At 65.1% G+C, this 56,742-nt stretch carries 49 protein-coding genes, 4 tRNA genes and 1 pseudogene (1 of these 54 only partly in view); 20 read left to right on the top strand and 34 right to left on the bottom strand.

Going from position 1 to position 56,742, the window contains the following annotated elements; genetic code table 11:
- The 9 genes from U5760_RS30185 to rph all read right to left on the bottom strand — a co-directional run.
- Positions 1-205: the 5' portion of a tyrosine-type recombinase/integrase gene (locus U5760_RS30185; protein WP_322015970.1), read on the bottom strand. It extends 116 nt beyond the left edge of the window; only the first 205 of its 321 coding nucleotides appear in the window; it begins with the start codon at positions 203-205; its stop codon lies beyond the left edge, outside the window.
- Between the two features lie 205 nt (positions 206-410).
- Entirely contained in the window at positions 411-554 is a 144-nt protein-coding gene (locus U5760_RS30180) for a phage integrase central domain-containing protein (RefSeq protein ID WP_322015969.1), read from the bottom strand.
- A gap of 860 nt (positions 555-1,414) precedes the next feature.
- Positions 1,415-2,146, bottom strand: coding sequence for a hypothetical protein (locus U5760_RS30175; protein WP_322015968.1), 732 nt, complete (start codon positions 2,144-2,146; stop codon positions 1,415-1,417).
- A 9-nt stretch (positions 2,147-2,155) separates the two neighbouring features.
- Positions 2,156-2,866 (bottom strand): hypothetical protein, encoded by a 711-nt coding sequence (locus tag U5760_RS30170; protein WP_322015967.1) that lies wholly within the window; start codon positions 2,864-2,866, stop codon positions 2,156-2,158.
- Between the two features lie 85 nt (positions 2,867-2,951).
- Positions 2,952-3,233: a hypothetical protein gene (locus U5760_RS30165; protein ID WP_322015966.1), complete on the bottom strand. Its 282-nt coding sequence runs from the start codon at positions 3,231-3,233 to the stop codon at positions 2,952-2,954.
- 233 nt (positions 3,234-3,466) lie between these two features.
- A tRNA-Ser gene (locus U5760_RS30160) sits at positions 3,467-3,556 on the bottom strand.
- A gap of 57 nt (positions 3,557-3,613) precedes the next feature.
- The gene (gene hemW / locus U5760_RS30155; RefSeq protein ID WP_322015965.1) at positions 3,614-4,831 is read right to left on the bottom strand and encodes a radical SAM family heme chaperone HemW; all 1,218 of its coding nucleotides are present in this window, start codon (positions 4,829-4,831) and stop codon (positions 3,614-3,616) included.
- Positions 4,828-5,472: an RdgB/HAM1 family non-canonical purine NTP pyrophosphatase gene (gene rdgB / locus U5760_RS30150; protein WP_322015964.1), complete on the bottom strand. Its 645-nt coding sequence runs from the start codon at positions 5,470-5,472 to the stop codon at positions 4,828-4,830. The genes hemW and rdgB overlap by 4 nt, the downstream gene beginning before the upstream one ends.
- Positions 5,465-6,205, bottom strand: a complete 741-nt coding sequence (gene rph, locus U5760_RS30145; protein ID WP_322015963.1) for a ribonuclease PH — start codon at positions 6,203-6,205, stop codon at positions 5,465-5,467. Before rph ends, rdgB begins: the two co-directional genes overlap by 8 nt.
- 256 nt (positions 6,206-6,461) lie before the next feature.
- Between rph and U5760_RS30140 the strand changes: the two genes are divergently transcribed.
- The 5 genes from U5760_RS30140 (at position 6,462) to U5760_RS30120 (ending at position 11,456) form a co-directional block, all read left to right on the top strand.
- The gene (locus tag U5760_RS30140) at positions 6,462-7,397 is read left to right on the top strand and encodes a YicC/YloC family endoribonuclease (RefSeq protein WP_322015962.1); all 936 of its coding nucleotides are present in this window, start codon (positions 6,462-6,464) and stop codon (positions 7,395-7,397) included.
- A gap of 14 nt (positions 7,398-7,411) precedes the next feature.
- Positions 7,412-8,104 (top strand): guanylate kinase, encoded by a 693-nt coding sequence (gene gmk, locus U5760_RS30135; RefSeq protein WP_322015961.1) that lies wholly within the window; start codon positions 7,412-7,414, stop codon positions 8,102-8,104.
- 40 nt (positions 8,105-8,144) lie between these two features.
- Complete coding sequence (rpoZ, locus tag U5760_RS30130; protein WP_006400783.1) at positions 8,145-8,348, top strand: DNA-directed RNA polymerase subunit omega; 204 nt, start codon at positions 8,145-8,147, stop codon at positions 8,346-8,348.
- A gap of 88 nt (positions 8,349-8,436) precedes the next feature.
- Positions 8,437-10,806 carry a bifunctional (p)ppGpp synthetase/guanosine-3',5'-bis(diphosphate) 3'-pyrophosphohydrolase gene (locus tag U5760_RS30125; protein ID WP_322015960.1) on the top strand — a complete coding sequence of 790 codons (2,370 nt, stop codon included), beginning with the start codon at positions 8,437-8,439 and terminating at the stop codon, positions 10,804-10,806.
- Positions 10,807-10,967: 161 nt separating this feature from the next.
- Complete coding sequence (locus U5760_RS30120; protein ID WP_322015959.1) at positions 10,968-11,456, top strand: phage protein NinX family protein; 489 nt, start codon at positions 10,968-10,970, stop codon at positions 11,454-11,456.
- An 85-nt stretch (positions 11,457-11,541) separates the two neighbouring features.
- Here the strand turns inward: U5760_RS30120 and U5760_RS30115 are convergent.
- Positions 11,542-11,618: transfer RNA gene (locus U5760_RS30115), tRNA-Arg, on the bottom strand.
- Positions 11,619-11,754: 136 nt separating this feature from the next.
- Positions 11,755-11,831, bottom strand: a tRNA-Arg gene (locus U5760_RS30110).
- A gap of 119 nt (positions 11,832-11,950) precedes the next feature.
- Between U5760_RS30110 and greB the strand changes: the two genes are divergently transcribed.
- Positions 11,951-12,517 carry a transcription elongation factor GreB gene (gene greB, locus U5760_RS30105; RefSeq protein ID WP_322015958.1) on the top strand — a complete coding sequence of 189 codons (567 nt, stop codon included), beginning with the start codon at positions 11,951-11,953 and terminating at the stop codon, positions 12,515-12,517.
- 119 nt (positions 12,518-12,636) lie between these two features.
- Here the strand turns inward: greB and U5760_RS30100 are convergent, their stop codons facing one another.
- Both U5760_RS30100 and U5760_RS30095 read right to left on the bottom strand, forming a co-directional pair.
- Entirely contained in the window at positions 12,637-13,788 is a 1,152-nt protein-coding gene (locus tag U5760_RS30100; protein ID WP_322015957.1) for a porin, read from the bottom strand.
- A gap of 518 nt (positions 13,789-14,306) precedes the next feature.
- Positions 14,307-14,510, bottom strand: coding sequence for a hypothetical protein (locus tag U5760_RS30095; protein WP_322015974.1), 204 nt, complete (start codon positions 14,508-14,510; stop codon positions 14,307-14,309).
- Positions 14,511-14,921: 411 nt separating this feature from the next.
- On the opposite strand from U5760_RS30095, the gene U5760_RS30090 reads away from it, so the two are divergent.
- Together U5760_RS30090 and U5760_RS30085 are read left to right on the top strand one after the other, a co-directional pair.
- Positions 14,922-15,125, top strand: a complete 204-nt coding sequence (locus tag U5760_RS30090) for a cold-shock protein (RefSeq protein ID WP_028205165.1) — start codon at positions 14,922-14,924, stop codon at positions 15,123-15,125.
- A 268-nt stretch (positions 15,126-15,393) separates the two neighbouring features.
- The gene (locus tag U5760_RS30085) at positions 15,394-16,551 is read left to right on the top strand and encodes an exonuclease domain-containing protein (RefSeq protein ID WP_322015956.1); all 1,158 of its coding nucleotides are present in this window, start codon (positions 15,394-15,396) and stop codon (positions 16,549-16,551) included.
- Between the two features lie 66 nt (positions 16,552-16,617).
- On the opposite strand, the gene U5760_RS30080 is transcribed toward U5760_RS30085, so the two are convergent.
- A complete protein-coding gene (locus tag U5760_RS30080; RefSeq protein ID WP_322015955.1) occupies positions 16,618-17,208 on the bottom strand; it encodes a chorismate mutase in 591 nt (196 codons plus the stop codon).
- A gap of 267 nt (positions 17,209-17,475) precedes the next feature.
- Positions 17,476-17,625, bottom strand: coding sequence for a hypothetical protein (locus U5760_RS30075; RefSeq protein WP_028226747.1), 150 nt, complete (start codon positions 17,623-17,625; stop codon positions 17,476-17,478).
- A gap of 657 nt (positions 17,626-18,282) precedes the next feature.
- On the opposite strand from U5760_RS30075, the gene U5760_RS30070 reads away from it, so the two are divergent.
- Positions 18,283-18,441: a hypothetical protein gene (locus U5760_RS30070; protein WP_322015954.1), complete on the top strand. Its 159-nt coding sequence runs from the start codon at positions 18,283-18,285 to the stop codon at positions 18,439-18,441.
- 108 nt (positions 18,442-18,549) lie between these two features.
- Here U5760_RS30070 and U5760_RS30065 read toward each other — a convergent pair.
- From U5760_RS30065 to pepN, 3 genes are all read right to left on the bottom strand, one after another.
- A tRNA-Thr gene (locus U5760_RS30065) sits at positions 18,550-18,625 on the bottom strand.
- Between the two features lie 62 nt (positions 18,626-18,687).
- On the bottom strand, positions 18,688-19,704 hold the full coding sequence (locus tag U5760_RS30060; RefSeq protein ID WP_322015953.1) for a class 1 fructose-bisphosphatase: 1,017 nt from the start codon (positions 19,702-19,704) through the stop codon (positions 18,688-18,690).
- 155 nt (positions 19,705-19,859) lie between these two features.
- Positions 19,860-22,574, bottom strand: coding sequence for an aminopeptidase N (pepN, locus tag U5760_RS30055; protein WP_322015952.1), 2,715 nt, complete (start codon positions 22,572-22,574; stop codon positions 19,860-19,862).
- A 407-nt stretch (positions 22,575-22,981) separates the two neighbouring features.
- Between pepN and U5760_RS30050 the strand changes: the two genes are divergently transcribed.
- Positions 22,982-23,707 (top strand): DUF4136 domain-containing protein, encoded by a 726-nt coding sequence (locus tag U5760_RS30050; RefSeq protein ID WP_322015951.1) that lies wholly within the window; start codon positions 22,982-22,984, stop codon positions 23,705-23,707.
- 30 nt (positions 23,708-23,737) lie between these two features.
- On the opposite strand, the gene guaD is transcribed toward U5760_RS30050, so the two are convergent.
- From guaD to U5760_RS30015, 7 genes are all read right to left on the bottom strand, one after another.
- Positions 23,738-25,057, bottom strand: coding sequence for a guanine deaminase (gene guaD / locus U5760_RS30045; RefSeq protein ID WP_322015950.1), 1,320 nt, complete (start codon positions 25,055-25,057; stop codon positions 23,738-23,740).
- Positions 25,058-25,238: 181 nt separating this feature from the next.
- A complete protein-coding gene (locus U5760_RS30040; RefSeq protein WP_322015949.1) occupies positions 25,239-26,282 on the bottom strand; it encodes an adenosine deaminase in 1,044 nt (347 codons plus the stop codon).
- A 28-nt stretch (positions 26,283-26,310) separates the two neighbouring features.
- Positions 26,311-27,393: a xanthine dehydrogenase accessory protein XdhC gene (gene xdhC, locus U5760_RS30035; protein WP_322015948.1), complete on the bottom strand. Its 1,083-nt coding sequence runs from the start codon at positions 27,391-27,393 to the stop codon at positions 26,311-26,313.
- A 94-nt stretch (positions 27,394-27,487) separates the two neighbouring features.
- On the bottom strand, positions 27,488-29,941 hold the full coding sequence (xdhB, locus tag U5760_RS30030; protein WP_322015947.1) for a xanthine dehydrogenase molybdopterin binding subunit: 2,454 nt from the start codon (positions 29,939-29,941) through the stop codon (positions 27,488-27,490).
- Positions 29,938-31,497: a xanthine dehydrogenase small subunit gene (xdhA, locus tag U5760_RS30025; RefSeq protein ID WP_322015946.1), complete on the bottom strand. Its 1,560-nt coding sequence runs from the start codon at positions 31,495-31,497 to the stop codon at positions 29,938-29,940. Before xdhA ends, xdhB begins: the two co-directional genes overlap by 4 nt.
- Positions 31,498-31,794: 297 nt before the next feature.
- Positions 31,795-32,325: a disulfide bond formation protein B gene (locus tag U5760_RS30020; RefSeq protein ID WP_322015945.1), complete on the bottom strand. Its 531-nt coding sequence runs from the start codon at positions 32,323-32,325 to the stop codon at positions 31,795-31,797.
- Between the two features lie 207 nt (positions 32,326-32,532).
- Positions 32,533-33,912, bottom strand: a complete 1,380-nt coding sequence (locus tag U5760_RS30015) for an amidase (protein ID WP_322015973.1) — start codon at positions 33,910-33,912, stop codon at positions 32,533-32,535.
- 182 nt (positions 33,913-34,094) lie between these two features.
- On the opposite strand from U5760_RS30015, the gene U5760_RS30010 reads away from it, so the two are divergent.
- The 3 genes from U5760_RS30010 to U5760_RS30000 all read left to right on the top strand — a co-directional run bounded on the left by U5760_RS30010 (position 34,095) and on the right by U5760_RS30000 (position 38,159).
- Positions 34,095-35,852 carry a cation:proton antiporter gene (locus tag U5760_RS30010; protein ID WP_322015944.1) on the top strand — a complete coding sequence of 586 codons (1,758 nt, stop codon included), beginning with the start codon at positions 34,095-34,097 and terminating at the stop codon, positions 35,850-35,852.
- 169 nt (positions 35,853-36,021) lie between these two features.
- Positions 36,022-37,308: a type 1 glutamine amidotransferase gene (locus tag U5760_RS30005; protein WP_322015943.1), complete on the top strand. Its 1,287-nt coding sequence runs from the start codon at positions 36,022-36,024 to the stop codon at positions 37,306-37,308.
- Positions 37,309-37,427: 119 nt separating this feature from the next.
- Positions 37,428-38,159 (top strand): DUF2968 domain-containing protein, encoded by a 732-nt coding sequence (locus U5760_RS30000; RefSeq protein WP_322015942.1) that lies wholly within the window; start codon positions 37,428-37,430, stop codon positions 38,157-38,159.
- 105 nt (positions 38,160-38,264) lie between these two features.
- Here U5760_RS30000 and U5760_RS29995 read toward each other — a convergent pair whose 3' ends face one another.
- Entirely contained in the window at positions 38,265-39,374 is a 1,110-nt protein-coding gene (locus U5760_RS29995) for a hypothetical protein (RefSeq protein ID WP_322015941.1), read from the bottom strand.
- 201 nt (positions 39,375-39,575) lie between these two features.
- Positions 39,576-40,106, bottom strand: a complete 531-nt coding sequence (locus tag U5760_RS29990) for a GNAT family N-acetyltransferase (RefSeq protein ID WP_322015940.1) — start codon at positions 40,104-40,106, stop codon at positions 39,576-39,578.
- Positions 40,107-40,453: 347 nt separating this feature from the next.
- On the opposite strand from U5760_RS29990, the gene U5760_RS29985 reads away from it, so the two are divergent.
- Positions 40,454-41,749 (top strand): MFS transporter, encoded by a 1,296-nt coding sequence (locus U5760_RS29985; protein WP_322015939.1) that lies wholly within the window; start codon positions 40,454-40,456, stop codon positions 41,747-41,749.
- Positions 41,750-41,875: 126 nt separating this feature from the next.
- Here the strand turns inward: U5760_RS29985 and U5760_RS29980 are convergent, their stop codons facing one another.
- Complete coding sequence (locus U5760_RS29980; RefSeq protein WP_322015972.1) at positions 41,876-43,783, bottom strand: tetratricopeptide repeat protein; 1,908 nt, start codon at positions 43,781-43,783, stop codon at positions 41,876-41,878.
- Between the two features lie 132 nt (positions 43,784-43,915).
- Between U5760_RS29980 and U5760_RS29975 the strand changes: the two genes are divergently transcribed.
- From U5760_RS29975 to U5760_RS29965, 3 genes are all read left to right on the top strand, one after another.
- A complete protein-coding gene (locus U5760_RS29975; protein WP_322015938.1) occupies positions 43,916-44,236 on the top strand; it encodes a metalloregulator ArsR/SmtB family transcription factor in 321 nt (106 codons plus the stop codon).
- Entirely contained in the window at positions 44,236-45,312 is a 1,077-nt protein-coding gene (locus tag U5760_RS29970; RefSeq protein ID WP_322015937.1) for a cation diffusion facilitator family transporter, read from the top strand. Before U5760_RS29975 ends, U5760_RS29970 begins: the two co-directional genes overlap by 1 nt.
- A 103-nt stretch (positions 45,313-45,415) precedes the next feature.
- Positions 45,416-47,092, top strand: a complete 1,677-nt coding sequence (locus U5760_RS29965; protein ID WP_322015936.1) for an FAD-dependent monooxygenase — start codon at positions 45,416-45,418, stop codon at positions 47,090-47,092.
- 34 nt (positions 47,093-47,126) lie between these two features.
- Here the strand turns inward: U5760_RS29965 and U5760_RS29960 are convergent, their stop codons facing one another.
- Genes U5760_RS29960 through U5760_RS29945 form a run of 4 tightly spaced genes read right to left on the bottom strand, consistent with a single transcriptional unit; the run spans position 47,127 to position 52,422 of the window.
- On the bottom strand, positions 47,127-47,369 hold the full coding sequence (locus tag U5760_RS29960) for a formate dehydrogenase subunit delta (RefSeq protein ID WP_322015935.1): 243 nt from the start codon (positions 47,367-47,369) through the stop codon (positions 47,127-47,129).
- A gap of 4 nt (positions 47,370-47,373) precedes the next feature.
- Positions 47,374-50,316: a formate dehydrogenase subunit alpha gene (gene fdhF / locus U5760_RS29955; RefSeq protein WP_322015934.1), complete on the bottom strand. Its 2,943-nt coding sequence runs from the start codon at positions 50,314-50,316 to the stop codon at positions 47,374-47,376.
- Positions 50,317-50,329: 13 nt separating this feature from the next.
- Positions 50,330-51,895 (bottom strand): formate dehydrogenase beta subunit, encoded by a 1,566-nt coding sequence (locus U5760_RS29950; RefSeq protein WP_322015933.1) that lies wholly within the window; start codon positions 51,893-51,895, stop codon positions 50,330-50,332.
- Positions 51,892-52,422, bottom strand: coding sequence for an NAD(P)H-dependent oxidoreductase subunit E (locus U5760_RS29945; RefSeq protein ID WP_322015932.1), 531 nt, complete (start codon positions 52,420-52,422; stop codon positions 51,892-51,894). Before U5760_RS29945 ends, U5760_RS29950 begins: the two co-directional genes overlap by 4 nt.
- A 131-nt stretch (positions 52,423-52,553) precedes the next feature.
- Between U5760_RS29945 and U5760_RS29940 the strand changes: the two genes are divergently transcribed.
- From U5760_RS29940 to U5760_RS29930, 3 genes are all read left to right on the top strand, one after another.
- A complete protein-coding gene (locus U5760_RS29940; protein WP_322015931.1) occupies positions 52,554-53,639 on the top strand; it encodes a substrate-binding domain-containing protein in 1,086 nt (361 codons plus the stop codon).
- Positions 53,640-53,744: 105 nt separating this feature from the next.
- Positions 53,745-54,011: a hypothetical protein gene (locus U5760_RS29935; RefSeq protein ID WP_322015930.1), complete on the top strand. Its 267-nt coding sequence runs from the start codon at positions 53,745-53,747 to the stop codon at positions 54,009-54,011.
- A 274-nt stretch (positions 54,012-54,285) separates the two neighbouring features.
- The gene (locus U5760_RS29930; RefSeq protein ID WP_322015929.1) at positions 54,286-55,479 is read left to right on the top strand and encodes a tyrosine-type recombinase/integrase; all 1,194 of its coding nucleotides are present in this window, start codon (positions 54,286-54,288) and stop codon (positions 55,477-55,479) included.
- A 43-nt stretch (positions 55,480-55,522) separates the two neighbouring features.
- Here U5760_RS29930 and U5760_RS29925 read toward each other — a convergent pair whose 3' ends face one another.
- Together U5760_RS29925 and U5760_RS29920 are read right to left on the bottom strand one after the other, a co-directional pair.
- Positions 55,523-55,927, bottom strand: a complete 405-nt coding sequence (locus U5760_RS29925; RefSeq protein ID WP_322015928.1) for a lysozyme inhibitor LprI family protein — start codon at positions 55,925-55,927, stop codon at positions 55,523-55,525.
- A 97-nt stretch (positions 55,928-56,024) separates the two neighbouring features.
- A pseudogene (locus U5760_RS29920) lies at positions 56,025-56,742 on the bottom strand (muramidase); the annotation flags it as partial.

Below are 56,742 nucleotides of genomic sequence, written 5' to 3'. Positions count from 1 at the left end.
CAGGCGCCATATCAGATAGCACTTTGCCGCGCGGCGACGGAAACACCAAGGTCTCGTGCTGGTTCAATTCCTTCAGCCGCTTGACGAGCGCAAGCGCCACCGACGAGAGCGGGACGCGGTGCGGCTCTTTCGCCTTCATCCGCGTGCCGGGGATCGTCCACACGGCCGCGTCAAGGTCGAACTCGCTCCAGGTCGCGCCGCGCACTTCACCGCTACGCGCACCCGTGAGGACCGCGGAAAAGCATCGAGGCGCGCGTATTGTCGCCGGGTTCGATATCGCGAAGTTGCGCTTTCACGAAGGCGGGAATGTCGCGCCACGGCATCGCGGGCTGATGCTCCTTTTTCGCGTTTTGCTTCGGTAGAAGGTGATCGACAACGCCAACCGGGTTCGCCGTGATATGGCCGTGCGCCTAGGCCCATTGCATCACGGCGTGCATACGCTGGCGGGTACGGCTGGCGGTCTCGGCCTTGTCCAGCCAGATCGGCCTCAAGACTTCGGCGCAGTCGGCGGGCGTGATCGCGTCGAGCGGCTTTGTGCCGAGCTTCGGAAACACGTAGGTCTCTAACGTCGAAATCCACTACGCGGCGTGCTTCTCATTTTTCCAGCCGGGTTTGAGTTCTTCGTGGACCGTGCGTGCGGCCTTCTCGAACGTGAGCGCGGCGGCTGCAACGCTGGCGGCCTGCTGTTCGCGGTCGCGTTCCTCAACGGGTTGAAGTGCGTTCGCCTGTCTGTTAGCGCCATTTCAGCCCATCGTTTAGCCCATCACCGGATGGCGGATAACACCGGAATATTGTGGCCTGTTGCGGCGGTGATATGGCAGAAATGCGCTGTATCTATTGACTTTGACGGATTGACGCGGAAATTTACGGAATGAATTTTGGCGGACACCGCCTCCGCCAGATAATTAATTAAAACCCGTAAATTAAAACGTTTAAGGGTTTTTTTGACCCATCAATTAGCCCGTCACCGAGCCACGTTTCATGGCTGGCGCGTTGACTCCTCTCGAATTCGCCCCCATCGCGCGACCGCTGCGCACCGCTGCTAGAATCCCGCTATGTCCGTCGCACGGCGAGGGAACTGTGATGAGCAAGCACCATAGCAAAACGATTCCTGCTCAACGATGCGGGCGTCCTGTTCGGTGTATCCCGTCGCTGATACGCCAGGCGCGTCGCGACACTGTACGGCTTCAGAAGCAGTTTTCGCGATTTTTTCAGTGAACAAGGTTACGCCCGCGACTTCGCCGAGAGGGCGCTTGCGCATACTGCTGCAAACAAGCTTGAAGCGGCTTATCACCGCACTGATCTGCTTGCAGTGCGCCGCCCGATGATGCAAGTCTGGATAAAGTTTGTATGTAGCTTGCGAAATTAATCGGAGTCCGGTGCGAAACCGCAAAGCGACCGAACTCCGGATGTCTCAGTTAGGCTGATCGTCGCGCCATGTTTGGAACACCCGCATCAACTTTTTGACGCTCTGTCTTGTCCGATCGGAAGCATGTCCCGAAAAATAGGTTTTGTCGGTAGCGCTTACGGTCGCCGCATTGGTATCCAACCGAATGCCGCCAACTGATGTAGTCAGATACGTGACGTCGTAGCAGTAGGAGTCTGCCGCTTCCTCAGGCCGCTTGTACAGCAGCACGAACGTGCTCTTATGCAGTTTCTCCAGGTTAGCTGGAGCGCAAACCGGCACCGCGCCAAACTTGTCCGGTATCGACGCAGCAGGGTTCTGTTGCAGGAAGCTGGTTTTTACGTAACGACCATAATCCAGGCCCACCACAACGCCGCCGTTGACTACGTAACTTACGTTGTCCTCCCCATCAGTCGCAGAACCCACGCACTGCAATAAAATCGGCGTGGAATCTTTTCTCCATGCAACGGACGCGGTCCGCTCGCCACAGAGCGCTTTCGCTTCTGGTAGTGAGCGGCTGAAAATTGCCGAGCACTCTCCGTTGCTGTCGCAACTTCCAAACAGCGAAGGTGTTGCCGCGAGCGCGCCCATTGATGCAGTCAGAGTAAGCACCGCAGCGAGCCTAGATTTGACAAACATATGCATGTGCATTCTGGAGAATGAGATTGAAATTCGCGTTTGTTCGTTGGCTTGTGTACCCGTAGGCGGTGTATGAGTACGGCGATTGCTGAAGAATTCCAATTCGGCGACTCATACAATCTGCCACATATACGTGCTTTGCCGCTTTCGCCCGTTCTTCAACTGCAATACGCACAAGCACAGATTGACTTGCTGGACGGTCACCCGTAACTCTGGACTTGATTGCCTGAACAGCTGGCCAAACGGATGCGCCAGCACCGGCAGCAGGTCCACGCGCACGGTTGCCGTAGTGAATTCTTCGAGCGGCCCGACCTCTTCGCGGCAAAGATCCAAGACTTCCCATGCGGATAAATCGAAGCCGAAGCCCCCAATGACGCTCCCGTATGCCGCGTCTCCCTTCAGGGTTTCGCCTCCGTCCTCGCGCAACTCGGGGGTTTTTGGTGCGCCGCTAGCCGGTTGCCAGTTCGCGACCTTCGCCACTTCCTCGATGCCGGTCTCGTTCGGGTTGCCATCGTCGTCGGCCAGGCGGAATTCTGCCGCATGCTCGCGCAACCACTTCTTGATGGCATTTTTCACGCTTTTGCCGCTGGCCTGCGTGACCGCCAGCCAGGCATTCACGGCGGCGGCGAGCCTGGGCGCGTAGCGGGGGTGTTTCGGGTTCAGGTAGTCCGGCGTATCCGTCGCATCGGGAAAGAAAAATCCCGTCCTTATGCCGCGTGAAGCAAGCCACGCGCGAACGTCTTCCACAGCGACTGTTGTCAACTTCCAGTCCGGCGCGACGCGATAGATGACGATACGTGCGCCAATAGCCGAATGAGGCATCGGCAATGCCCCATGCCTCCGCCGCGTCGTCCGGCCTTATCCTGATTTTCTGCGCGTACGCTTCACCTTGCTCCGGCTCTTCATCCTATCCCCGATGCCATGCCATGCCATGCCATGCCGTGCGGCGGATGGTTGCTTTCAGATGCCTGGCCATGACCGCATTTTCAAGCGCGGTCTGCGCCGTCCGTACCCATGCAATCCCGCTGCTATCGGTCATGTTGCTTTCGGGGTCCCTGAAGTATTGGCGGGACTCATCGATAGAATGCGGGTCAACGCCGACGATTAGCGCGGCTGCATCCTCTACGCTGAGCGGGTCAACGAGGTTCCATAGAGGATTGATGGCCCTGTACGCATATGGATCGTTCACGCTAGCCTCCCAAAGGCTTGCCGTAGCGCTCACGCCGTTGCAGTAGCAGGCGCAATTTGCGCGCCGGACATGCGCGGATTCTAGCGGAGCGCGGCTAACACGTAACAGGCGCAAAGCGTCCGGCAAAATCAAGATTCAGCCGCGAAACGCTGCTCGATGATGGGCTAATTGATGGGCTGAAAAAACAAAGACAACGTAAGTATTTGAATTTGCGAGGTTTCAACCGTCATTGATGGCGGAGGCGGTGAGATTCGAACTCACGGAAGGGTCACCCCTTCGCCGGTTTTCAAGACCGGTGCATTCAACCACTCTGCCACACCTCCGGAGCCGCGCATTGTAACCCAAAAGGTAACCCAAAAGACCAACGCGCCGGCAGCGCTTCACCCCGCTTCCTTGAGAAACATCCCCTGCAAATCGTTGAGAAACCGTTGCCCCAGTTCGGTCGGCGCAATCGTTTCGTGAGTGCGTGTGATCATCCCGCGCCGCTCGGCTTCCTGCAGCGCAGGCTCGATCGATGTCATCGACAGGCCGGTGCGCTCGATGAAGCGATGTACCGGGAAGCCTTCCACGAGCCGCAGCGCGTTGAGCATGAACTCGAACGGCAGATCGCGCGGACCGACTTCGCGTTCCTCCTGCACCGGCGAGCCGGCGCGTGCCTGTTCGGTAAACGTCGCCGGATGTTTGTAGCGCGCCTGGCGCACGATGCGATTGGGAAACGAGAGCTTGGTATGCGCGCCCGCGCCGATGCCGAGGTAATCGCCGAAGCGCCAGTAGTTCAGGTTGTGGCGGCTCTGCCGGCCCGGTTTCGCGTAGGCCGATACCTCGTAACGCTCGTACCCCGCCTGGGCCGTGCGCGCGTGAATCCAGTCCTGCATATCCGCGGACGAATCGTCGTCGGGCAGCGCGGGCGGGAACTTCGCGAACAGCGTGTTCGGCTCCAGCGTCAGGTGGTAGAGCGACAGATGCGGCGGTGCGTACGAGAGCGCCGTTTCGATATCGGCCTCGCATTCGGCGAGCGTCTGCTGTGGCAGCGCGAACATCAGGTCGAGATTGAAGTTCTCGAAGGTCGTCGCCGCGACTTCGACGGCGTGGCGCGCCTGCGCCGCGTCGTGGATGCGGCCGAGCGCCTTCAGATGTCCCTCGTTGAAGCTCTGGATACCCACCGAAAGCCGGTTCACGCCGCTTGCGCGGAATTGCGCGAACTTCGCCGCTTCGAACGTGCCGGGATTGGCCTCCAGTGTGATCTCCGCGTCGGCGTCGAGCGGCAGCAGCGCGCGCACGTCAGAGAGCAGGCGGTCGAGCCCCGCCGCCGAGAGCAGGCTGGGCGTTCCGCCGCCGATGAACACCGTATGCACCTGGCGGCCCCAGACGAGCGGCAGCGACTGTTCGAGATCGGCGCGCAGTGCGTCGAGGTAGTCGTCCTCGGGGAAGCGCTCGCCTTTCCATTCGTGCGAGTTGAAGTCGCAGTACGGGCACTTGCGCACGCACCAGGGGAAATGCACGTACAGCGCGAGCGGCGGCAGCGAAGCGAGCCGGATGTGGCCGGGCGTCGAGAACGCCTGGATCACGCGCTGGCCGGTTTGATGCGCGTCGCTCACGCGTCCTCCTTCAGGCGCGCGAGCAGCTGCTTGAGCGCCATCGCGCGATGGCTCGAAGCGTTCTTCACGGCAGGGTCGAGTTCGGCGGCCGTGGCGTGGTGCGCGGGCAGGAAAAAGTACGGGTCGTAGCCGAAGCCGTTTGCGCCGCGCGGCGCGTCGAGCACGACGCCGTGCCAGCGGCCTTCCGCGATGAGCGGCTCGGGGTCGTCGGCGTGACGCACGAGGGCGAGCACGCAGTAGTAGTACGCGCGCCGGTCCGCCTGATCCTTCAGGCGCTCGACGAGCAGCGCGTTGTTCGCCGCATCGCTCTTTTTGCCGCCCGCGAGCTGCGCAAAGCGTGCCGAGTACACGCCCGGCGCGCCGCGCAGCGCGCGCACGCACAGGCCGGAGTCGTCGGCGAGCGCGGGCAGGCCCGTGAGCTTCGCGGCATGGCGCGCCTTGGTGAGCGCGTTTTCGACGAAGGTCGGGTGCGGCTCTTCGGCTTCCGGCACGTTGAACTGGCCCTGCGGCAGCAGCTCAATGCCGGCGGTGGCAAAGAGCGCTGCGAATTCGCGCAGCTTGCCCGCGTTGTTCGACGCGAGCACGACGCGCGCGAGCGCGCTCCCCGCGCTCGTGCCGGAGGCGTTCGTTCCGTCAGCCATGCGCGATCTCCAGCGCGGCCTTCTGCTTCTCGACGAGCGTGCGGATGCCGTTCTCTGCGAGATCGAGCAGGGCGTTCATCTCGTCGCGCGAGAAGGGCGCGCCCTCGGCCGTGCCCTGGACTTCCACGAGGCCGCCCGAGCCCGTCATCACGATGTTCATGTCGGTATCGCACTGCGAGTCTTCGGCGTAGTCGAGGTCGAGCACGGGCACGCCTTCGTACACGCCCACCGAAATCGCCGCGACGTAGTCGGTGATCGGCGAGCGTTCGAGGCGGCCGGTGGCGAGCAGTTTCGATACGGCGTCGTGGGCCGCGACGAAGGCGCCGGTGATGCTGGCCGTGCGCGTGCCGCCGTCGGCCTGGATCACGTCGCAGTCGAGGTTGATCGTGCGCGCGCCGAGTGCTTCGAGGTCGAACACCGAGCGCAGCGCGCGGCCGATCAGGCGCTGGATTTCCTGGGTGCGGCCCGTCTGCTTGCCGCGTGCGGCTTCGCGGTCGCTGCGCGTGTGCGTGGCGCGCGGCAGCATGCCGTACTCGGCCGTGAGCCAGCCCTGGCCCTTGTCGCGCAGGAACGGCGGCACGCTTTCGGAGACGCTCGCCGTGCACAGCACCTTCGTGTCGCCGAATTCCACGAGCACCGAACCTTCGGCGTACTTCGTATAGTGGCGGGTGATGCGGACGTCGCGCAGCTGGTTGACGGGGCGGCCGCTCGGGCGCTGGATCGATTGAGTCATCGTGAATGCGTGCGCGCGGGCACGGTAAGGAGGGGGAAACCGCGATTTTACCGCTTGCGGGCGGCGCGCGAGGCGCGGCGCTCCCGCTCCGCGCCGGGCGGCCCCGCACCGCCGTGCGCACGTGTCGTGCCCCCAAAAATGGGATAATACGGTTTCTCCGCCCCGCGTCCTTTTGAACACGCCGGGCGCCTCGATTCCCCCGCCGTGTCCCGCGTCCTGTCCGGCGCGCCGCCACGGCCCATTCGCGAGACGAACCATGATTTACAGCATGACCGGCTACGCAAGCGTCACGCGCGAGCTTGCTGCGGCTTCGGGCACGGGCGGCGCCAGTGTGTCCGTCGAACTGCGCACCGTGAACTCGCGCTTTCTCGACCTGAACTTCCGCATGCCGGAAGACGTGCGCGTGTGCGAGCCGACGCTGCGCGAAATGCTGATGACGAAGCTCTCGCGCGGCAAGGTCGACATTCGCATCAATGTGCAGCGCAGCGAGCAGGCCGCGAACGCGGGCGCGCTCAACCGCGACGCGCTCGATCAGCTCGCCGCGCTCGAGCGCGCGGTGCTCGAAGCGTTCCCGGAATCGGGCCGCCTGCGCACCGGCGAGATCCTGCGTTGGCCGGGCGTGCTCGCCGAAAGCGGCGTCGCCGCCGAGGTGCTGCGCGATGCGGTGCTGGGCTGCGGCAAGCAGGCCATCGCCGAACTGATCGACGTGCGTGCGCGCGAAGGCGCGCAGCTCGCGAACATGCTGCTCGCCAACGTTGCCGAAATGGAAGCGATCGTCGCGAAGATCACGCCGCTCGTGCCCGAGCTGATCGTGAAGCAGCAGCAGAAGATCGTCGAGCGGCTGCAGGAAGCGCTCGGGATCGCCGCGCCCGAAGCGAACGGCAGCGGCACGATCGGCACCGTTTCGCGCGAGGAGATCGCCGAGCGCATTCGCCAGGAAGTCACGATGTACGGCATTCGCATCGACATCTCCGAAGAGCTCTCGCGCCTCACCGCGCACCTGAACGAAACGCGTCACGTGATCGAGAAGGGCGGCAAGGTGGGCAAGCGCCTCGACTTCATGATGCAGGAGCTCAACCGCGAGGCCAACACGCTCGGCTCGAAGGCCGCGGCGAAGGAGCTGGCGGACGCGTCGATGACGCTCAAGCTCCTCATCGAGCAGATGCGCGAGCAGGTCCAGAATCTCGAGTAAAGGAAGCAACGAACATGACCGACCAGACCAGCGAAAAGAAGCCGCGCAATCCGTACGCGGGCGTCTATCCCGGCAACCTCTTCATGGTGGTGGCGCCGTCGGGCGCGGGTAAATCGACGCTCGTGAACGCGCTGCTCGCGCAAGACAGCGCGATTCGCCTGTCGATTTCGTACACCACGCGCGCGCCGCGCTCGAAGGAGCGCGACGGCGAGCACTACCACTTCACGACCGTCGACGATTTTCTCGCGCGCCACGCGACGGGCGAGTTCCTCGAAAGCGCGGAAGTGCACGGCAACTACTACGCCACGTCGCGCGTGTGGATCGAAGAGCAGATGAAGATCGGCAACGACGTGCTGCTCGAAATCGACTGGCAAGGCGCGCAGCAGGTGAAGAAGCAGTTCCGCAATGCGGTGGAAATTTTCATCCTGCCGCCTTCGCTCGACGCGCTGGCCGATCGCCTCAGAAAGCGTGGCGAAGACGAGCCGAACGTCATCACCCGGCGGCTGCTCGCGGCCGGTAGCGAGATGGCGCACGCGAGCGAAGCGGAGTACGTTGTGATCAACGAGAACTTCGATCGCGCGCTGCAGGAACTGCGCAATCTGGTCGCCGCCACGCGTTTGCGCTTTGTGTCGCAATACGCGCGGCACACGGAGCTCTTCGTGCAGCTCGGCATCCACCAGCCGCAGCCCGGGTCGTCGAGCACATAAGGTAGAATAAGAACCTGCTGAGAATGAGAAGGAAACCGACATGGCCCGCATCACCGTCGAAGACTGTCTGAAACAGATTCCGAACCGCTTCGAACTGGCGCTCGCTGCGACGTATCGCGCGCGCCAGCTCGCACAAGGTCACACGCCGAAGATCGAGAGCCGCGACAAGCCGACCGTCGTCGCGCTGCGCGAGATCGCGGCTGGCCAGGTAGGCCTGGAAATGCTGAAAAAGGTGCCCGTTTAACGGCGCCTCGCCGGCATTGCCTGCCATGTAAGTTCATACCGCGCGCGAGCCGCTTTACTGTCAACGCCAACCTGATACGGAGGGGAACATGAGCACGACGCCCTCGCCGGCCACCGAGGTGGACCAGGAAGCCGAGACCGCGAACCCCGCGCGCAACTATATCGACGCGGTCCTCGAGCAGTCGTTTCGCCATCTGTTCGGACCGACCGCGACGCCGGAGCAGCCCCGCAAGCACGGGGTCGTCTCCATCGCCAATCTGACTGCCGCGCTGGCTGCCTACCTCACGCCTGAGGAAATCAAGGAAGTCAAAGCGGCGTTCCACTTCAGCGACGAAGCCCACCTCGGGCAATATCGCCAGAGCGGCGAACCTTATATCACGCATCCTGTCGCTGTCGCGGAGATCTGCGCCGGCTGGAAGCTCGACGCCCAGTCGATCATGGCCGCGCTCCTGCACGACGTGATCGAGGACCAGGGCGTGACCAAGGCGGAGATCGCCGAGCGCTTCGGCGCGAAGGTCGCCGAACTGGTCGACGGGCTCTCCAAGCTCGACAAGATGGAGTTCCGCAACCGCGAGGAAGCGCAGGCGGAAAACTTCCGCAAGATGCTGCTCGCGATGGCGCGCGACGTGCGCGTGATTCTCGTGAAGCTCGCGGACCGGCTTCACAACATGCGCACGCTCGGCGCCGTGCCGCCGGCCAAGCGCCGGCGCGTGGCGCGCGAAACGCTCGACATCTACGCGCCGATCGCGCACCGCCTCGGGCTGAACAATACTTATCGCGAACTGCAGGACCTGAGCTTCGCGAACTTCAATCCGAACCGCTACGCCACGCTCGAAAAGGCCGTGAAGGCCGCGCGCGGCAATCGCCGCGAAGTGGTGGGGAAGATTCTGGAGTCGGTGCAGCGCGCCATTACCGAAGCGAAGCTCGGCGCCGAAGTCACCGGGCGCGAGAAAACCATCTTCAGCATCTACAAGAAGATGCGCGACAAGCAGCTGTCGTTCTCGCAGGTGCTCGACGTGTACGGCTTCCGGGTCGTGGTGGAATCGGCGCTCGAGTGCTACACCTGTATCGGCGCGCTCCATGCGCTCTACAAGCCCGTGCCGGGCAAGTTCAAGGACTACATCGCCATTCCCAAGGTGAACGGCTATCAGTCCCTGCATACGACGCTCGTGGGCCCGTTCGGGGCGCCGATCGAGTTCCAGGTGCGCACGCGCAAGATGCACGAGATCGCCGAAGCGGGCGTGGCGGCGCACTGGCTCTACAAGAACGGCGGCGCCGATCTGAACGACGTCCAGAAACGCGCGCACCAGTGGCTCAAGTCGCTGCTCGACATCCAGAGCGAGGCCGGCGATTCGAGCGAGTTCCTCGAACATGTCAAGATCGACCTGTTCCCGGACGCCGTCTACGTATTCACGCCGAAGTCGAAGATCATGGCGCTGCCGCGCGGCGCCACGGCGCTCGACTTCGCGTATTCGATCCACAGCGACCTCGGCAACCAGTGCGTCGCGGTGAAGATCAACAACGAACTGCTGCCGCTGCGCACCGAGCTCAAGAGCGGCGACATCGTCGAGGTGATCACGGCGCCGTATTCCAAGCCGAATCCCGCGTGGCTCGGCTTCGTGCGTACCGGCAAGGCGCGTTCGGCGATCCGTCACTATCTGAAGACGATGCGCCTTACCGAGTCGGTGCAACTGGGCGAGCGGCTTGTCGACCAGGCGCTGAAGGGTTATGGCTACCAGCTTTCGGACGTCACGCCGGAAGTGTGGGAAAAGCTCGTGCAGTGGACCGGCAACAAGGATCGCCAGGAAATTTTCGCGGACATCGGCCTTGGCCGGCGCGTGGCGGCGGTCATGGCCAAGCGCATCGAGGTGCTCATCAACGGTCTCGAAGCCGACGACGACGAGCATCACCACCATCCGCCGCGCGATCCGAACGCACCGCATGCGCCGCCCGTGGTCATTACGGGCACCGAGGGCATGTCGGTGCAGCTGTCGGCCTGCTGCCGTCCGATTCCGGGCGACGACATCATGGGTTATATCGGAATCGGGCTCGGCATGGCGATCCATACCACCGACTGCCGCGTCGCACAGCGCATCCACAAGCGCGATCCGGGCCGCTGGATCGACGTGGCCTGGGCGCCGCAGCCGGGGCGTCTTTTCGACGTCGCCGTGAAGGTGCTCGTGAAGAACACCAAGGGCGTGTTCGCGCGCGTGGCGGCGGACATCACGTCGGCCGACGCCAATATCGTGCATATCGCCATGGACGACGATCTCGCCCAGGAGTCGAACCTCCTGCGCTTCGTGATCCAGGTGAGCGACCGCGTGCATCTTGCGAACGTGATGCGTCGCGTGCGCACGAACCCCGACGTGATGCGCATTGTGCGCGAGCGTCCGAGCGACGAAGGGCATCATCGCCACGACGGCGGCATGCGGATCGACCGCGAGCGCGCCGACTACTGAGCCGTGGGCGAGGGCAGGCGTTCGCCGCCCTTTGCCGCAATAATCTCCACGGCAATCCTCTCTGGCCGGACTTTCAGCGGCCCCGTCAGCCGGCGCATGACGCGGCGCAATGCCGTCGTGCGCCGGCCGCTCCATTCCCGATTCGATGCGAGGGCGTTGCGATGAACGTAGCTGATCTGACCGGCATGACGCTCGATTACTGGGTGGCCCGCAGCCTGCACGATTTCGTCCGGGAGATCTATTTCACCGACAGCGGCACGAAGGTCGCCGTGCGCGGCAACGACTGCGGGCGGCCCTGGGACGGGCGCTTTACGCCCTCAACGTCATGGCAGGCCGCAGGCGTGGTGCTGGACCGCGCGCAGCGCTTTGAGCTGCGCGAGCGCCGCGAAGGCGAGCGGGCGTATTGCGTGGCCGAATTCCACGGTGGTCACCGAACGGTCGAGGCGCGTGGGGATTCGGTGCGCGTCGCGCTGCTGCGTGCGTTCGTGATGAGCCGCTTTGGCGACACGGTGGGCGAGATGCTGCGGCTGCCGCAGGCGCTCGACGGGACGACGGCCGAGCAGGTCGGAGAGCCGAGCGATATGGGCGATGTGGAAGATCTGCCGCGCCCGGATGCCCAGATCGGCGATATCGGCACGGCGCCGCGCTAGGTTGCTTGCGGGTGTCGTGCGAGAGGGGTGTGGCCCTGGAAAGACAAAGGGCCTTCCTGATGCATCAGGAAGGCCCTTCGAAAGATGGCGCGGCTGGCAGGATTCGAACCCACGACCCCTTGGTTCGTAGCCAAGTACTCTATCCAACTGAGCTACAGCCGCACGCTAAAACGATACTACTTGCTGCTTTCAAATGCAGCCCTGAAGCGGCGCACATGAAACAGACTTCTGAAGCGTATTTCCGAAACGCATTTCCGAAAACTAAGGGCCTTCGTGTGAGGAAGGCCCCCTGAATAAGTGGCGCGGCTGGCAGGATTCGAACCCACGACCCCTTGGTTCGTAGCCAAGTACTCTATCCAACTGAGCTACAGCCGCACGCAGAAGTGAGATTATAGCAAAGGTTCAAAAAAAGGGAAGACCCTTATCGCGATTTGTCCGCGAGCCCGCATCGTGTAACCTGTGCAAAGGTTGTACGTACACCGCACTGATCCATCATGAACAAGGCATTTGTCAAAGAATCGACCGACAACGACGACGACGATCTCGAAGGCTGTCTGCCCGAGATTCCCCCGGGCGCCAAGAACTACATCACGCCGGCCGGCTACCAGCGCATGCGCAGCGAACTGCTGCACCTGATCGACGAAGACCGTCCGGAAGTGGTGAAGCTCGTCTCGTGGGCCGCCTCGAATGGCGACCGCTCCGAGAACGGGGACTACATCTACGGCAAGCGCCGTTTGCGCGAAATCGACCGGCGAATCCGCTTTCTCACCAAACGGCTGGATCTTGCCGAGGTGGTGGACAGCAGCCGCCAGGAGAGCACCGACCAGGTGTTCTTCGGCGCGACGGTGGAGTACGGCACCGAAGACGGGGAATCGCATACGGTGACCATCGTCGGTATCGACGAGGTCGATCTGGATCTTGGCCGCGTAAGCTGGGTTTCGCCTGTTGCTCGGGCGCTGCTCAAGGCGAAGATTGGCGATCAGGTGACGCTTTACACGCCGGCAGGCCCCGAGCCGATCGATGTGCTCGACGTGCGTTATCCCGCGCCGGGCGAAGCCTGAGCGGCGCTTTTCTCGGGCGCAGGCGGGGTCGGCGTTTCGGGACGGGAAATAAAAAAGGCGCCGCAAGGGCGCCTTTTTCAACTGCAGGGCTGGCCAGAACAGCGCCAGCCGGGTGCTTCTTAGAAGCGGTGACGGATACCAACCGTCACGGCAACCTGGTCTTGCGTCTTCGAAGCCGACGACAGACCGTTCAGGTAGGCACCGATGTTGCCGTCGTTCGACGACACGTGTTGCCAGTCGCCCTGGAGGTACACGTCGGTACGCTTCGAGAGCAGGTAGTCCGACTGCAGAGCCACCGTGTTGTAGTTCGGGTTCACACCGCCGCCGAAGCTCGCGCGGGTGTACGTGTACGCGCCAGCCAGGCTCAGGGCCGGGGTCAGAGCGTAACGAACGTTGCCTTCAAAGTTCTGGAAGCGTGCGCTGTCGGCGCCGAAGCCGACACCCGCCGACGTGCCCGACTGCGATGCCGAGATGCCGATTGCCTGGCTCAGGTTCGTTTGCGTGTACACGAAGCCAGCCGTTGCCGGGCCGAACGTGTAGTTCACGCCGCCGCCGAACGTGCGTTGACGGCCTGCTGCGAACGTGTAGTCGCCAGCCTGTGCGCCCGAATCCGAGATCGAGTTGACCGACAGGTTGTTGACGTCGTTGTTGGCTTGCAGGTAGCCGGCAGCCACGTTCAGGCCAGCGTAGTTATACGATGCGCCGAAGCTGTAAGCACGGTTGTTGGCGAACTGGTCGCTGTTCGAGAACGAGTACGTTGCGCCGAACTTGAAGCCAGCGTAGTTCACGCTCGAGTACTTGATCGTGTTGTTGAAACGAACCGAGTTGTTCAGGTTGTCGTTGTCGAACGGGTGGGCAGCGATCGTGCCGCCGTATTGCGTGCCGGTGTTCGACAGCGGTGCCAGGTAGTCGACGACGGAGTCGTACTGGCGGCCGAGCGTGACGGCGCCGTACTGGTCGCTTGCCAGACCGACGAACGCCTGACGGCCGAACATGCGGCCCTTTTGACCCAACGAGCCGTTGTCGATGTTAAAGCCGTTTTCCAACGTGAAGATGGCCTTCAGACCGCCACCGAGGTCTTCCGAACCGCGCAGGCCCCAACGGCTGCCGTTGATCGTGCCGCTCGTTGCTTGCCAGGCGCTGTGACCGCCCTGGTTGTTCGTGTAGGTGATGCCGGCGTCGATCAGGCCGTACAGCGTAACGCTGCTTTGCGCGTGCGCAGCCGTTGCAAAAACGCCCGACAGGGCGGCGACCATGAGAGTCTTTTTCATCTTTGTAAACTCCGAGAACAGTATGGGTTTCGGGGAACCCAGGCTTGTGGAAACCGCCCACGCGAGAGGCAGCGAGAGGCAAAAACACACGCGTGGTACGCATTAATCCGACGAAGTCGGTTTCCGGACAGGCAGAGTGTAGAGAGGGCGCTCGGAAACGGCATATTCCGATTTACGCAATAAAGTATTGCGCCATCTGAAATGATTTTTTGAATCCCGTTAAGCCTTACTGGCTGGGGCTTTGCGCGATATTCGCGGGAGCGGGGGGAGGGGTGTCAACCGAGTAGCGTTGTGCGATCGCTACAGCAATTGATTGCAGAAATCGGAATAAATCAGGCCAAAGCGATTGTTGCGATCCAGGTAACAGATGGTTGTGTTCCGTATGCTTAATACGCTGCATCGTCAACCGCTATACTGGAATTGCTGCTTTCCGAAGCAGACTTTTTCGTTGACGAAAAAGATCTCCAAACCTTTGTCAGCGCGGCCCCAAGCCGCGCTTTTTTTTGCTCTCGCCGAACCTATCGGGATTGCTCCATCGGCGGCTCGTTCTGCAGGCTCCAGTCTTCCATTACATAGTGGCGGGCGTCCATAGGGGAACACAGCAGGTTATGCCAGTGATCCCCATGCCACGGTCCCCAGGCATCGAGTTCCTCCGATACGCGCGGCGCCGCATCTTCCATTTGCACGAGCCACTTCAGTCCCTGTCGCAGGATCGTCAGCATGATGACCTCCCAAAGCGCACCAATATATTCATATTGGTTTGAATGTTTTACCTGAACAACCGGGAAAAACACTTACGTTTGATACGTATTGTTACACTTCGGGAAAATTTGCTATGACGAAATTTCACCGGAAATGAATGGGGTAAAAATGACGCAGCGTAAAGTCATTCTCCCGTTACGCATTTTTTGCATGAATTTTGATGCACTCCGGTTTTATCGTGAGAATGGGAAAGCTGTTATAAAAAATTCGCTTGACTGGCGATTGACGTTCCCCGTATAACGGCAATGCTGATTTTCCTGTCGAGCGCAATACCCATGCAGTTCGCTGAGATTGTGATGAAGCGGGGATCGGTTGGCTTTCGGCGTCAGGGTTAATGCCCGCGTCATCAAAATTTCGAGGGAAACTGAAACATGGAAACCGGTATCGTTAAATGGTTCAACGATGCGAAGGGCTTTGGCTTCATCACGTCTGACGCCGGCGGCGACGATCTGTTCGCCCACTTCTCGGAGATCCGCGCGGACGGCTTCAAGTCGCTGAAAGAGAACCAGCGCGTCTCGTTCGACGTGAAGGTTGGCCCGAAGGGCAAGCAGGCCGCGAACATCCAGCCGCTGTAATGCGGCGTGCGCGGGCGCCATGGCGCCTGTGCCGCGATGACAAGAGCCCTGGTGATTACCAGGGCTTTTTTATTTTGGTGATTAAAATAGCGCGGCCAGTAATAAGCGGGCTGCATTATTTTTCGCAATTGGGGTTAAGCCGGATGCGATAGCGCCGGATGCGCTATTTGAAAAGATGCTTGCCTGACCGCACGGGCAAGGTGGGCAGAGGGCGCCCGAACAAGGCATACTTGGCGCGTTTTCTCTCATTCTGTCTTTCTGCTTCACCATGTCCGACATTCCCTTGAGTCCCGGCGCATCACCGGGCAATCTTCCCCTTGTTTTCGTGGATCTGGAAACGACGGGCGGCGCGGTGGGCCAGCATCGTATTACCGAGGTGGGGGTCGTCGAAGTCGTGGAGGGCCGGGTCTCGCGGTGGAGCACCCTCGTCGATCCGTGCCAGGCCATCCCGCCCTTCATTCAGCAACTCACGGGCATCACCAACGAGATGGTGCAGGGCGCTCCGACTTTCGAGGAAATCGCCCCGTCTCTCTTCAAGCGGCTGGAGGGTCGGCTCTTCGTCGCCCACAACGCGGCTTTCGATCGGGGGTTTCTGCGCGCGGAGTTCGAGCGCGCCGGTTTCTCCTTCAATCCCGATGTTCTCTGCACCGTGCGGCTTTCGCGGGCGCTGTTTCCCGCCGAAAAGCGCCATGGTCTCGATGCGCTCGTCGAGCGCCACGAACTCGTGCCGTCGGATCGCCACCGCGCGCTCGCCGATGCCGATCTGATCTGGCAGTTCTGGCAGCGCCTGCCGTCGCTGGTGGTGCGGGAAACGCTCGACACGCAGATCGAGCGCCTCACGCGGCGCCATCGGCTGGCGGGCGAGATCACCGACGATCTGATCGACAGCGCGCCGGCCGGGCATGGCGTCTACGCCTTCTACGGCGAAAACGATATGCCGCTTTATGTCGGGCGCAGCGTGCGCGTGCGCCAGCGGGTGCGCGCCCACCTCTCGGGGGAGCGGCGCTCCTCGCGCGAGCAGCGCATGGCCCAGCAGGTGCGGCGAGTCGAATGGCGTGCCACGGGTGGGGAATTCGGTGCGTTGCTCGTCGAGGCGCAGTGGATCGCCACACTGAAACCCGCTTTCAATCGCGTTCCGCGCACGACGAAACACGATCCTCAAACGGCGCCCTGGCCGTTCGAAGGCGCAGTGCTGGTGGAAGAGCGCGAAGCCGCGGGAGAGGCGGCCGTGCTGCATCTGATCGATCGCTGGTGCTATCTCGGCGCCGTGGCCAGCGCGGCCGAAGCGGCCGCGCTTATCCTCCCGGCCGGCGAGCCGCCGTTCGAACTGACTACATGGCGGATTCTGCAGAACCGGTTGGAGCGCGGGCTGAGCGTGCAGCCGCTGTCGTCAACTGCGGCAGGCAACGTGGCGACCGCTGTCTGAAAAGTCATCGCACAGCGAGGCCGCAGTGAGGTTATTGCACGGCGCGATTTTGCGGCGTTCAGGCGCTCAGGCTACGCCGCCTGGGCCGCCGCTCTCGCAGACGTGACCCAGGGCCCGGTTCAGTGCCTCCACACGCGTGGAGTCATAGCGCGTCAGTTGCTTCCAGTTGGCCACCGAGCGGGCGAGGCGGGTCGGGCAATCATCCGAAGCGCGCAGTGGCTGGACCTGCGCCAGAGCTCCGATCAACTGCCCGGTGAGGCGATCGAGTTGCGGGCGCATCACGGTGGCCAGATCCGGCGCGTCGCCGGCCGGTGCCTGGGTGGTGCGCCACGATTCGAACAGCGCCTTTTGCACCTCGGTGCTCGCATCGATCTGATCGCGGAAAAAGGCGTGGGCGAAGGCCGGATCGACGCCGGCCGCCGCCGCGCGCTTCTGGACATCGGCTAGAAGCGCGTCTTCTCGCGGCGTATCGGTAATGGGCTTGTGGTGCTCCCACTTCCAGTGGGCAACGGGTTCAGCAAGCGAAAGACGTTGCGAGACGAGAGCGATCAGATTGGTGAGCGCCGTATCGTCGCCGTCGGCGTGAGCCGGCGCAAAGGGCAGGGCGAGCAGCAGGGCGGCGGCGCAGCGCGCGCCTGCGCGGACGAGCGAATTCATATGCGTGGAAAGGGCCCAGCAGGCCGTAGTCGCGAAAACCGAAGGATAGCGGGTATTGGCACGCAAGCGGCTGATTGGCCGAATGTCGGACTGTGGGGAGCGTGAATTGCTGCCGACGGCTGAGTTGATGCGGCGCGTTTATCGCGCCTGGCTCGCTGGGAGCCCAGGCACCGCGCAGATGCTCAGGCGTCGCATTTGACAGGCACACGCCAAGCGGGCGAGTCGTTCAGGCAACCCGCCCTTCATCGCGCGTGTGCGCGTTCCCCGTTACTTCTGTTCGTGGGCTTTACGTTGTTCGTCGAGAAATGCGCGCACGTGGGCGGGCAGTTCATCCCCGAGGAACTCGACGGCCACCGGTTCCGGATCCGGGCTGAAAACTTTGTCCGGGGTCGGAATTCTTGGCGGTTTGGCGTCCATGATCTTTCTCCTGTGTAAGCCGATTATCCGACTTGGCCCTTCAAATGCGCTAGTCTCGATCACGGTAACAGTGCTTTTCGAATGCGCGTGTTGCTTTAATCGCACAACGTCACATCTCAATAACTGGGGCGGAATATAATTCTTCGGCTCCCTGTCATTCCGCGATCGAGACCACAGGCTTCCGCCCGCGCGGCGTTCGGCACTCCCAACGCCCTCCCAGAGCCCCTCGGCAAGCCCCCAGTCTCCGAACCTGTTCGCTTCCGCACACAACCGTGAACGGCTTCCATGCCGGCAACACGCGTGCGCGCTGTCCAGGAAACCGCCATATCGGCTCAACGCGTGATTATCCCTGGTGGTTGACGCTGGAATTTCTGATTTTTCTTTAAACTCTGTAAAAGACCGTTACAGTCCATTCGTTTGATTAATCCGATGGCGAACGTGATTGAGCGGCGATTTATTGTGCAATGCACATAAAAGAGACCGTGCGGCGTGCGCGATTGTTCCCGCGTTCCCGCCGCTGGTCGCGTCGCGCTCGAGTTGCGCCAGTCCGCGAGCGTTTGCGTGCGGTCCGCGTACCAGTCCGCGTACCAATGACCTGCGCATGATGGTTCGGGCGGCCGAGGAGGGCGTAGGCTACTGCACATCATCGAGGATTTCGTGCGCGCGCAACTCGACGATGGACGGTTGGTGCCAGTGCTCGAGGCGTGGTGTCCTTCGTTTCCCGGTTTTTATCTCGACACGGCGGGGCGCACGCAAGTGCCCCCCAGGCTGCGCGTGTTCATCGACTTTCTGCGCGAGAAACGCGAAAGTGTTTAGAGGGGCTATGCGATCTGATTGATGTGCCGAGGCTTGCGGGCACGGAGCCGAACGCAAGCTGCAAAGCAAAAAGCCCAGTCCTAAGACTGGGCTTTCGCTTGAAACCTGTGGTGCCGGAAAGAGGAATCGAACCCCCGACCTTCGCATTACGAATGCGCTGCTCTACCGTCTGAGCTATTCCGGCATCAGAGAAGGAAGATTATAGGAAGAATTCGCGGGGTGCGCAAGTCCTTCCTCCGCCTTTTTTCATTTTTTTGCTTCGTGATGATAGCGGGTCACGCGCTCGACTTCGTTCTTCGAGCCGAGGAACACCGCCACGCGCTCGTGCAGGCTCGTGGGCTGAATATCGAGAATGCGCTCTTCGCCGTTCGTGGCCACGCCGCCCGCCTGCTCGACGATGAACGACATCGGATTCGCTTCGTACATCAGGCGCAGCTTGCCGGGCTTGGACGGATCGCGCTTGTCGGCCGGATACATGAAGATGCCGCCGCGGTTCAGGATACGGTGCACGTCGGCGACCATCGAGGCGATCCAGCGCATGTTGAAGTTTTCGCCGCGCGGGCCGTCCTTGCCTTCGTTCAGCTCGCCGATGTACTTCTGCACCGGCTCGTACCAGTGGCGCGCGTTCGAGGCGTTGATCGCGTACTCGCGCGTGTCTTCCGGAATGCGCATGTTGCTCTGCGTGAGCACCCACGATCCGAGCTCGCGGTCGAGCGTGAAGCAGTTCACGCCGTGGCCGGTCGTGAGCACGAGCACCGTTTGCGGGCCGTACACCGCATAGCCGGCCGCGACCTGCTTCGTGCCGGGCTGCAGGAACGAGGCTTCGGTGGGCTGCTGGCCGTCCGGGCAGCGCAGCACCGAGAAAATCGTGCCGATCGAAACGTTCACGTCGATGTTCGACGAACCGTCGAGCGGATCGAACACGAGCAGGTATTCGCCCTTCGGATAGTTGGCCGGGATCGGGAAGAACGTTTCCATTTCTTCCGATGCCATGGCGGCGAGGTTGCCGCCCCATTCGTTGGCGTCGAGCAGGATTTCGTTCGAGAGGATGTCGAGATTCTTCTGCACCTCGCCCTGCACGTTCTCGCTGCCGGCGGTGCCGAGCGCATCGCCGAGCGCACCCTTGCTGACGTTGAAGCTGATCGCCTTGCAGGCGCGGGCGACGACTTCGATCAAAAGGCGCAGATCGGCCGGCAGGTTGCGGTGCTGACGCTGCTGCTCGATCAGGTACTTCGTGAGAGTGGTACGACGTTGCAAAGCCATTGCAGGACTCCGGGTAGGCTTGGGAATAGCACGATTCTACCCGCTCGACCTTGCGCGACCCGGAGCCGGCCGTGCAAAAAAGAAAATCCGGTGCCGCGCCGGTCGGGGCGCGGCACCGGATGGTTACGGTGCGTGTTTCAGCCTGCTCGCGCCGCTTAGCCCAGCGCTTTTTCGACGATTTCGCGCACGTCGCGCGACTTCACGCCAGCGGCGACCTTCTCCAGGGCGGCCCGCATCGGCTCGCGCAGCGCGGGCGTGAAGCGGCGCCACAGTTCGAGGTTGCGTGCGAGGCGGGCTGCGACCTGCGGATTGATCGCGTCGAGCGCGAGCACCTGCTCGGCCCAGAACGCGTAGCCCGAGCCGTCGGCGGCGTGGAACTGCGCCGGGTTCGCGGCGCAGAAGCTGAAGATCAGCGAGCGTGCGCGGTTCGGGTTCTTCAGGTTGAACGCGGGATGGCGCATGAGCGCGCGCACGGTGTCGATCACCGGACGCGCCGCGCTGCCTCTCTGCATGGCCTGGAGGGCGAACCACTTGTCGATGACGAGCGGCTCGCGCTCGAAGCGCGCGTAGAAGTCTTCGAGCGCCTGCTTCGCAAAGTCGCCGCCCGTGGCCGACGAGGCGTTCAGGAGTGCCGAAAGCGCCGCCGCGCGGTCGGTCATGTTGTTCGCCGCGTCATATTGCGCGCCGGCGAGACGCACGGCGTCGGCCGGATCGTCCAGTTCCGCGAGATACGAGAGCGCGAGGTTCTTCAGCGCGCGCTTGCCCGCGGCTTCGGGCGTCGGTTCGTAGGCGCCCGGCGTCACGTGGCGCTCATAGGCGGAGAGCCAGTCGGCCTTGAGCGCCGTGGCAAGACGCTTGCGCAGGAACTGGCGCGCGGCGTGCACGGCGGCTGGATCGGATTCGACCATCTGCTCGGCCAGATAGGTTTCCGACGGCAGCATCAGCGCCAGCTCGCGGAACGACGGCGAAAGCGTTGCGTCGTTGAGCACGCGGCGGAAGGCTTCGACCACGGCGTCGTCGACTTCGAGCGGCTGGCCGGCTGCCGCGCGCGCGCCGAGCGCGAGCAGTTCGCGCGTGGCGAGCCGCTGGCCCGCTTCCCAGCGGTTGAACGGGTCGCTGTCGTGAGCGAGCAGGAACGCCAGTTCGTCGTTGCTGTAGTCGTACTCGACGATCACCGGCGCCGAGAAGTTGCGCAGCAGCGAGGGCAGGGGCTTCACCGGCACGTCGACGAACGTGAAGGTCTGCTGGGTTCCGGTGAGTTCGAGCACGCGCGTCGTGCCGCTTTGTGCGCCGCCCGCGTTCGCATCGCCTTCCAGGTGCAGCGGCAGATCCTTGCCGTCCGGGCCGATCAGGCCGATCGCAAACGGAATCAGCAGCGGTCCCTTCTGTGTTTCGCGCGCGGCCGGCGCGGCGTTGCCGTAGTCCTGCGCGAGCGTCACGCTGTAGCGCTTTTGCGCTTCGTCGTAGCGCGTCGTGACCGTCACGCGCGGCGTGCCGGCCTGGCTGTACCAGCGTTCGTACTGCGCGAGGTCGCGGCCGTTGGCGTCGGCCATCGCGGCGCGGAAGTCGTCGCAGGTCACGGCCTGGCCGTCATGGCGCTGGAAGTACAGGTCCATGCCCTTGCGGAAGCCGTCGCGGCCGAAGAGCGTCTGATACATCCGCACGACTTCCGAGCCTTTCTCATAGACGGTCATCGTGTAGAAGTTGTTGATCTCGACGTAGCTCTCGGGGCGCACCGGATGCGCCATCGGGCCCGCGTCCTCGGCGAACTGCATCTGGCGCAGCACGCGTACGTCCTCGATGCGCTTGGTGGCGCGCGCGGCTTCGTTCTCGTCGCCGCCCGACATCGCCGCCGAGAACTCCTGATCGCGGAACACCGTGAGGCCTTCCTTCAGGCTCAGCTGGAACCAGTCGCGGCAGGTCACGCGGTTGCCGGTCCAGTTGTGGAAGTACTCGTGGCCCACCACGGCCTCGATGTTGGCGAAATCGACGTCGGTGGCCGTTTCCGGATTCGCCAGCACGTACTTCGTGTTGAAGATGTTGAGCCCCTTGTTCTCCATCGCGCCCATGTTGAAGTCGCTCACCGCGACGATCATGAAGCGGTCGAGATCGAGTTCGAGGCCGAAGCGCTGCTCGTCCCAGCGGATCGAGTTGATGAGCGAGTCCATCGCGTGGCGCGTCTTGTCGAGGTCGTGCGGCTCGACCCATACTTGCAGCAGCTTTTCCTTGCCCGAGCCGCTCGTGATGCGCTCTTCGATCGCCACGAGCTTGCCCGCCACCAGCGCGAACAGGTAGCACGGCTTGCGGAACGGGTCTTCCCACTTCGCGAAGTGGCGGCCGTCGGGCAGCTCGCCCTCGGCGACGAGGTTGCCGTTCGAGAGCAGCACGGGGTAAGCGGTCTTGTCGGCGCGCAGCGTCACCGTGTAGGTGGCCATCACGTCGGGACGGTCGAGGAACCACGTGATGCGGCGGAAACCTTCGGCCTCGCACTGCGTGAAGAAGTTGCCACCTGAAACGTAAAGGCCCGAAAGCGTCGTGTTGGCGGCCGGATCGCAGGCGCCGGTGAGCGTCAGCTCGAACGCGTCGGGCACGTTTTCGACCGTGAGGCCATGTTCGTGGGCGCGCACGCTCGCATACGGCTTGCCGTCGATCGCCGCACCGAGGAATTCCAGCTGCTCGCCCGTCAGTTCGAGGTGCGCGGCCGCCGTCGAGCCCGAGGCTGCAGGGTTGCGGCGCACGCGCAGCGTGCTCTTGACGATCGTGCGTTCCGGGACGAGGTCGAACTCCAGATCGACGGTATCGATCAGGAAGGCGGGCGGCGCGTAGTCGGCGCGGCGGATCACGTTGGGCGTGGCGGTGGTGTCGGACATGGTCGGGTGGGATCTCGTCGTGTGGGTGGTGCGCCGGCGGTTGTGGCGCCCGGCGCACCTTGGGGGGCGCATGCAGCGATGCTGCAGTGGCGTCTTCGGCAGCGCTCGTGGCGCGGCGCATCGCGCCATTGTACAAAGGCGCGGCCGGATTGTCCGAAGCGGCCGTGGAGGCGGCCTTCGGGCCGCGCGAACTTTCCCCCGCGCGCGCGAGTCAGTATGATCGGGCTGCCCCGCTTGCGGGACGGCCGGGCGGCGATCCGTCGGGCGGCGAACCGTCGGGCGGCGATCCGTCCGTCGGTCAGGAAAATCGAAAAGGCAGGGAATAAGTGCGGCGGCGCATCCGTATCGGAGAGTACGGCTGCTGTGGCCGCGCCCAGGACATCCAGTTAAAAACGAACGAGAAGACCATGAAGCACGAACGATGGACCCGCCGCGCGCTCATGCTGCTGGCAGCGCTGGCCGTAACGCTGTCCGGCTGCACGACCTATGTGACGAGCCAGGTGACGGCGTTCTCCGCCTGGGACGGCGGCAGCGACGCCACGCGCACCTATGCCTTTACGCGCAACCCCGCGCAGAAGCAGAGCATCGAGCAGGCGACCTACGAGCAGATGGTGGCGAGCGGGCTCGCCACCCAGGCGTTTCGCCAGGTGAGCGAAGCGCAGGCCCCGCAGGCTCATTACCTGGTGGGCCTCGCCTACGGCAGCCGCATGGACCAGGTGACGGTGGCCCAGCCGGTGTTCTACAACCCGTGGCCGGGCCCCTACTGGGGGCCGTTCAATCCGTGGGGGCCGTGGGGCCCGTATGCGCCGGCCTACGTGAACCAGACCTATCCGGTCTATACGCATGTGCTCAGCATCCGCATTACCGACAAGGCGACCGGCAAGGAGCTCTATAACGTCTCGGCGCGCACCTCCGGCGACGAGCCGTCGCTCGTGCGCGCGATGCCCTATCTGGTGCGCAGCGCGCTGGCCGACTTCCCGATGGCCAACGGCTCGGTGCAGGTGGTCAAGCTGCCGCTCGAGAAGAACGGCGGGGCGCCGAACGAAACGGCCGTGCCGCCTCCGGCTGCTGCCGGCCTTGCCCCGGCGCCGGCCCCGGCCGCGCCGGCTTCCGGCGCTGCTGCGGTGCAGTAATTGCGGTAAGTCCGCCGGGCGCAGGCGCGCTTATGCCGGGTGCGCCGCTGCCCGCTCGCCGCGGCGGTGGACACGCTTGCCGGCCGCGTAGGTTTCGTACACCGCGCGGTCGTCGCCGAGCAGCGCCAGCGCGAACAGCAATTCCTCGAGCGATTCCGCGCGCGCCGTGCGTCGCGCGAGGAGCGGCGTTGCCTGCGGATCGAGCACGACGAAGTCGGCTTCGGTCTTTGGCGCCAGCGTGCCGACGGTATCGGCCAGATCGAGCGCCTCGGCCGCGCCCGCCGTCGCGAGCCAGAACATGCGCGTGGCGGTGAGATGATGGCCGCCCATGCGCGCGACCTTGTGCGCCTCGTTCATGGTCTGCAGCATCGAGAACGACGTGCCGCCGCCCACGTCCGTCGCGAGCGTCACGGGCATCGCCGACTCGTTCGCCTTGTCGAAGTCGAACAGCCCGCTGCCGAGGAAAAGGTTCGACGTGGGGCAGTGCGCCGCCACGGCGCCCGTTTGCGCCATGCGGCGGCGGTCTTCGTCGTCGAGCCAGATGCAGTGGCCGTACACGGCGCGGCGGCGCAGGAGTCCGTAATGATCGTAGACGTCGAGGTAGCTGCGCTGGCGCGGGAACAGCTCGCTCACCCACTTCACCTCGTCGGGATTCTCGGCCACGTGGCTCTGGATGAAGATGTCCGGGTGCGCCTTCGCGAGCGCCTGGCAGGCTTCGAGCTGCGCTTCGGTCGAGGTGGGCGCGAAGCGCGGCGTGAGCGCGTACATCTGGCGGCCGCGGTTGTGCCAGCGGCCGATCAGCTCGGCGCTGTCGTCGTAGCCCGTCTGCGGCGTGTCGCGCAGGAACTCGGGGCAGTGGCGGTCCATCAGCACCTTGCCTGCGATCATGCGCAGGTTCTTCGCCTCGCTCGCGCCAAAGAGCGCATCGGCCGACTGCTTGTGCACCGTGCAATAGACGAGCGCCGTGGTCGTGCCGCTCGCGAGCAGTTCATCGACGAAAAAGCGCGCCGTGTCCTCGGCCACCGCTTCCTGTTCGAAGCCGCGCTCGGTCGGGAACGTGTACGTCTCCAGCCACGGCAGCAGGCCCGGCGCCGGCGAGGCGATCATGTCGGTCTGCGGGTAATGGATGTGCGTGTCGATGAAGCCCGGCACGATCAGCTTGTCGCGCAGGTCGTGGACGGCGGCACCGTCGGCGAGGCGGCCGGCGTGCGCGGACCATGCGCCCGACGCGACCACGTGGCCGTTTTCGACGATCACGACGCCGTCTTCGTGATAGACGGCGGCGTCGGACGATTGCGCGGGGTCGCCGGTGAACGTCAACAGTTTTGCGCGGTAAGCCGATTGAGTCATGGGAACTACGTCTCCGAAATCTTCAGGTTTGAGTGAGGTTGAAATCCTTCGGTTGCGCCGCCCCTGAAAAACGCGGCGCAAGAGGGCCCATGGCCCGGCGCTGTGACGTCGGTCCTGCGTCGGTCCCTGCAGTGTCCTTCCCGCCCCTCGCGGGGCGTTCGGAGGGTGTGATCCGGTGGGCTTACTGGGTCGTGCCGCTCCAGTAAGCGTCGAGCTTCGCGATCAGCGCGGCCCGCTCGGCGGGGCTCACGAACGACGCTTCGAAACCGTTGCGCAGGATCGTGTAGACCTCCTGATCGTTCAGCTTCAGCGCGTCGATGATCGCCGTGTAGTTCTCGTTGACGTAGCCGCCGAAATAGGCGGGATCGTCGGAATTGACCGTGACCGCGACGCCTTCGTCGAGCAGGTCCTTGAGCGTGTGCTTCGTCATGTCGTCGAACACGCACAGCTTGAGATTCGAGAGCGGGCACACGGTGAGCGCCACGCGCGTGTCGGCAAGACGCGTGACGAGCGCCGCGTCCTCGATGCTGCGCACGCCGTGGTCGACGCGATCCACCTTCAGCAGATCGAGCGCCTCGTAGATGTACGAGGGCGGGCCTTCCTCGCCCGCATGCGCGACGAGTTTCAGGCCCCTGGCGCGCGCCTTTTCGAACACGCGCTCGAACTTCGAGGGCGGATGCCCGCGCTCGGACGAGTCGAGGCCCACGCCGATCATGCGCGGATGGCGCTCGAAAAGCGGCAGCGCGGCTTCGAAGGTGGCGAGCGCATCGGCTTCGCTCAGATGGCGCAGGAAGCACAGGATCAGCTTGCTTGTGAGCCCGCGCTTTTCGGCGTCGGCGAGCGCGCGATCGATGCCCGCGACCACGGTGTCGATCGGCACGCCGCGTTCGGTGTGCGTCTGCGGATCGAAGAAAATTTCGGTGTGCACGACATTGTCCGCGAGCGCGCGCTCGCAATAGGCCATCGTCATGTCGTAGAAGTCCTGCTCCGTGAGCAGCACGCTCGCGCCCGCGTAATAGATGTCGAGAAACGACTGCAGGTCGGTGAACGCGTAGGCGCGGCGCAGCGACTCGATCGAGTCGTACGCGAGCTTCACGTTGTTGCGCTGCGCGAGCGCGAAGATCAGCTCGGGTTCGAGCGAGCCTTCGATATGGATGTGCAGCTCGGACTTCGGCGCGCGCGCGGCTTTTTCTACGAGCGGGACTGCGGAGGTCGTGACGGTCATGGTTGGGTCGGTCCGTGGGTAGTTGACATCACGCGGAATGGGCGGGGACGAGCGCCGCATGCGCCTCGATCGCCTGCAGGAGCTGTGCGGCGGCCGAGATCGCGATGACTTCGGGCGACTTGTCGACGATGCCGTCCACGCCGAGCGGGCACTTCATCCGCGCGATCTGCTGCGGATCGATGCCGCGCGCGGCGAGCCGGTGCTCGAACTGCTTGCGCTTCGTGTGCGAGCCGATCATGCCGAAGAACACGAAGTCGCCGCGGCGCAGGATGCGCTCGGCGAGCTCGAGGTCGAGCGAATGATCGTGCGTCATCACGATGAAGCTCGTGCCGGGCAGGGCGGTATCGACGGCTTCGTCGGGGGCGTCGTTCGCGTCGATTTCGACGTTGGGCGCGGCGAGCGCGGCAAAGGCCTCGGGTGACGGAAACGCGGCGTCGCGTTCGTCCACCCAGCGCACCCGGCACGGCAGCGTGCCGAGTACGCGCACGAGCGCCGCGCCCACGTGCCCCGCGCCGAACAGCACGACGGGGAAGTCGTTGGGCGCGATGGTCTCGGTGAGGAGCGCACTGCCTTCGCCGTCCCCGGCATCCCAAAGCAGGCAATCGGGGGCTTCGACGCCGGGTTCCGGCTCGGACAGCATCACGGGGGCGCCCGCCGCGGGACGACTCGCCGTTGCTGCGTTGCCCGCCGCATGCGGGTTCCCGTTCCCAATCCGCGAGGACCGGAATGATACGCTACGCACCGTCGAAGCGCCGGCCGCAAGGCGCCGCGCCAGCGTGGCGAGCCACCCCAGGTCGCCCACGTCGAGCCGCTCGAACGCGAGCACGACCGCGCCGCCGCAGCACTGGCCGAGGCTCGGCCCGAGCGCGAGGCGCTCCAGGCGTCGCACGTGGGGCGCGCGCATGCCGTCGCGCAGCACCTGGCGCGCGATCTCGATGGCCTTCCATTCGAGGTGGCCGCCGCCTATCGTGTGGCGCGCGGCTTCGCGCGTCACGATCATCTTCGTGCCGGCTTCGCGCGGCGCCGATCCTTCGACGCGCGCGACCGTCACGAGCACGGCGGCGTCGCCGTGCGCGAGCAGTTGCTGCAGATCGGTGAGCCAGGCTTGCATCTGGCGGTTCTCCCTACTTCGGGCTACACGCGGGGCGTGTCGCCGGTTAATCTTCGCGGCTTCGCGCAATGCGCGAAGCCTCTTGTCCATTTCTTCAGTCAGCCTGTTCGTGGCGGGTCGCCGCCGGCACCGGCGGGGTGGCCGCATGACCGCCTGCCGGACCGGCGGCGACCGGCTCCGGCGTGACCGCTGGCGCTTCTACACGCAGCGCCTCGATCGCATCGAGTATGGCCTCGGGCGTAGCGGGGGCGCGCAACGGCGCCGCGACGCGCGCTTCGGGGACCGCCGCGCCGACGGCATCGCGGATCGCGAGAAAGACCGAGAACGGCAGCAACAGTGGCGGCTCGCCCACGGCCTTCGAGTGGAATACGGTGGGTTCGGCGTTGTCGTTGCGAAAGAGCCGGGTCGTGAATGCGGCGGGCGTATCGCTGATCGCCGGGATCTTGTAGGTGGACGGCGCGTGTGTCATCAGCCGCCCGTCGCGGTTCCACCAGAGTTCCTCGGTCGTGAGCCAGCCCATGCCCTGAATGAACGCGCCTTCCACCTGGCCGATGTCGATGGCCGGGTTGATCGACTGGCCCGCGTCATGCAGCAGGTCTGCGCGCACGAGTTTCCATTCGCCCGTGAGCGTATCGACGACCACCTCCGACACCGCCGCACCGTAGGCGAAGTAGTAGAACGGATGGCCCGTGAGCGTGCGCGCGTCCCAGTGGACCTTCGGCGTGGCGTAGAAGCCATCCGACCATAGCTGCACGCGCTGGAGGTAGGCGCGCTCGACGAACTCTCCAAATGGCACCGAGGCGCCGTTCGCCTGCACCGTGCCGTCCTCGAACACCACGGCCTCGGTCGCACAGCCGTACTGCGCAGCAGCCAGTCCGGCGAGGCGTGCGCGGATGGTCAGCGCGGCGGCCTCGGCAGCCTTGCCGTTGAGGTCGCTGCCCGTGGAGGCGGCGGTGGCCGAGGTATTGGCCACCTTGGCCGTATCGGTGGCGCTCACGCGCACGCGCGCGAGCGGCAGCCCGAAGGTGCCGGCCACCACCTGCGCGACCTTGGTGTTGAGCCCCTGGCCCATTTCGGTGCCGCCGTGATTCACGAGCACCGAGCCGTCGCGATAGACATGCACGAGCGCGCCCGCCTGGTTCAGGTGCGGCACGTTGAACGAAATCCCGAACTTCACCGGCGTGATCGCGATGCCGCGCTTGAGCACCGGGCTCGTGCGGTTCCAGCCGGCGAGCGCGGCGCGTCGTTCGCGATAGCGGCTCGAGGCGAGCAGTTCGTCGGTGAGCGGCGCGAGCACGTTGTCCTCGACGCGCTGGCCGTAAGGCGTGAGTTCGCGCTCGCCGACGCCGTAGTAGTTCACGCGGCGCACGTCGAGCGGATCGCGGTTCAACTGCTTCGCGATGCCGTCGAGCATCACCTCCATCACCAGTGCGCCCTGGGGGCCGCCGAAGCCGCGAAACGCGGTGTTCGACTGCGTGTTGGTCTTGCAGCAGAGCGCGACGATATCGACGTCGGAGAGAAAGTAGGCATTGTCGACGTGGCAGACCGCGCGCGTGGCGACGGCGCCGGAAAGGTCGGCCGAATAGCCCGCTCGCAGCGCGATTTCCACGCGCGCGCCGAGGAGCCGTCCCTCGTCGTCGAAGCCTGCCTCGTACTCGTACAGCGCGTCGTGACGCTTGCCCGTGATCATGAAGTCGTCGTCGCGGTCCGCGCGCAGCTTCACGGGGCGGCCGGTCTTGTGCGCCGCGAGCGCGGCCACGCAGGCGAAGAGCGCCGACTGCGATTCCTTGCCGCCGAAGCCGCCGCCCATGCGCCGGCATTCGCACGCCACGCGATGCGCGGGCCAGTCGAGCAGATGGGCAACGAGCTGCTGCATTTCGCTGGGATGCTGCGTCGAGCTGAAGACGAGCATGCCGTCCTGCTCTTGCGGCAGCGCATAGGCGACCTGGCCTTCGAGGTAGAACTGCTCCTGTCCGCCCACTTCGAACGAACCTGCAATGCGATGGGGCGCCGCCGCGATCCGCTCGGCAGGCGTGCCGCGCGCGAGATGCAGCGGCGGCAGCACGTAGTGCTGCCGTGCGCGCGCTTCGGTAATTGAGAGCACGGGGTCGAGCGGCTCGTAGCGCATGACGTCGTCGCTGGCGGCGAGCGCGGCTGCGCGGCGCGCCAGATCGTGGCTCGTTGCGATCACGGCGAATACGGGCTGACCGAGATACTGCACGATGCCGTCGGCGAGCACCGGATCGTCGTGCAGCACGGGGCCGCAGTTGTTCTCGCCGGGGATGTCGGCCGCGCAGAGCACCGCGACCACGCCCGGCGCTTCGCACACGCGGCGCAGGTCGAGCGACACGATGCGCGCATGCGCGAGGCGCGCGAGGCCGAGCGCCGCGTGAAGCGTGCCTTGCACCTCGGGGATGTCGTCGGTGTAGCGCGCCTCGCCGCTCACGTGCAGTTCGGCGGATTCGTGCGGGAGCGGGGCGCCCAGTGCCGAATGCACCGCTGCATGCGCTGCCGTGTGTACAACGAACGGATCGGACTGGCGGTTCACGATGCTTCTCCCGCGAGCGCCGCGTCCTGGTCTTCGCCGTCTTCGGCCGCGAAGGCGAAGGCATTCACGTCGCACAGCGCGAGCGGCGCCTCGTCGCGCGTCTCCAGCCAACAGCGCCACAGCAGATTGCGCGCGACCTTCACGCGGTACGCGGCGCTCGCGCGCAGGTCGGAGAGCGGCTGGTAGTCGGCGTCGAGCGCCGCCATGGCGCGCTGCGCCGTCGCTTCGTCCCAGCGTGCGCCGGCGAGCGCGGCTTCGGCGCGCGCGGCCCGCGCGGGCGTGGCGGCCATGCCGCCGAACGCCACGCGCGCGTTCGTGATGATGCCGTCCTCGTCGATCTCGAGCGCGAACGCCGCGCACACCGCCGAGATGTCCTGGTCGTAGCGCTTCGAAATCTTGTAGGTGCGAAAGCGCAGCGTGGGCGCGGGGCGCGGCACGCGGATCGCCTCGACGAACTCGCCCGGTTCGAGCGCGTTCTTCTGGTAGCCGGTGTAGAACGCGGCAAGCGGCAGGGCGCGCACACGGGCGGCGCGGCGCAGCACGACCTGGGCGTCGAGGGCGAGGAGAGCCGGCATCGAGTCGCCGATGGGCGAGCCGTTCGCGACGTTGCCGCCCAGCGTGCCGGCATTGCGGATCGGCAGCGAAGCAAAGCGCGCCCAGAGCTCGGCGAGCTCGGGGTAATCGACGGCAAGCGCCGCGTACGCCTCTTCGAGCGGTACGGCCGCGCCGATCGTGAGCGATCCGGCGTCGAGCGCGATCGCGCGCAGTTCGGTGACATTGCCGGTATAGATCAGGTCGCCCAGTTCGCGGAACTGCTTGGTGACCCACAGCCCCACGTCGGTGCTGCCGGCCAGCACGCGCGCTTCGGGCAGCTTCGCGCGCAAGGCGGCGAATTCGGCCAGCGTGCGCGGGGCGTAGAACGTGGCCTCGCCCTCACCCTTGCCGTGGGCGGGCTGGCTCGAACGGTATTCGAAGGTGCCGGGGCGCACGAGCGCGCGCAGCGCGTCTTCGATGCCGGCCCGCTCGAACCTCGCGCGCGGATACGCGGCGTAGTCGAACATGCGCTGAGCGGCATCGATGATGGGCCGGTAGCCGGTGCAGCGGCACAGATTGCCCGAGAGGGCCTGATTGATCTCGTCGCGCGTGGGCAGGCCGGCGCTCACGCTCTGGTGCTCGTAGAGCGCCCAGAGCGACATGACGAAGCCCGGCGTGCAGAAGCCGCACTGCGAGGCATGGCAATCGACGAGGGCCTGCTGGACGGGATGGAGCGCGCCGTCGGGGCCGCGCAGGTCCTCCACGGTGAAGAGGGCACGGCCGTCGAGCGTGGGCAGGAACTGGATGCAGGCGTTGACGGCCTTCAGCGCGAGCCGCCCGTCGCCGTCGAGCTCCCCGAGCACCACGGTGCACGCGCCGCAATCGCCTTCCGCACAGCCTTCCTTGGTGCCGCAGGCGTGCAGATCCTCGCGCAGGTGCTGCAGCACCGTGCGGGTAACCGGCACATCGCGCACGTCATGCACGGCGCCCCGGCGAAGGAATCGGATGGTTTGCGTTGTCATGGTGAACCTGGGAGACATTGCGGATCAGGCGCGCGTTACGCGCAGGGGCGTGCCAAAGCCGGCCTCGCGCACGTAGATCGCCATCCAGTTCCGAAGATAGCACTGCTCGCGTCGGGAAAGTATTCCCTGCGGATGATGGGGGTTATCACGCCGCCGTCATGACAGCCGGATTCGTGCTCCGGCCCTTTGGGGCGCAAAGGCCGGTGGAGCGGGCGCTCAGAAGCGCTGCGCCCCGCTTCGGCGATGCCGTCGCGGGGCGCAGATTAAATGGGGGGGAATCGTTCGGACAGCGTTTGCTCAGCGCCGGATGCCCGGCCACGACACCTGACGGCGGCGATTGCGCCAGAGGCTGAAGACGAGCGCCAGGAAGATGCAGAGGAACGCGATCAGCGACCAGGCGGGTACCGAAACGCCGAGGATCGGCGGGTAGACGGTTTCGCACAGGCCCTGGACCTTGAAGATGCCGGGCAGCCAGTGCGCGGGCGGCAGGCCGTCGATGACCGGCTGCAGTGTATCGAAGCCGCAACTGAAGCTCGGGAAGGCCTGCACCCACACGAGCCTGCCCGCCGCGACGATGCCGCCCGCGGCCGAGAGCGCGGCGAGCAGTTCGAGCAGCCGCACGCCGCGCCAGCTGGAGAGGCGTGCGCCGAGGAACGCGAAGATCGCGATCAGCACGAAGAAGTAGCGCTGGAGAATGCACAACGGGCAGGGATCTTCGTGCTCGACGTATTGCAGGTAGAGCGCGCCGCCCACGAGGGCCAGGCAGATCAGGGCGAGGAGGACCAGCAGGCCGCGCTCGCGGCGCAGTAGCGCGTTATCGTCGTTCATGTCGCTCGGTTGTTCGGTTTTGAGATACAGCCTGGGGCTGCAACGGCGTGTCCGCGATTCTAGCGCGAAGGACGGGCCGCGGGCCGACGCGGATTTGACCGCGCGCGGATCGCAGGGTGACGGCGCGGGTTGGCTTGGGCGCCGTCGAAGGAAGGCGCCGGGCCGCGCCGCCTGGCATGCCGCAATACGGCGCTTGCCGGCGGGGGCTCAACGCAGCGGCGCGAGCACGGCCTCGACGCCGCGGCCGATGGCGAGGAGCGTGTCGTCGGCGTAGGGCGCGCCCACGAGCATCAGCCCCACCGGCGCCGCGCCGTGGCGATGGCACGGCAGCGACAGCGCGCAGGCATCGAGGAAGTTGAAGGCGCTCGGGTTGCGCAGCACGAGCGCGTTGGTTTGCGCGAACACGGCGTCGTCGGCCGCGAGCGGCGCCACGCGCGGCGGGGCGATCGGCACGGTCGGCGCGATCACGGCGTCGAAGCGCGACCACAGCGTGGCCTGAGCCTCTTCGAGCATGGCCGCGCGCGCCGCGTTCAGATCCAGATAATCGCAGGCGCGCGCCGGCTCGCCCTTCAGGATGCGCGCGAGCACACGCGGATCGTAGTCGTCGCGATGGCGGGCGATCAGCTCCCGGTGCCAGGCGTATGCCTCGATCGGCGAGAAACCGTAGCGGTTGATCTCCGCCAGGCGGTCGAGCGCGCCGAATCGCACTTCGTTCACGATCGCGCCCGCGGCGTCGAGATGCCGGAGCGCGGCGTCGATCGTGTCGGCCACTTCGGCCTCCATGCCGTCCGTCACGTAGTGGGTGAGCACGCCAAGGCGCACGCCTTCCAGATGCCGCGCCGCCGGCACGTGCGGGGCGAGCCCGGCGAGGAGGCGGTCCGTGAGCGCGCAGCAGGCCACGCTGTTGCCGATCGGCCCGAACGAGTCGAGCGTGGGCGACAGCGGCACGCCGCCCGTCTTCGGAATGCGCGCGGCGGTGGGCTTGAAGCCCGTGAGGCCGCAGAACGCGGCCGGGATGCGGATCGAGCCGCCGGTGTCGGTGCCGAGCGCGACGGCGGCCATGCCGTCGGCCACCGAAGCCGCCGCGCCCGACGACGAGCCGCCCGCCACGCGGGCGTCGCCCTCCACGTTGCGCCGGTACGGCGAGAGCGGCGTGCCGTAGTGCGGATTCAGACCGAGCCCCGAAAACGCGAACTCGCTCATATTGGTTCGACCGATCAGCACCGCACCCGCATGGCGCAGGCGCGCGACCGCCACGGCGTCGGCCCGGGCGGGCGGTGCGCCGGCGAGCGCCGTGGAGCCCGCGCGCGTGACTTCGCCTTCGACGTCGAACAGATCCTTGACCGACACGGGCACGCCCGCGAGCGGGGAGAGCACGGTGCCGGCGGCGCGCAGGCGGTCGTGGGCGTCGGCGGCGGCGCGCGCGCGGGCCGCATCGACCTGCGTGAACACGACGGCGCCCTGGCCGGCCGGATCGGCGATGCGTTCGAGCGCGGTTTCGACGAGCGCGCGGCTCGTCGTGCGGCCGGAGGCCAGATCGGCGGCAAGCTGGGCGAGGGGGGCGAAGGGCGGGAAGTCGGTGGTCATGGCGATGATGGGCGGTGGGGACACGGGCGGTCGCGGCGGCTGGTCAGCCATGAGCGGCAAGCCAACGGCCGCGGCAAGGGACACATCATTGTAGGCCCGGCGTTTCACCGTAGCGTAATTGGGATCGGCGCTCACATCAGGTAATATCCCCGATAGACAGCAATATGTAAGGATTTTCTCGCATGCATCAGGGAATCGGCTTCATTCAGGATCTGGCAGTCGTGATGGCGCTCGCCGGGGTCGTCACGGTGCTGTTTCATCGCCTGAAGCAGCCGGTGGTGCTCGGCTATATCGCGGCGGGTGTGATCATCGGCCCCTACACGCCGCCCTTCCAGCTCATCCACGACGAACAGACCATCCAGACTCTGGGCGAGCTGGGCGTCGTGTTCCTGATGTTCTCGCTCGGGCTCGAGTTCAGTCTCAAGAAGCTCTTTCAGGTGGGCGTGACGGCGATCGTCGCGGCGCTCTCGGAAATCGTGCTGATGCTGTGGATCGGCTACGAGATCGGCCGCGCATTCGGCTGGAGCGCGATGGACGCGCTCTTTCTCGGCGCGATTCTCGCCATTTCGTCCACCACGATCATCGTCAAGGCGCTCTCCGACCTTGGCGTGAAGCGCGAGCCGTTCGCGCAGCTCGTGTTCGGCATCCTGATCGTCGAGGACATTCTGGGCATCGCCATGCTCGTGCTGCTCGGCGGCATCGCGCAAACGGGCGAGCTCTCGCCCGGCATCGCATTCGTCACGCTCGGCAAGCTGCTGCTCTTCATGCTCGTTTCGCTGCTGGCGGGCATCCTGATCGTGCCGCGCGTACTCGGCTACGTGGCGCGCGTGGGCAGCGACGAGATGCTGCTCGTTTCCGTGCTCGGCTTTTGTTTCGGATTCTGTCTGCTGGTCGTCAAGCTCGACTATTCGATCGCGCTCGGCGCGTTTCTGATCGGCGCGGTGATGGCCGAGTCGCGGCATCTGCACCGCATCGAGCATCTGGTCGCGCCGCTGCGCGACGCGTTTTCGGCCATCTTCTTCGTGACGATCGGGCTCATGCTCAACCCGCTCGTGCTCGTCGACTACGCGTGGCCCATCGCGGTGATCTCGGTGGCCGTGATCCTCGGCAAGCTCGTTTCGTGCGGCCTCGGCACGTTCCTCGCGGGCCGCGACGGCCGCACGTCGATGCGCGTGGGCATGACCGTTTCGCAGATCGGCGAGTTCTCGTTCATCATCGCCTCGCTCGGTCTCACGCTCAAGGTGACGAGCGGCTTCCTCTACCCGATCGCGGTGGCCGTTTCCGCCATCACCACGCTCACCACTCCCTATCTGATCCGCTTCGCCGATCCGCTCTCGCAGCGGCTCGCGCGCGCGATGCCGCCTGCCGTCTCGAACGTCTTCGGGCTCTACGGCCAGTGGCTGCGCTGCCTGATGCCGCGCTCCTCGGGGCCTACGTTCTTCACGCTCACGCGACGCATCATGTTGCAGATCGCGGTGAACCTCGCGCTGGTTTCGGCGATATTCATCGGCGTGTCGTATGGCGCGCGCTATGCCGGACCGATGCTGGCGGCGTGGATTCCGGACGAGCGCATCCAGCGGGTCGTGCTCTGGAGCGTGGCGCTCATGCTGGCGATGCCGTTTCTCGTGGCCGTGTGGCGCAAGACCCAATCGCTCGCGCTCCTGCTCGCCGAGGTGAGCGTGCAGCCCGAAAAGGCGGGGCGCTTCACGCGTGCGCTGCGTCACGCGATTGCCGAAGTCGTGCCCGTGCTGGCGATGGTGGGGGTGTTCCTGCTGGTGGCGGGGCTTTCGGGGACGATCTTGCCGCCCCGCGGGTATCTGATCGGCGTGCTGGTCGGCGCGGCCGCGCTCACGATGCTGCTGTGGCGCTGGTGCGTGAAGATCCACGCTTCGATGCAGATTGCGCTGCGCGAGACCTTCGAGGAGCGGCCCGACGCGTGATACGCGTGATGCCGGATGGTGGGATAACACGCGCGCGTCACATTCCGCCGGACCCGCAGTTGTGACATTAGGTGACGAATTGTGCAGGGGACTTGGCGGCGCCTCCCCGGCCGAAGGATAATCGGCCCATGTTCATCGTTCGCACGCACCGCGTGCCCGACCCCACGTCATGAGCGAAAACAATACCGATCGCCCCAAGGCTTCCGACGGCGCCGACCGTCCCTCCGATGCCGGATCGCCCGGCGCCACTCCCTCCCACATTTCGGCCGGCCCCTCCGGCGCGACGTCTCACTCTCCCGCCTCCGCTTTCCCCCCTGAAGGTGCGGCAGCCGCCGTGGCGGAAGGGGAAGCGGCGCAGCGTGCAGCGACCGATGCGCCCGAAAGCGCCTCGACGGTGACGCCCGAGACCGTGTCGCGCGCGGCAGAGCAGCCGGAGGCCGTTGGCGAACCGCCCGCGGGGCACGCGAGCCAAAGCGCCGCCGCGGCGCGGCCGGGCGCGGCGCCTGCGGGCTTCGGGCAGGCGCCGGATTTCGGCGCCCAGAATCCGCCGCCGCCGAACGCCTTGCCGCCGAATCCGCCGCGTTATCTGCACGCGAGCGATTCGGCGTGGTCGGTGCTGGGACGCATCATCGCCGCGCGTGCCCGCCAGTTGTTCGACCGCGCGGGGCAGAGGATCACGCAGCGCACGCTGCGCATCGGCGTATCGGCGCGCATTTTCCATCCGGAACCGGGCGCGATGGGGTTGCGCGGCAAGACGCTGCAATACCTCGAAGAGTCGATTGCGCACTGGGTCATGTCGCGCGACGTGATCGTGTTCATGATCCCGACCGTCGGCCACCAAGGCATGCTGCACCCGAGCAACATCCGTCTGCGCGACTACGCCAGACACCTCGACGGCCTGCTGCTGCAAGGCGGCGCCGATGTCTCGCCGCAGACCTATGCGGAAGTCTCCGCGCGTCCCGAATGGCCGGGCGATCGTGTGCGCGACATGTACGAGCTCGAGCTGCTGCACGAGTTCGTCGAATCGGGCAAGCCGGTGCTGGGTGTGTGCCGGGGGTGCCAGCTGATCAACGTGGCGTTCGGCGGTACGCTCTATCAGGATATCGCCTCCGACGTACCGACTGCAGGCGTGCACGTGAGCGAGCGCTACGACCAGCACCGCCACGCGATCACGTTCCCCGAAGGCTCGTCGCTTGCCAGCATGTTTCCGGGCCGGCGCGAGGCGATCGTCAACTCCATCCATCACCAGGCGGTGAAGAACCTGGGTCGCGACCTGACGATCGAAGCGGTCTCGGCGGGCGACGGCCTGATCGAAGCGGTCCGCTACCGCCGTGCGCCGTTCGTGCTGGGCGTGCAATGGCACCCGGAATTCCATCGCGCAGGCGGCCCGGAACTGCTCGATTGCACGCCGCTGCTCGATGCTTTCCTGCGCTCGGCGCGCGAGACGCGTTTTTAGTGTCCCGCTTTTAGTCTTCCGTCGATCCGATTTCCGGTGTCCCGAATTAATCCCGTTTTCTGAGATTGTTGGAAGGGGATAATGAGCCGCTACCCGGAATCTTCAACGGAATAGTTTGTATGAAGTACTCAACGGTACTGCGGCGTGCGTGGCCCCGCGCCGCGGCTTGTCTGATGTTGCTGCCCGGCGCTGCTGGATGGGCGCAGGACGACGGCGGCGCGGTGGCGCCGGTGGTGGGCAACCGGCCCTCGCTGGGCAGTCTTACGCCTGCGCAGCCGGGCGCCACACCGGCTGCGCCGCCCGCAACGGACGAGCAGGCGGGCGCCGACGATGCCCAGGGCAACGTCGCCATGCTGATGCAATTGATCCACGACGCGCAACTCGTCGAACTGCGCACGACCTACAACGGCAGCTACGGCGCCAGTCTCTTCTTCTACCCGCCGGACATGACCTGGTATGCGGCGCTGTTCCAGGGCAAGCACTTCTGGCGGGTGATCCGCTCGCAGGATGAGGGGCGCTCGGAAGCGGTCTATGCGGATTTCGCGCGCCGGACCGAACAGCTCGCCGACGTGGAGATTCGCCGCACCCGGCTCGAAGCACAGAAGGCCTATATCGATCGCATCATTGCGCTTTCCGAAGACCGCGCGCGCCGCCTGCAGGCGGATCTCGACGTGGCGCGCACGCAGCAGGCGCAGGTCGACGAGCGCCAGCGCCAGATGCAGGCGGAAGCGGTGGCCCTGCGCGCTGCGAAGGCACGCGCGCAAGCGCAATTGCAGGACCTTCAGCGTCAGGTTCAATCGATGCAGCGGGAGACGGAGGCGGGGTTGCCTCGCGCAGGCGCACATCAGTAAGCCGGGGGAGGGGAGCGCCGGGTAAAAAGCCCGGCGTTCAAAGTTCGCAAGCTTTTTGCCGTCTTTTTGCTGTCTTTTTGCGATTTGCTCGCGTCACACGACGCGTCATTTTTCGAAGCGGTCGGGGATTTCCGTGACGCGTCGTTGCGAGACGTGGTTGACCCAATCGGTGCTGTCTACGGGAATAGCGGGGCGGCCCGCAGCTCGCGGCGCGGAATACGTGTTTGCGTAGGTGGTGATCGACGCGTAGTCGTCGTCCGGATTGACGCTCGGCGCGCGTGGCGAGTAATGGCCCGCTTGCGCGTAGGTTCCTGTGACGCGGTTCGTGACGTTGCGCGACTCGCCGCCATGTGCTGCGACGGTGTGCGCCGAATGCCCGGGTGCGATCATGCGTGCCTCGCGGCTCGTCTGGCTGTGCGACGCTGGTTTTCTCGCGGTCGTGCTCGAACTGCCGGTACGGTTTTCGGGAGCGGCGGCAGCGGGCGAGGGCGGCAATGCCACGACCTGCACGGTTTTACTCTCTTTCGTTTCAGAGTAATCCGGACGATTCGGGGCGGCCGGCGCTGCGTGTTCCTGTGCCGGAACTGGCGGCGCTTGCACGAGCCGGTCGCCTGGGCGAACCTCATTCTCTGTGATCGTTGCAAGACCGTGTTCGGTGTGTTCGGCGGGCGTCCCCTGCGTTGCCGTTCTGTCGGCTGCGAGGTTCGCGCGTGCTATTGACGCAGGCGTTGCCTGCTTCCCTTCGTTGGGTAAGTGGCTTGCCACTATCCAGGTGAGCAGTGCCGCACCGCCAATCGCGACGGCGCTCCCTGCGAACTTGTTCGAGGTGAACGGAGGTGGGCTTTCCGAATGTTTGGGCGCGGTGGCCGGCGACGTGTTCGTCTGGGGGCGTGCCGCTGCCGTGAACGTGCCGTCAGGAGCCTGTGCGGCGGCGGCAGGAGGGCCGACGTCCCCGGCCACGTCGACAGGCGCCGCAGCCGGCTCGGCAAGCGTGCTGCGATGCGGGTCCCAGCGGCAGGCGCTGGCAAACGTCTTGGCGTTCAGGCAGACAGTGCGCAGGATGGCGGCATAGAGCGCCTTGAGCTCGGCGCGCAGGCTGAAGTGCGGCGGCAGCAGCGCCCATTCGCGACCGAACGGCGCGGGAATGCGGTCGAGCGGCCGCATGCGCGGCAGCGCAAGGGATCCCTCCACCTGAACGAACGAAATAGTCGACATTGATCTCTCGCGGCTACCGCCCGGCACGGGTTCGGACCCAGGCCGTGCGCTACACAAAGGTTTTCTCTATCCCACAATGGTGACGGACGGTGTCCTGGGGGGCTATTGGATTTGTCCTAAAGCCGGGGGTGTGGGTTTTGATGGCGGAGATCGCCCGGGTCGGCTGGAGGCGGCGCTTTGGATGCGGCAGACGCGGTGCGCTTACGCCCTGTCGAGACGGAATACGTAGCGCAGCGCCGTGATATCGACGCCGCCCATCTGGTCCGGTTCCGCACCGGAGAATGTCCAGCCTTGGCGTTCGTAAAACGCGATCGCGGGTGCGTTGCCTTCGAGGACATACAAATAGAGCTGGGTTTCGCCGCGCGAGCGCGCCCAGTCCTGCGCGGCTTGCATCAGCCGCTTGCCGACACCGACACCCTGGTGAGCCGGCAGGGCGTGCAGGTTGTCGAGCAGCACGCCCCACGGCGAATCCGGCTGGTGCTCCACGCAGACGAAACCCACCGGCGTCGCTTCGTCGAGATCGGCGATCAGCACGAGGCGCCGGTCGCCGCCTGGGGCTTCCATCCGGGCGCGCCACCAGGCCGCACGCTCGTCGCCGACTTCGCGTTCGAGAAACGCAGCAGGCAGCAAGCCGCGATACGTGGCTTGCCAGCTGGCCGTGTGCATGGCGGCGATCAGCGGGGCATCGGCCGCAGTGGCCGGACGCAGCGTCAGACGGGGAAGGGTGGACATGCGATGACCGGGAACATGAAAGCGCAGGACTCAGGCGTGGCGCGCGGGGTGGCGCATGCACTTCATTTTGCACGATAAGTGCACCGATGCGGTGCCTGCGGTGGATTCGCTTTCGGTTGAGTGTCGATTGTGTGTCAGCCGAGTGTCGGCCGGCAGGCCCGGGGTGGGATTCGCCACAATTGACAGGGCGCCCTCAGGTAATACCCCGATATATGGTGACACACATGGGCAGCATAATGACCGCCCGCCCGGGCATGCCCGGCGGCGCTCATCGCCCCCGGCGGGTTTCCTGTTTCACTGTCTGCCCAGCCGGTCACGGCGCGGCGGACGTCTCCACAGAGGACGTCATGTCAACCGCGTCTCACGCTACTTCCAGCGAATCCAAAGTCCGGACCGTGTTCCGCGTCACGAGCGGCAATTTCCTGGAAATGTATGACTTCATGGTCTACGGCTACTACGCCTCGGCGATCGCCAAGACCTACTTTCCCAGCAATAACCCGTTCGCTTCGCTGATGCTGGCGCTTTCAGTGTTCGGCGCGGGCTTCCTCGTGCGGCCGCTCGGCGCCATCATCCTCGGCGCGTACATCGACCACCACGGCCGCCGCAAGGGCCTCATCCTCACGCTCGGCCTCATGGCGCTCGGCACGCTCGCCGTCGCCGCCGTGCCGGGGTATGCGACCATCGGTTTCCTCGCGCCCGTGCTCGTGCTGTGCGGGCGGCTGTTGCAAGGTTTTTCCGCGGGCGTGGAACTGGGCGGCGTCTCGGTCTATCTCTCGGAGATCGCGACCAAGGGCAACAAGGGCTTCTACGTGTCGTGGCAGTCGGGCAGCCAGCAGGTGGCGGTGGTGTTCGCCGCGCTGCTCGGCGTTTCGCTGCACCGCATCCTGCCCGTCGAGGAAATGACCTCGTGGGGCTGGCGCGTGCCGTTCATCATCGGCTGCTGCATCGTGCCGTTCCTGTTCCTGATCCGCCGCTCGCTGCAGGAAACCGAAGAGTTCGCGAAGAAGAAGCACCGTCCTTCGATTGGCGAGATCATGAACTCGATGATCCAGAACTGGGGCATCGTGCTGGGCGGCATGGGCATGGTCATCATGACGACCGTGTCGTTCTACATGATCACGGCCTACACGCCGACCTTCGGCAAGGAAGTGCTCAAGCTCGACGAAGTCGACACCCTCGTCGTCACGGTCTGTATCGGCCTCTCGAATTTGTTCTGGCTGCCGGTGGCCGGCGCCGTGTCGGATCGTATCGGCCGCCGTCCGGTGCTGCTCGCCTTCACCGTGCTCACGATCCTCACTGCCTATCCGGCGGTGCAGTGGTTGGTCGCCGATCCGTCGTTCGGCCGGCTGCTGACGGTCGAGCTGTGGCTCTCGTTCCTCTACGGCTGCTACAACGGCGCGATGGTCGTGGCCCTCACCGAAGTGATGCCCGCCGACGTGCGCACCGCCGGCTTCTCGCTCGCGTACAGCCTTGCCACGACGATCGGCGGCTTCACGCCGGCCATCTCGACCTACCTGATTCACGTGAGCGGCAACAAGGCCGCGCCTGGTGCGTGGATGGGCGTCGCGGGCCTGTGCGGTCTGATCGCGACGCTTGTGCTCTATCGCACGGCCGAAGCGCGCAACCAGTACAAGACGGCGTGATCCGCGGCGCGTAGCCTGACGGGCCGGTCTGACGCGCCGGCGACCGCAAAAACAAACAGCCTCGCAGTGTTCGACTGCGAGGCTGTTTGTTTTTTGTGCCTTGCGATTTTGGTGTGTCGGGCCGCGTCAGGCGTCGCGCAATTCCCGTGCAACCGTCTCGATGACGTCGTCCCACGCGCCGGGCCGGGGCTGGCGCACGAGCCGCGCACGCGGATACCAGGGGCTCGTGTCGGTGCCGGTGAACCAGCGCCAGTCCGCGGCGAACGGCAGCATCAGCCAGAGCTTCGCGTGCAGCGCGCCCGCGAGGTGCGCGATCGAGGTGTCGATGGACACCACGGCGTCGAGCCGTTCGATGACGGCAGCCGTGTCGGCGAAATCAGCGATCTTGTTGCCTGGGCGATGGATCGAGCGCGCGCGCGGATGCGCGTCCAGCGCCGCATGCTCGGCGTCGGTCAACTGCGGTTGCAGCACGATCCAGTCGATGCCTTCAATCGCGAACAGCGGATCGAGCGCGGCAAGCGGCAGCGAACGGTTTTCCTGCTTCTGGATGCGCCCCGACCACGCAATGCCGATCTTGCGCTTCGCCTGGCCGCCGAGCGAGCCGCGCCACTTGCGCCGGTAGGCAGCGGGGGCCGCGAGGTAGGGCGTGCGCGCGGGCAGGCTGTCGAAGGTCGTGCCGAGCGCAAGCGGCAGCGAGAGCAGCGGGCAGTGCAGATCGGCCGCGGGGTGCGGCGTGCCCTGGGCAATCAGCGTGACGCGGGCGCTCTGCGCGAGCGGCGCGATGAGCGGCAACAACGAAGGCTGCACTTCCAGCATGACGCGCCCGCCCATTCGTGCGACGAGCGGCACGAAGCGGACGAACTGCAGCGTATCGCCGAAACCCTGCTCCGCCTGGATCAGCAGCGTGCGGCCTTCGAGCGGCTCGCCGCGCCAGCGCGGCAGCCTGTCTGCCTGCGAGGTGGCTTGCGAGACTGATTGCGACCCGGCCGCTGCCTCGTGTCTGACCGGCTCCGGCTCGCGTGCGGCGGGATCGAGACGCCACTCGTATTCGGGCAGGCCGCGGCGGAAGTCGCCGGTCGTGAGCCAGGCGAGCGCACGATTCAGGTGAGCGGCGGCGAGATCCGGGCGCACGCGCAGCGCTTCGTCGAATGCACGCACGGCCGCTTCGTGACGGCCGAGCGCATGGTGCGCGGTGCCGAGCGCGAGCCAGGCGAGCGAGAACTTCGGATCGAGGCCGATCACATGTTCGAGCGGACTGACCGCCGCTTCGTGCCGGCCGAGTGCGACGAGCGCGTTGCCGAGGCCGAAGAGCGCCGGTGTAAAGCGCGGCTGCAACGCGAGTGCGGCTTCGAACGCCGCGACGGCTTGCGCGTGGCGCCCGGTGGCATCGAGCGTATTCGCGTAGTTGAAGTGCGCGGCGACGAAGCGCGGCTGCACATCGAGCGCCGCACGAAATTGCGCGAGCGCGCCTTCCGTATCGCCGAGCGCGTTCAGCGACATGCCCAGATTGTTGTGCGCGCCGGCGTGTCCCGGGCGGATCTTCAGGGCCCGGCGAAACGAATCGACGGCTTCGGTGTAGCGGCCGAGCGCGTGGTACGCGTTGCCCAGATTGTTGTGCGAGGAGGCGTCGCCCGGCTGCAGGCGCACCGCATGGCCGAACGAGAACATGGCGTCTTCGTGGCGGCCGAGCACTGCGTAGGCGTTGCCGAGGTTGTAGTGCGCGAGCGCGAACGCGGGGGAGAGCGTGAGAGCGTTGCGAAAGCGTTCGACGGCGGCCTCGAGCTGGCCGAGCGCCTTGAGCGCGTTGCCCAGGTTCAGCTGGAGCGCCGCGTCGTCGGGGCGCAGGTCCACCGCGCGGCGCACGAGGTCGGCCGCCTCCGCATGCTGCCCTTGCTGGTGCCGCAGCACGCCGAGCAGATGCAGCGCATCCACGTGCACCGGGTCGGCGGCGAGCGTCGCGCGGTAACCGCGCTCGGCGTCGTCCAGCCGGCCGTCGCGATGTGCGGCGTATGCGCGGACAAAAACCTGTTCCATGACCGAAGGGGCAAGACTTGAGAGAAGCAAAGGCGGCATTTTCCCATACTCCGATGGCCTCCCTCAGGACTTGACAAGATTTCTGTAAGCTTATAACATATGAACACATATTCATATGTTTGTTTCGAAATCATGACACCGCTTCTCGATGACGAGCGCGCCGCCCCGCTCGCCGACCTTTTTCGTTTGCTTGGCGATCCTACGCGCCTGCGCATCGTGCTCGCCTGCGTGCACGACAGGCTTTCCGTGGGCGCGATCGCCGAATCGCTCGGGCTGTCGCCGTCGCTTGTGAGTCACCATCTGCGGCTCTTGCGCGCTGCGCGCATCGTGCGTGCGGAACGCGAGGGCAAGCAGGTGTTCTACGCCGCGGCCGACATGCATATCAGCACGATGCTCGCGGGCATGCTGGAACACGTGAGCGAACCCGCCGGCGAACTGCAGGAGCACGTGTGATGAACGATCCGCGCAAACCGCGAAGCGTCGCCGAAGAGCGCGAAGACGAGCACGCCCCGGTGTGGCTCGACGACGAGAGCAAACCCTTGCACGATCATGCTCACGAGCACGAGCACGAGCACGAGCACGGTCCGCAGGCACACGCCGGTCACAGCCACGGTGGTGGCCATGGCCACCACCATCATCACGCGCCTGTCGCGGGGCAGGGGCGCGCGTTCGCGCTGGCCGTCGCGCTGAATGTCACGATCGTCTTCGTACAGGCGGTGTATGGCGTCGTCGCCCATTCGACCGCGCTGCTCGCCGACGCTGGTCACAACCTCTCGGACGTCCTCGGCCTGCTGCTCGCCTGGGGCGCGATCTGGCTCACGAAGCGTCGGCCGTCGGCGCGCTTCACGTTCGGCTTCGGCAGTTCGTCGATTTTGGCGTCGCTCGCCAACGCCGCGCTGCTGCTCGTCGCGTGCGGCGTGATCATCGCCGAAGCGATTCGCCGGCTCGTCGCGCCGGCTCCGGTGGCGGGCCTCGACGTGTTCGTCGTGGCCGTGATCGGCATGGTCGTCAACGGATTCTCGGCGTGGCTTTTCATGCGCGGCAGCAAGGACGATCTCAACGTGCGCGGCGCCTTCATGCACATGGCCGCCGACGCCGGCGTTTCCGCCGCAGTCGCCGTGAGCGGCCTCGTGATCTACTTCATGGGCTGGAACTGGATCGACCCGGTCATGAGCATCGCCGTGGTGCTGGTGATCGTCTATGGCACGTGGGGCCTGCTCACCGAGTCGGTGCGGCTCGCGCTCGCGGCCGTGCCCGCGGGCGTGGACGTGGAGCGCATCCGCGTGTATCTCGCCGCACAGGAGGGCGTGACCGACGTGCACGACCTGCACATCTGGGCGCTCTCGACCACAGGCAACGCATTGAGCGCGCATCTCGTGATGCCCGCCGGCCATCCGGGCGACGCTGTGCTCGATGGCATGGTGGACGTGCTGCGCACGCGCTACGAGATGAAGCACGTGACGCTGCAGGTCGACATGGGGACGTCGCAGCATCGCTGCGCACTCGATAGCGTGCCGCATACGCACTAAGGCTCGCGAACCCCGCGCGGGTCGCGTCCCGTGATGCGATGCGGCGAGGCTGGACCGATGGCGGGCGTACACTACGGCTCATGTCGGCCGCATGGAGGTCTGCATGACCGTGGCATCTTCCTCGCCGCCCGTGCTCATCGTCGGCGCAGGACCGACCGGGCTCGCCGCGGCGCTTTCGCTGGCCCGCGCGCGCATTCCGGTGCGCCTGATCGATCGCGCGCACGAGCCCGGGCGCCACACGCGCGCTATCGGCATCCAGGCGCGCACGCTCGAACTCTTCGAGCAGCATCGCATCGTCGAGCCGTTTCTCGCGCTCGGCCATCGCGCCCACGTCGCGAATCTCTACTCGAACGGGCAGCGCCGCGCGCGGCTCGATTTCGATCCGCTTTTCACGCGTTATCCCTATCTGCTCTTTCTCGATCAGACCGTAACCGAACGGATCCTCGCGGAGCATCTCGCGACGCTCGGCGTTGAAATCGAACGCGGTTGCGAATTGCTGGAAGTCACTCAGGGCTCGGCGGGCGTGAACGCCGAGGTGCGAGGCGCGAGTGGCCGTATCGAGTCCATTCGCAGCGTGTATCTGATCGCGGCCGACGGCGCGCACAGCACCGTGCGTCACAAGCTCGAGATGAAGTTCGACGGCGAGACGCTCGCGCAATCGTTTCTGCTGGCCGACGTGGCGGCCTCCACGCCCTGGCCCGAAGACGAGTTCCATGTGTTCGCATCCGGCGACGGTCTGGCCGCGCTGTTTCCATTCGGCGCGGGCCGCTGGCGCCTGATCGCCGACCACAAGGCCATGTTGCCCGCCGCACCGGAAGGGGCGGTGCCGGTGCCGACGCTCGAGGAATGCCGCACGATCGTCGGTCAGCGCGTGCATCATCCGGTCTCGCTCGCGCAGATGACCTGGTCTTCGTATTTCAGCGTGAACAGCCGGATGGTGCGGCAACTGCGCATGGAGCGCATCTTCTTCGCAGGCGACGCCGCGCACGTGCACAGCCCCGCAGGCGCACAGGGCATGAACACCGGCATTCAGGAAGCGTTCAATCTGGGCTGGAAACTCGCGCGCGTGCTCACGGGCGGTGCGCCTGAACGCCTGCTCGACACCTACCACGCGGAGCGCCATCCGATCGAGCGGCTCGTGTTGCAGCAGACGAGCTTCATGACCCAGTTGGCCGAAGCCGATCATGGTCCGATGAAGCTTTTGCGCGAACGGGTGATGCCGGCGCTGGTCGCGCTCGGGCCCTTGCGCGACGCCGCGCGCCAGGCGGTCAGCGAACTGTCGATCCAGTACCGGCGCAGCCCGCTCACGCTCGAACGCGTGCTGGACGCGGGCCCGCGTGCGGGCGAGCGCGCGCCGGATGCGCTGGTGCGCGTGATCGACGGACCACTGGGCCAGGCGCCCGGCAAGGGACGGATTTTCGATCTGCTCGATCCGGCGAGTTTCTCGTTGCTTTTGCTGGTCGACGAAGACGGCAAGCACGCGGGCGAGAACGGCGAAGCCGCACTCAAGTGCCTTGTCGATGCGATCGAGCGGCTTTTGCCGCAGGCGCTGCGTGTCTGGCGGCTCGCCGATGCCTCGAATGGCGATACGACCCCTGCGGGAGAGGGCGCGCCGCCGTTGGCCGAATCGTATGGGCGCACGCGGCCTGCGTTTTATCTCGTGCGGCCGGACGGTTATATCTGCGCGCGCGGCCGTCCGTCGTCCGATCTGAACGCGCTGCTGCGGCATTGCGAGGCGTGGTTCGCACCGAACGGCATGGCGCAGGGGAACACCGTCTAAGGTAGTCCGGCGGTGTGTCCCACTCGTTGCGCGCTCAGGCTGCTGCGGCCGGCGTGAGCGACTCGCGATGCTTCGTCAGCGCGGCGTACACGATCTCCGAAAAGCCGGCCTGCACCGCGCCGCTATCGAGTTCCGCAAGCAGCACGCGTCGCATGCGCGGCTCCCAGAAGCGGCGGATGTGATCGGCGATGCCCGTGAGCGCCTCTTCGCGGTCGGGCAGCGAGTCGAAGAACATGCCGATCTGGTTGGCCATTTCGATCAGATGGTCGGCTTTCATGGCGTCATTTCCCCCCGCTTGTCACGCTCGCCTCGGCGCGTTTTTCGAGCAGGTCGAGTTGCTCGGTGTTAAAGCGCGAGTACTCCTGCTGCCACTCCGAAGGCTGCTGCACGTGGCTCACCTGCACCGCCGTCACCTTGTACTCGGGGCAGTTGGTCGCCCAGTCGGACGACTCCGTCGTGATCACGTTCGCCCCCGACTCGGGGAAGTGGAAAGTCGTGTACACGACGCCCGGCTGCATGCGCGTGCTGACCTTCGCGCGTAGCACCGTCTGCCCGGCGCGCGACTCGATGCCCACCCAGTCGCCGTCGCGGATACCGCGGTCTTCGGCATCGACGGGATGGATCTCGAGGCGGTCTTCCTCGTGCCAGCGCGAGTTCTCGGTGCGGCGCGTCTGCGCACCCACGTTGTACTGCGAGAGGATGCGCCCCGTCGTGAGCAGCAGCGGGTAGCGCCGCGTGACCTTCTCGGGCGTGGCGATGAACTTCGTGATCACGAACTTGCCCTTGCCGCGCACGAAGCCGTCCACGTGCATGATCGGCGTGCCTTCCGGCGCGGCCTCGTTGCACGGCCACTGAATGCTGCCGAGCTCATCCAGACGCGCGTAGGAGACCCCGTGGAAGGTGGGCGTGAGGCGTGCGATCTCGTCCATGATCTGCGACGGATGCGTGTAGCCCATCTCGTAGCCGAGCGCGCGGGCAAGCAGGATCGTGACTTCCCAGTCCGCGTAGCCCGCAACCGGCGGCATCACCTTGCGCACGCGCGAGATGCGTCGCTCGGCGTTGGTGAACGTGCCGTCCTTTTCGAGGAACGACGAACCCGGCAGCAGCACGTGCGCGTACTTCGCCGTTTCGTTCAGGAAGATGTCCTGCACGACGATGCATTCCATCGCCGAAAGCGCAGCCGCGACGTGCTGGGTGTTCGGATCGGACTGGACGATGTCTTCGCCCTGGCAATAGAGACCCATGAAGCTGCCGTCCAGCGCCGCTTCGAACATGTTCGGGATGCGCAGGCCCGGTTCGGATTGCAGCGCGACGTTCCAGGCGTCCTCGAAGAGGCTGCGCGTCGTGGCGTCGCTCACATGGCGATAGCCAGGCAGCTCGTGCGGGAACGAGCCCATGTCGCACGAGCCCTGCACGTTGTTCTGGCCGCGCAGCGGATTCACGCCGACGCCTTCGCGGCCGACGTTGCCGGTCGCCATCGCGAGGTTGGCGATGCCCATCACCATCGTCGAGCCCTGCGCGTGCTCGGTGACGCCGAGACCATAGTAGATCGCGGCGTTGCCGCCGGTGGCGTACAGCCGCGCGGCTTCGCGCACCCACTGTGCGGGCACGCCCGTGAGCGCTTCGCTCGCCTCGGGCGAGTTCTCCGGCAGTGCGACGAAATCGCGCCATTGCTCGAAGGCGCGCGTTTCGCAGCGCTCGGCCACGAACGCTTCGTTGACGAGCCCTTCGGTGACGATCACGTGCGCGAGCGCATTGATGACGGCGACGTTCGTGCCGGGGCGCAGTTGCAGGTGATGCCTGGCCTGCACGTGCGGCGTATCGACGATATCGATGCGGCGCGGATCGACCACGATCAGCTTCGCGCCCTGGCGCACGCGGCGCTTCAGGCGCGAGCCGAACACCGGATGGCCGTCGGTGGGATTGGCGCCGATCACCATGATGACGTCGGCATGATCGACCGACGCGAAGGTCTGCGTGCCCGCCGATTCGCCGAGCGTGGTCTTCAGCCCGTAGCCCGTGGGCGAGTGGCACACGCGCGCGCAGGTATCGACGTTGTTGTTGCCGAACGCCGCGCGCACGAGTTTCTGCACGAGATAGGTTTCTTCGTTCGTGCAGCGCGACGAGGTGATGCCGCCGATCGAGTCGCGTCCATACTTGTCCTGGATTCGGCGGAATTCGCTCGCGGCGTAGCGGATCGCTTCGTCCCAGCTGACTTCGCGCCACGGATCGGTGATCTTCGCGCGGATCATCGGCTTCTTGATGCGGTCCTTGTGCGTGGCGTAGCCCCAGGCGAAGCGGCCCTTCACGCAGGCATGGCCCTCGTTGGCCTGGCCGTTGCGGTGCGGCACCATGCGCACGACCTGGCTGCCCTTCATTTCGGCCTTGAACGAGCAGCCCACGCCGCAATAGGCGCAGGTGGTGACGATCGAATGCTCCGCCTGACCCAGCATCACCACGCTCTTTTCCTGCAGCGTCGCGGTCGGGCACGCGGCCACGCAGGCGCCGCACGAGACGCACTCCGATTCCATGAACGGCTCGTTCATGCCGGCCGCCACGCGCGATTCGAAACCGCGTCCTGCGATCGTCAGCGCGAACGTGCCTTGCGTCTCTTCGCAGGCGCGTACGCAGCGATTGCAGACGATGCACTTCGAAGGGTCGTAGGTGAAGTACGGGTTCGACTCGTCCTTCTTGTTGCCGAGGTGGTTGGCGCCCTCGAAACCGTAGCGCACCTCACGCAGGCCGGTCACGCCGGCCATGTCCTGCAGTTCGCAGTCGCCGTTGGCGGGGCAGGTGAGACAGTCGAGCGGGTGATCGGAGATGTAGAGCTCCATCACGTTGCGGCGCAGACTCTGCAGACGGTCGGTTTGCGTGCGCACCTTCATGCCGGCTTCGACGGGCGTCGTGCACGAAGCCGGATAGCCGCGCCGGCCTTCGATTTCGACGAGACACAGCCGGCACGAGCCGAACGGCTCGAGCGAGTCGGTGGCGCAGAGCTTCGGCACGTGCACGCCGGCTTCGATCGCGGCGCGCATGACGGAGGTGCCGGCGGGCACGGTCACGGATTCGCCGTCGATTTCGAGCGTGACATCGACGTCGGCGTGACGCAGCGGCGTGCCGTAGTCGGTGTCGTCGAAGGGCGAGCGTGGCTTCATCGCCTGGGACTTGCAACTGCAGTTGCCGGAGCCGCAGCCACCGGCGTTGGACATGAGCGCATCGGACATGCTGGTTCCTCGTTCAGGCGGTGGCGGCGGGGCGGCCCGCGGCGACAGGTTCGAGACCGAAATCTTCAGGGAAATGATTGAGCGCGGAGAGCACCGGGTAGGGCGTCATGCCGCCCATCGCGCAGAGCGACCCGGACACCATCGTGTCGCACAGATCGCGCAGCAGCGTGACCTGCTTTTCCGAGGTGTCGCCCTGGCGGATCTTCGCGATCACCTCCACGCCGCGCGTCGAGCCGATACGGCACGGCGTGCACTTGCCGCACGATTCGAGCGTGCAGAACTCCATGGCGTACTGGGCGAGTGCGGCGAGATCGGATGTGTCGTCGTGCACGACGAGGCCGCCGTGGCCCACTACCGCACCGACGGCCGCATACGCTTCGTAGTCCATGGGAATGTCCCACTGGCTCTCGGGCAGATAGGTGCCGAGCGGACCGCCCACCTGCACGGCGCGCGCCGGTCGGCCGCTCGCGGTGCCGCCGCCGTAGTCGTACATCAGCTCGCGCAGCGTCACGCCGAACGCCAGTTCGACGAGGCCGCCGCGCGCGATGTTGCCCGCGAGCTGGAACGGCAGCGTGCCGCGCGAGCGGCCCATGCCGAAGTCCTTGTAGAACGCCGCGCCCTTCGCGAAGATCACCGGCACCGTGGCGAGCGTGATCACGTTGTTGATGACCGTGGGCTTGCCGTAGAGGCCGGCGAGCGCGGGCAGCGGCGGCTTGGCGCGCACGATGCCGCGCTTGCCTTCGAGCGATTCGAGCAGCGCCGTTTCCTCGCCGCACACATAGGCGCCCGCGCCTTTGGCGACGAACAGATCGAAGCGCCGGCCGCTGCCGAGCACGTCGTCGCCGAGCCAGCCTGCCGCGCGTGCGCGGCGGATCGCTTCTTCGAGCGCGACGATCGCATGCGGATATTCGCTGCGCACGTAGATATGTCCGACCGTCGCGCCCACGGCGATGCCGGCGATCGTCATGCCTTCGATCAGCATGAACGGATCGCTTTCCATGACGAGCCGATCGGAGAACGTGCCCGAATCGCCTTCGTCGGCATTGCAGACGATGTACTTCTGATCGGCCTGCGCGCCGGCGACGGTGCGCCATTTGATGCCGGCCGGAAATGCCGCGCCGCCGCGTCCGCGCAGCCCGGACTCCACGAGCGCCTCGCAGGCGGCGGCGCCCGTCATGGCGAGCGCGTTGCGCAGTCCGGCGAGGCCGCCGTGCGCGAGGTAATCGTCGGTCGAGAGCGGATCGGTAATGCCGATGCGGGCGAACGTGAGGCGCTGCTGGCGGCGCAGATACGGAATCTGCTCGACGAGTCCGACGCTGCGCGCGTGCTGCGCGCCTTGAAGGAAGCCCGCCTCGAACAGCGCGCCGATGTCTTCGGCTTCGACGTTCGCATAGCCGACGCGGCCATCGGCCGTGTCCACTTCGATCAGCGGCTCGAGATAGAGCAGGCCGCGCGAACCGTTGCGCACGAGTTCGATATCGAGGCCGCGTGCCACGGCTTCGTGTTCGATGGCGAGGGCAATCGCATCCGCGCCGAGCGCGAGTGCCGAGGAGTCGCGGGGGACGTAGACGCGGGTCATGCGGCCTCCTTCGCGTTGCCGGCAGTGCTCACGGCCGCATCGAGGAGCGCGTCGAACTTCTGCGGCGTCACTTTCGCGTGCAGAGTGCCGTTGATCGTCATCGCAGGGGAGAGCGCGCACTGGCCGAGGCAATACACCGATTCCAGCGCGAGCTCCGCAGCGTGCTCGTGGCCGGTTTCGCCGCCATGGCCATGGGTGTGCGTTTGCGTTGGCGCGAAGCGGCAGCCCGTATGCGCCTCGATATGGCCGGCAAGCGCTTCGCTGCCCATGCTGCGGCAGGCCTCGGCGCGGCAGAGCTGCACGGTTACGGCAGCGGGCGGCGAGGTACGGAAGTGGTGGTAGTAGCTGATGACGCCGTGGACTTCGGCGCGCGAGAGATTCAGCGCCTTGGCCAGCGGGATGACGGTGTCGGGGGGCACGAAGCCGGTTTCGTCCTGGATCGCGTGCAGGACCGCGAGCAGCGTGCGGCCGGGTTGCGCATGCCGGTGCACGAGGTCGTCGGGCGCGGGGAGCAAGGTCTTGTTCATGGTGGGGTGCCTTACGGCGCAAATATGCACTTGTATTTCATAAAGTGTGCATCTATGCTGCCGTTGTCTCGTTGTGTGAACGAACAATAGGCCGGTGTATTGGCTTTCGCAATAGGAAAGGCGATTTCATAATGATCAAGGTGGAGTGTCAGGCGCAGCTCGTGGTGCGCGATGCGGAAGGCCGGGAGGCAAGCCTGACGGACGTTGTGCCGCTACTCGCTCTGGTCGCGGAAGAAGGCAGCATCGCGCAGGCCGCGCAGCGTAAGGGTTTGTCCTACCGGCATGCCTGGGGTCTGCTGCGCGAAGTCGAAGAGCGTCTGGGCGGCGCATTGATCGCGAAGGCGCGGGGCCGCGGCTCGGTGCTTTCGGAGCTCGGGGAGGCGGTGCTGCGCTCGCAGCGGTTGTGCGGCGAGCGCCTGCAAGGCAACCTGCAGGCGCTCGCGAGCGAAGTGGCGAGCGACCTCAACCGCTGGCTCGTGCCGCATGCGCCGGATCTGCGCATTCATGCATCGCACGGCTATGCGGTGGCCTCATTGGTGACGGCGCTCGTTGCGCAGCAGGTGCCGATGGAGATCAAGTACCGCGACAGCGTCGATGCCATTACGGCGCTCGCGCGCGGCGAATGCGATCTGGCGGGCTTCCATCTGCCGCGCGGCGACTTTCGCACGGCCTGTGCCGACGCGTATCGCAACTGGCTCGATCCGCAGCGCCATGTCTTCATCCACCTCACGCGGCGCAAGCAAGGGCTTTTCGTCGGCCGCGGCAACCCGAAGCACATTGCGGGGCTCGCCGATCTCGCGCGCGGCGACATTCGCTTCGTGAACCGTCAGCCGGGCTCGGGCACGCGCATGCTGATCGATCTGCTGCTCACGCGTATCGGTGTCGATCCGGGACGGGTGAACGGTTACGCATCCTCGGAGCTGACGCACTCGGCGATCGCGGCCTTCGTCGCAAGCGGCATGGCCGACGTGGGTTTCGGCGTCGAGCCGGCGGCGCATCACTTCGGGCTCGATTTCATCCCGGTCGCCGACGAAGACTACTATTTCGCGTGCGATCGCGCGCAACTGGAGCGGGAGCCGCTCAGTGCCGTACTGGCGCTGCTGCGCGGGGCGCCTTTTCGCGAGGACGTCGCACACCTCGAAGGCTACGACCCCGCGGACTGCGGCATGGTCGTAGCGCTCGACGACGGCTGGGCCGGGCTCGCGCCGGCGCTGTAACGCGATGCAATCAGCGCTCGCTGCAGCGGGCGGTGCTTTCTGTGATACTTTCGGGCAGGTATTGGCTTTTTTTGTTTCAGATGCGCGCGAGTGCGCCGATCGACCATGAAATTCTTGCTTAATGTTTGTGCTGCTGCCGCGACCGCGGGAGCCCTCTTTGCCACCGTCTCGATTGCCTTCGCGCAGAATTCGCCGGGCGTGCCGGGCGGCATCCTGACCGACGAATTCCGTCTCCAGGAGCACCCCCAGCTGCAGTTCGCGGCCTCGGCGCCGTCGAACAAGTACCAGCACGGTGCGCCTTCGCAGGCGCGCAAGAAGGGCGACCTCGGCGATCCGAACGGCTGCAATCTGCAGTGCCCGCAGGATAACTGAGGCTGGAATGGGGGCGGTGTGGCCGGCCTGCTGAGGCTGGCTCTACCTCGCCTGCATGACGCAGAAAGAAAAAACTCGCGAGACCCGAAAGGGTTGTCGCGAGTTTTTGCTTGTGAGGCGGAAAATCTGGTGGAGCCGGCGTCTGCCAAATTCGATTCCGTTGTAGTCCATCGCAGTCCACCAAACCCCCTACCATAAAGGCATTGCGTCGCTTTGTGGTGCGTTCCAGTCTAAACTAGTGCGGCCCCATCCACCGTTTTGTGATGGGCTGACAATGGCACTTACAGACAAGCAAGCAAAGGCACTCCAGTATGGCGACAAGCCGGTTTTCGACGGCAAGATAACGAGGTTGATGCTCACCCCCGGCAAAACGGGCAGCAAGTGGACGCTGCGCTTTACCAGCCCGATAACGGGCAAGCGCCGCGACGCCGGCCTCGGCGTCTATCCCGAAGTCACGATTGCCGCCGCCCGCGACAAGGCGCTCGCCATGCACAAGGTCATCGACGCCGGCAAAGACCCCATCGAAGAACGCGACCGCGAACAGCAAGCCGCCAGCGTGGCCGCCGCCGCGCTCACGTTCGAGAAAGCCGCGAGCAAGGTCCACGAAGAACTCAGATCCGGCTGGCGGAATGCGAAGCACGCCGACGACTCGATTCGGTCGCTTGAGGCTTATGTGTTTCCCAAGCTCGGCGGCAAGCCGCTAGACGCGATCACGCCCGCCGACTGCGCCGAAGTCCTGCGGCCTATCTGGCTGGAGAAAGCCGAGACCGCCAGCCGCGTGCGCCAACGTATGTTTTCCGTCCTGCAATGGGCCTGGGCGCACACCCACATCAGCGCGAACCCGGCAAGCGTGGTCGATCATCTTTTGCCGAAGCAGAACGCGAAGAAGGAACACCAGCCGGCGATACCCTGGCGCGACATACCCGAATTTTCGAAGGCGCAGTTTCGCGAAATCGAACCCGCAGACAACACCCGCGCGGCCCTGCTTTTCGCGATCCTCACAGCGTCGCGCAGCGGCGAAGTGCGCGGCGCGACATGGGGCGAGTTTGACCTTGACGCCGCCGTTTGGACGATTCCCGGCTCAAGAATGAAGGCAGGAGAGCCGCATCGCGTTCCGCTCTCGTCGTCGGCGCTCGCGCTCGTCAAGCGGCTCAAAGAAGCGAAGCAGCATGAAACTCTGGTGTTCCCGTCGCCGCGCGGCAAGGTGCTATCGGATATGACGTTGACGGCGCTCCTGCGCCGAGTAAAGGCAAAGAGCGATACGCCGGGGCGCGTCGCGACGCTGCACGGCTTCAGAAGCTCGTTTCGCGATTGGGCCAGCGAACACGGCTACGCCCGCGACCTTGCCGAGCGGGCGCTCGCTCATACCATTGCGAATAAGGTTGAGGCTAGCTATCACAGAACCGATCTGTTGGAACAGCGCCGCCCAATGATGGAGCGATGGGCGACGCATATCATTGGTAATTGATAAGTTGCCAAATCAACCGTGCGCAATTAGATTTCCATGAAACTTAACTAGCACCCATTTCGTCAGAAATCATTTCAAGCTCGGCCGCCCTATCAAATACCGATCGCAGCATAAAATCGAGGCTTGTTGCCCTTGTTGTACCAAACGCACCCGATACATGTTCCGCAAGAAAGCTATAGTTATCGTCCCGCCAAGTAATCCATTCATGCTGCACTTTGTCCAAATATGTCTTATCTTCAGGCGCGAGTTTCTTTACAAGATTTCCGTAAGCAACATTTAATCGCTTCTTTTGAACTGAAATTTCAGCGGTGATACAGTCGGCTTGAACATCAGCAGTAGATGCCGCCTTGCTGCACTGTACAAATTGCTGCGAATAATGCCGTTCTTCTGCGCTGACGGCAGATGCCGCAAAAATTGCAAAAATAATGCTAAATTTTACGTATTTCATGTTCTAAATGCGCCCTGTGGTAATTATCAAAATTTTATTGGTACGCAATTGGCTATTTCCAACAGCGCCCCAATATTTTTCGGTGGATACGCGCGATTCAAGTCCCACCCTTATCTATCGAACGCAATATATCCCGGAGGCTGTTCGTTGAAGGCATGAATGCGTGATTAGCAGATGATTCATAATGCGACAGCGTCCCATCCGATATTCTGCCGTCTTGTATTGGGCAGCCCTTGGGCGCTGCAATTGATGCCCATTCTTTAGCGGCGGCGTTTTGCGCGTCGTCTACAGTGCCAACGCCGTTCTTCACAAATGCCGCAAGTGCCCCCCCGCCAGCCTTGTCTATCAGAAATTCTCTAAAAACCCGTTCCTGCATCTCTGCGTCGTACTTCTCATCGCCGGAAAGATTCATTGCTGCCTTTGCTTTACGCAAAGTCGTAATAACGGTCTGATATTTTCCGGTTGCGAAGAGTCGATTGTGGTCAGTTCCGGAAAGCGATTCAGTCGCAATTATCTCATTGATTGTCTTGTCGGTGACCGTCCCCGGGAGCGGATGCCTGGGTGAATAACCCACCCTGCCACCGGGGACATCCTTCGTACCAGTATTGTACGATTCGTAACCACCTTCACCCCCGGAAATAATATCTCCAATTCTTCGAATTAATTCATCAAGACTGCTTCCCAACTTAAGGAAATTCCCCACCAATCCGACCGGGTTGATGTGGTAGACATCCGGCCCCGGGAAACCCGCCACCCCGGCCTGCACCTCGTCCCACCAGGCGAGCTTCGCGATGCGCTTCTTTTCCTCTTCATGC

Source organism: Paraburkholderia sp. J12, from assembly GCF_905220215.1.
GTDB lineage: Bacteria > Pseudomonadota > Gammaproteobacteria > Burkholderiales > Burkholderiaceae > Paraburkholderia.
Note: the sequence above shows the minus strand (reverse complement) of the source record. Positions and strands in the feature narration are given on the sequence as shown.

Coding starts and splice junctions, on each gene's coding strand:
- U5760_RS30120 (WP_322015959.1), top strand. CDS start 10,968: ATGAACGTAGCTGATCTGACCGGCATGACGCTCGATTACTGGGTGGCC.
- U5760_RS30005 (WP_322015943.1), top strand. CDS start 36,022: ATGAGCGAAAACAATACCGATCGCCCCAAGGCTTCCGACGGCGCCGAC.
- U5760_RS29985 (WP_322015939.1), top strand. CDS start 40,454: ATGTCAACCGCGTCTCACGCTACTTCCAGCGAATCCAAAGTCCGGACC.
- U5760_RS29935 (WP_322015930.1), top strand. CDS start 53,745: ATGAAATTCTTGCTTAATGTTTGTGCTGCTGCCGCGACCGCGGGAGCC.
- greB (WP_322015958.1), top strand. CDS start 11,951: ATGAACAAGGCATTTGTCAAAGAATCGACCGACAACGACGACGACGAT.
- U5760_RS29950 (WP_322015933.1), bottom strand. CDS start 51,895: ATGACCCGCGTCTACGTCCCCCGCGACTCCTCGGCACTCGCGCTCGGC.
- rdgB (WP_322015964.1), bottom strand. CDS start 5,472: ATGGCTGACGGAACGAACGCCTCCGGCACGAGCGCGGGGAGCGCGCTC.
- U5760_RS30100 (WP_322015957.1), bottom strand. CDS start 13,788: ATGAAAAAGACTCTCATGGTCGCCGCCCTGTCGGGCGTTTTTGCAACG.
- U5760_RS29945 (WP_322015932.1), bottom strand. CDS start 52,422: ATGAACAAGACCTTGCTCCCCGCGCCCGACGACCTCGTGCACCGGCAT.
- U5760_RS30050 (WP_322015951.1), top strand. CDS start 22,982: ATGAAGCACGAACGATGGACCCGCCGCGCGCTCATGCTGCTGGCAGCG.
- U5760_RS30170 (WP_322015967.1), bottom strand. CDS start 2,866: ATGCCTCATTCGGCTATTGGCGCACGTATCGTCATCTATCGCGTCGCG.
- xdhC (WP_322015948.1), bottom strand. CDS start 27,393: ATGCAAGCCTGGCTCACCGATCTGCAGCAACTGCTCGCGCACGGCGAC.
- U5760_RS30075 (WP_028226747.1), bottom strand. CDS start 17,625: ATGGACGCCAAACCGCCAAGAATTCCGACCCCGGACAAAGTTTTCAGC.
- U5760_RS30015 (WP_322015973.1), bottom strand. CDS start 33,912: ATGACCACCGACTTCCCGCCCTTCGCCCCCCTCGCCCAGCTTGCCGCC.
- U5760_RS30060 (WP_322015953.1), bottom strand. CDS start 19,704: ATGGCTTTGCAACGTCGTACCACTCTCACGAAGTACCTGATCGAGCAG.
- U5760_RS30085 (WP_322015956.1), top strand. CDS start 15,394: ATGTCCGACATTCCCTTGAGTCCCGGCGCATCACCGGGCAATCTTCCC.
- guaD (WP_322015950.1), bottom strand. CDS start 25,057: ATGACTCAATCGGCTTACCGCGCAAAACTGTTGACGTTCACCGGCGAC.
- rpoZ (WP_006400783.1), top strand. CDS start 8,145: ATGGCCCGCATCACCGTCGAAGACTGTCTGAAACAGATTCCGAACCGC.
- U5760_RS30080 (WP_322015955.1), bottom strand. CDS start 17,208: ATGAATTCGCTCGTCCGCGCAGGCGCGCGCTGCGCCGCCGCCCTGCTG.
- U5760_RS29995 (WP_322015941.1), bottom strand. CDS start 39,374: ATGTCGACTATTTCGTTCGTTCAGGTGGAGGGATCCCTTGCGCTGCCG.
- U5760_RS30090 (WP_028205165.1), top strand. CDS start 14,922: ATGGAAACCGGTATCGTTAAATGGTTCAACGATGCGAAGGGCTTTGGC.
- U5760_RS29965 (WP_322015936.1), top strand. CDS start 45,416: ATGACCGTGGCATCTTCCTCGCCGCCCGTGCTCATCGTCGGCGCAGGA.
- U5760_RS29990 (WP_322015940.1), bottom strand. CDS start 40,106: ATGTCCACCCTTCCCCGTCTGACGCTGCGTCCGGCCACTGCGGCCGAT.
- U5760_RS29970 (WP_322015937.1), top strand. CDS start 44,236: ATGAACGATCCGCGCAAACCGCGAAGCGTCGCCGAAGAGCGCGAAGAC.
- U5760_RS30040 (WP_322015949.1), bottom strand. CDS start 26,282: ATGACCGTCACGACCTCCGCAGTCCCGCTCGTAGAAAAAGCCGCGCGC.
- U5760_RS29975 (WP_322015938.1), top strand. CDS start 43,916: ATGACACCGCTTCTCGATGACGAGCGCGCCGCCCCGCTCGCCGACCTT.
- xdhA (WP_322015946.1), bottom strand. CDS start 31,497: ATGACAACGCAAACCATCCGATTCCTTCGCCGGGGCGCCGTGCATGAC.
- U5760_RS29960 (WP_322015935.1), bottom strand. CDS start 47,369: ATGAAAGCCGACCATCTGATCGAAATGGCCAACCAGATCGGCATGTTC.
- U5760_RS29925 (WP_322015928.1), bottom strand. CDS start 55,927: ATGAAATACGTAAAATTTAGCATTATTTTTGCAATTTTTGCGGCATCT.
- pepN (WP_322015952.1), bottom strand. CDS start 22,574: ATGTCCGACACCACCGCCACGCCCAACGTGATCCGCCGCGCCGACTAC.
- U5760_RS29930 (WP_322015929.1), top strand. CDS start 54,286: ATGGCACTTACAGACAAGCAAGCAAAGGCACTCCAGTATGGCGACAAG.
- U5760_RS30095 (WP_322015974.1), bottom strand. CDS start 14,510: ATGCTGACGATCCTGCGACAGGGACTGAAGTGGCTCGTGCAAATGGAA.
- U5760_RS30010 (WP_322015944.1), top strand. CDS start 34,095: ATGCATCAGGGAATCGGCTTCATTCAGGATCTGGCAGTCGTGATGGCG.
- U5760_RS30125 (WP_322015960.1), top strand. CDS start 8,437: ATGAGCACGACGCCCTCGCCGGCCACCGAGGTGGACCAGGAAGCCGAG.
- U5760_RS30140 (WP_322015962.1), top strand. CDS start 6,462: ATGATTTACAGCATGACCGGCTACGCAAGCGTCACGCGCGAGCTTGCT.
- rph (WP_322015963.1), bottom strand. CDS start 6,205: ATGACTCAATCGATCCAGCGCCCGAGCGGCCGCCCCGTCAACCAGCTG.
- U5760_RS30000 (WP_322015942.1), top strand. CDS start 37,428: ATGAAGTACTCAACGGTACTGCGGCGTGCGTGGCCCCGCGCCGCGGCT.
- U5760_RS29980 (WP_322015972.1), bottom strand. CDS start 43,783: ATGGAACAGGTTTTTGTCCGCGCATACGCCGCACATCGCGACGGCCGG.
- U5760_RS29940 (WP_322015931.1), top strand. CDS start 52,554: ATGATCAAGGTGGAGTGTCAGGCGCAGCTCGTGGTGCGCGATGCGGAA.
- gmk (WP_322015961.1), top strand. CDS start 7,412: ATGACCGACCAGACCAGCGAAAAGAAGCCGCGCAATCCGTACGCGGGC.
- U5760_RS30020 (WP_322015945.1), bottom strand. CDS start 32,325: ATGAACGACGATAACGCGCTACTGCGCCGCGAGCGCGGCCTGCTGGTC.
- fdhF (WP_322015934.1), bottom strand. CDS start 50,316: ATGTCCGATGCGCTCATGTCCAACGCCGGTGGCTGCGGCTCCGGCAAC.